52 protein-coding genes (2 of these 52 running past the window's edge) are annotated in these 57,671 nt (G+C 60.0%); 45 read left to right on the forward strand and 7 right to left on the reverse strand.

Annotated features, from left to right (window positions below; translation table 11 throughout):
• Positions 1–999, reverse strand: partial view of a putative Ig domain-containing protein gene (locus IB254_RS03205; protein WP_192416374.1) — the beginning only. 4,617 nt of this gene lie to the left of the window's left edge; the window shows 999 of its 5,616 coding nt (coding positions 1–999); it begins with the start codon at positions 997–999; the stop codon falls past the left edge of the window.
• Positions 1,000–1,418: 419 nt separating this feature from the next.
• Between IB254_RS03205 and IB254_RS03210 the strand changes: the two genes are divergently transcribed.
• Complete coding sequence (locus IB254_RS03210) at positions 1,419–2,036, forward strand: dTMP kinase (protein ID WP_192416375.1); 618 nt, start codon at positions 1,419–1,421, stop codon at positions 2,034–2,036.
• A gap of 141 nt (positions 2,037–2,177) precedes the next feature.
• Here IB254_RS03210 and IB254_RS03215 read toward each other — a convergent pair whose 3' ends face one another.
• Both IB254_RS03215 and IB254_RS03220 read right to left on the reverse strand, forming a co-directional pair.
• Positions 2,178–2,678, reverse strand: coding sequence for a cupin domain-containing protein (locus IB254_RS03215; RefSeq protein WP_192416376.1), 501 nt, complete (start codon positions 2,676–2,678; stop codon positions 2,178–2,180).
• Positions 2,679–2,746: 68 nt separating this feature from the next.
• On the reverse strand, positions 2,747–3,253 hold the full coding sequence (locus IB254_RS03220; protein WP_192416377.1) for a transporter suffix domain-containing protein: 507 nt from the start codon (positions 3,251–3,253) through the stop codon (positions 2,747–2,749).
• Positions 3,254–3,357: 104 nt separating this feature from the next.
• On the opposite strand from IB254_RS03220, the gene IB254_RS03225 reads away from it, so the two are divergent.
• The 3 genes from IB254_RS03225 to IB254_RS03235 are packed head-to-tail and all read left to right on the forward strand — an operon-like array spanning position 3,358 to position 7,026.
• Positions 3,358–4,875: an efflux transporter outer membrane subunit gene (locus tag IB254_RS03225; RefSeq protein ID WP_192416378.1), complete on the forward strand. Its 1,518-nt coding sequence runs from the start codon at positions 3,358–3,360 to the stop codon at positions 4,873–4,875.
• Positions 4,872–6,011 carry an HlyD family secretion protein gene (locus IB254_RS03230; RefSeq protein WP_192227202.1) on the forward strand — a complete coding sequence of 380 codons (1,140 nt, stop codon included), beginning with the start codon at positions 4,872–4,874 and terminating at the stop codon, positions 6,009–6,011. The genes IB254_RS03225 and IB254_RS03230 overlap by 4 nt, the downstream gene beginning before the upstream one ends.
• Positions 6,001–7,026, forward strand: coding sequence for a DUF2955 domain-containing protein (locus tag IB254_RS03235; protein ID WP_192416379.1), 1,026 nt, complete (start codon positions 6,001–6,003; stop codon positions 7,024–7,026). The genes IB254_RS03230 and IB254_RS03235 overlap by 11 nt, the downstream gene beginning before the upstream one ends.
• On the opposite strand, the gene IB254_RS03240 is transcribed toward IB254_RS03235, so the two are convergent.
• Positions 7,011–7,463, reverse strand: a complete 453-nt coding sequence (locus IB254_RS03240; protein ID WP_008026410.1) for a YMGG-like glycine zipper-containing protein — start codon at positions 7,461–7,463, stop codon at positions 7,011–7,013. The two genes, IB254_RS03235 and IB254_RS03240, sit on opposite strands and share 16 nt — an antisense overlap.
• Before the next feature lie 275 nt (positions 7,464–7,738).
• Here IB254_RS03240 and IB254_RS03245 point away from each other — a divergent pair, with 275 nt between their 5' ends.
• From IB254_RS03245 to IB254_RS03270, 6 genes are all read left to right on the forward strand, one after another.
• Positions 7,739–8,515, forward strand: coding sequence for an ABC transporter substrate-binding protein (locus IB254_RS03245; RefSeq protein WP_008026411.1), 777 nt, complete (start codon positions 7,739–7,741; stop codon positions 8,513–8,515).
• Between the two features lie 92 nt (positions 8,516–8,607).
• The gene (locus IB254_RS03250; RefSeq protein ID WP_192416380.1) at positions 8,608–9,297 is read left to right on the forward strand and encodes an ABC transporter permease; all 690 of its coding nucleotides are present in this window, start codon (positions 8,608–8,610) and stop codon (positions 9,295–9,297) included.
• Positions 9,298–9,310: 13 nt separating this feature from the next.
• Positions 9,311–10,009 carry an ABC transporter permease gene (locus IB254_RS03255; RefSeq protein WP_008026413.1) on the forward strand — a complete coding sequence of 233 codons (699 nt, stop codon included), beginning with the start codon at positions 9,311–9,313 and terminating at the stop codon, positions 10,007–10,009.
• 9 nt (positions 10,010–10,018) lie between these two features.
• Positions 10,019–11,131, forward strand: coding sequence for a succinylglutamate desuccinylase/aspartoacylase family protein (locus tag IB254_RS03260; RefSeq protein ID WP_192416381.1), 1,113 nt, complete (start codon positions 10,019–10,021; stop codon positions 11,129–11,131).
• 18 nt (positions 11,132–11,149) lie between these two features.
• Positions 11,150–11,914 carry an ABC transporter ATP-binding protein gene (locus IB254_RS03265; protein WP_192416382.1) on the forward strand — a complete coding sequence of 255 codons (765 nt, stop codon included), beginning with the start codon at positions 11,150–11,152 and terminating at the stop codon, positions 11,912–11,914.
• A 120-nt stretch (positions 11,915–12,034) separates the two neighbouring features.
• Positions 12,035–12,955: a MurR/RpiR family transcriptional regulator gene (locus IB254_RS03270; RefSeq protein WP_192416383.1), complete on the forward strand. Its 921-nt coding sequence runs from the start codon at positions 12,035–12,037 to the stop codon at positions 12,953–12,955.
• Positions 12,956–12,967: 12 nt separating this feature from the next.
• Here IB254_RS03270 and IB254_RS03275 read toward each other — a convergent pair whose 3' ends face one another.
• Positions 12,968–13,888 carry a helix-turn-helix domain-containing protein gene (locus tag IB254_RS03275; RefSeq protein WP_192416384.1) on the reverse strand — a complete coding sequence of 307 codons (921 nt, stop codon included), beginning with the start codon at positions 13,886–13,888 and terminating at the stop codon, positions 12,968–12,970.
• Between the two features lie 161 nt (positions 13,889–14,049).
• Between IB254_RS03275 and IB254_RS03280 the strand changes: the two genes are divergently transcribed.
• The 17 genes from IB254_RS03280 (at position 14,050) to IB254_RS03360 (ending at position 34,559) form a co-directional block, all read left to right on the forward strand.
• Positions 14,050–15,408 (forward strand): glutamine synthetase family protein, encoded by a 1,359-nt coding sequence (locus tag IB254_RS03280; protein ID WP_192416385.1) that lies wholly within the window; start codon positions 14,050–14,052, stop codon positions 15,406–15,408.
• Between the two features lie 172 nt (positions 15,409–15,580).
• On the forward strand, positions 15,581–16,669 hold the full coding sequence (locus IB254_RS03285; protein WP_192416386.1) for a polyamine ABC transporter substrate-binding protein: 1,089 nt from the start codon (positions 15,581–15,583) through the stop codon (positions 16,667–16,669).
• On the forward strand, positions 16,666–17,967 hold the full coding sequence (locus tag IB254_RS03290; protein ID WP_192416387.1) for an NAD(P)/FAD-dependent oxidoreductase: 1,302 nt from the start codon (positions 16,666–16,668) through the stop codon (positions 17,965–17,967). The genes IB254_RS03285 and IB254_RS03290 overlap by 4 nt, the downstream gene beginning before the upstream one ends.
• A gap of 773 nt (positions 17,968–18,740) precedes the next feature.
• Entirely contained in the window at positions 18,741–19,337 is a 597-nt protein-coding gene (locus tag IB254_RS03295; protein ID WP_192416388.1) for a paraquat-inducible protein A, read from the forward strand.
• Positions 19,334–19,984 (forward strand): paraquat-inducible protein A, encoded by a 651-nt coding sequence (locus tag IB254_RS03300; protein ID WP_008038428.1) that lies wholly within the window; start codon positions 19,334–19,336, stop codon positions 19,982–19,984. Before IB254_RS03295 ends, IB254_RS03300 begins: the two co-directional genes overlap by 4 nt.
• Positions 19,965–21,620, forward strand: a complete 1,656-nt coding sequence (locus IB254_RS03305; protein WP_192416389.1) for an intermembrane transport protein PqiB — start codon at positions 19,965–19,967, stop codon at positions 21,618–21,620. Before IB254_RS03300 ends, IB254_RS03305 begins: the two co-directional genes overlap by 20 nt.
• Before the next feature lie 17 nt (positions 21,621–21,637).
• Positions 21,638–22,198: a membrane integrity-associated transporter subunit PqiC gene (locus IB254_RS03310; protein WP_192416390.1), complete on the forward strand. Its 561-nt coding sequence runs from the start codon at positions 21,638–21,640 to the stop codon at positions 22,196–22,198.
• A 79-nt stretch (positions 22,199–22,277) separates the two neighbouring features.
• Positions 22,278–23,522, forward strand: a complete 1,245-nt coding sequence (locus tag IB254_RS03315) for an MFS transporter (RefSeq protein ID WP_192416391.1) — start codon at positions 22,278–22,280, stop codon at positions 23,520–23,522.
• Positions 23,523–23,599: 77 nt separating this feature from the next.
• The gene (locus IB254_RS03320; RefSeq protein WP_192416392.1) at positions 23,600–24,115 is read left to right on the forward strand and encodes a sigma-70 family RNA polymerase sigma factor; all 516 of its coding nucleotides are present in this window, start codon (positions 23,600–23,602) and stop codon (positions 24,113–24,115) included.
• A complete protein-coding gene (locus IB254_RS03325; protein WP_192416393.1) occupies positions 24,116–25,093 on the forward strand; it encodes a FecR domain-containing protein in 978 nt (325 codons plus the stop codon).
• Positions 25,094–25,195: 102 nt separating this feature from the next.
• On the forward strand, positions 25,196–27,625 hold the full coding sequence (locus tag IB254_RS03330; RefSeq protein ID WP_192416394.1) for a TonB-dependent receptor: 2,430 nt from the start codon (positions 25,196–25,198) through the stop codon (positions 27,623–27,625).
• Between the two features lie 65 nt (positions 27,626–27,690).
• Complete coding sequence (locus IB254_RS03335) at positions 27,691–28,878, forward strand: ABC transporter substrate-binding protein (protein WP_192416395.1); 1,188 nt, start codon at positions 27,691–27,693, stop codon at positions 28,876–28,878.
• Positions 28,875–29,936 carry a FecCD family ABC transporter permease gene (locus tag IB254_RS03340; protein WP_192416396.1) on the forward strand — a complete coding sequence of 354 codons (1,062 nt, stop codon included), beginning with the start codon at positions 28,875–28,877 and terminating at the stop codon, positions 29,934–29,936. The genes IB254_RS03335 and IB254_RS03340 overlap by 4 nt, the downstream gene beginning before the upstream one ends.
• Positions 29,930–30,685 (forward strand): ABC transporter ATP-binding protein, encoded by a 756-nt coding sequence (locus IB254_RS03345; RefSeq protein ID WP_008038420.1) that lies wholly within the window; start codon positions 29,930–29,932, stop codon positions 30,683–30,685. Before IB254_RS03340 ends, IB254_RS03345 begins: the two co-directional genes overlap by 7 nt.
• Positions 30,686–30,876: 191 nt before the next feature.
• The gene (locus tag IB254_RS03350; RefSeq protein WP_008026448.1) at positions 30,877–31,890 is read left to right on the forward strand and encodes an iron ABC transporter substrate-binding protein; all 1,014 of its coding nucleotides are present in this window, start codon (positions 30,877–30,879) and stop codon (positions 31,888–31,890) included.
• A 3-nt stretch (positions 31,891–31,893) separates the two neighbouring features.
• Positions 31,894–33,492 carry an ABC transporter permease gene (locus tag IB254_RS03355; RefSeq protein WP_192416618.1) on the forward strand — a complete coding sequence of 533 codons (1,599 nt, stop codon included), beginning with the start codon at positions 31,894–31,896 and terminating at the stop codon, positions 33,490–33,492.
• Positions 33,489–34,559: an ABC transporter ATP-binding protein gene (locus IB254_RS03360; RefSeq protein ID WP_192416397.1), complete on the forward strand. Its 1,071-nt coding sequence runs from the start codon at positions 33,489–33,491 to the stop codon at positions 34,557–34,559. Before IB254_RS03355 ends, IB254_RS03360 begins: the two co-directional genes overlap by 4 nt.
• Here IB254_RS03360 and xerC read toward each other — a convergent pair.
• Positions 34,556–35,446 carry a tyrosine recombinase XerC gene (gene xerC / locus IB254_RS03365; RefSeq protein WP_192416398.1) on the reverse strand — a complete coding sequence of 297 codons (891 nt, stop codon included), beginning with the start codon at positions 35,444–35,446 and terminating at the stop codon, positions 34,556–34,558. The genes IB254_RS03360 and xerC overlap by 4 nt on opposite strands.
• Before the next feature lie 433 nt (positions 35,447–35,879).
• Between xerC and arnB the strand changes: the two genes are divergently transcribed.
• The 13 genes from arnB (at position 35,880) to IB254_RS03430 (ending at position 51,751) form a co-directional block, all read left to right on the forward strand.
• A complete protein-coding gene (gene arnB / locus IB254_RS03370; protein ID WP_192416399.1) occupies positions 35,880–37,028 on the forward strand; it encodes a UDP-4-amino-4-deoxy-L-arabinose aminotransferase in 1,149 nt (382 codons plus the stop codon).
• Entirely contained in the window at positions 37,025–38,044 is a 1,020-nt protein-coding gene (arnC, locus tag IB254_RS03375; protein WP_192416400.1) for an undecaprenyl-phosphate 4-deoxy-4-formamido-L-arabinose transferase, read from the forward strand. The genes arnB and arnC overlap by 4 nt, the downstream gene beginning before the upstream one ends.
• A complete protein-coding gene (gene arnA, locus IB254_RS03380; RefSeq protein ID WP_192416401.1) occupies positions 38,041–40,032 on the forward strand; it encodes a bifunctional UDP-4-amino-4-deoxy-L-arabinose formyltransferase/UDP-glucuronic acid oxidase ArnA in 1,992 nt (663 codons plus the stop codon). Before arnC ends, arnA begins: the two co-directional genes overlap by 4 nt.
• Positions 40,032–40,916 carry a 4-deoxy-4-formamido-L-arabinose-phosphoundecaprenol deformylase gene (gene arnD / locus IB254_RS03385; RefSeq protein WP_192416402.1) on the forward strand — a complete coding sequence of 295 codons (885 nt, stop codon included), beginning with the start codon at positions 40,032–40,034 and terminating at the stop codon, positions 40,914–40,916. The genes arnA and arnD overlap by 1 nt, the downstream gene beginning before the upstream one ends.
• Positions 40,913–42,562 carry a lipid IV(A) 4-amino-4-deoxy-L-arabinosyltransferase gene (gene arnT / locus IB254_RS03390; protein ID WP_192416403.1) on the forward strand — a complete coding sequence of 550 codons (1,650 nt, stop codon included), beginning with the start codon at positions 40,913–40,915 and terminating at the stop codon, positions 42,560–42,562. Before arnD ends, arnT begins: the two co-directional genes overlap by 4 nt.
• A complete protein-coding gene (gene arnE / locus IB254_RS03395) occupies positions 42,559–42,903 on the forward strand; it encodes a 4-amino-4-deoxy-L-arabinose-phosphoundecaprenol flippase subunit ArnE (RefSeq protein WP_008026468.1) in 345 nt (114 codons plus the stop codon). The genes arnT and arnE overlap by 4 nt, the downstream gene beginning before the upstream one ends.
• On the forward strand, positions 42,900–43,301 hold the full coding sequence (arnF, locus tag IB254_RS03400) for a 4-amino-4-deoxy-L-arabinose-phosphoundecaprenol flippase subunit ArnF (RefSeq protein ID WP_192416404.1): 402 nt from the start codon (positions 42,900–42,902) through the stop codon (positions 43,299–43,301). Before arnE ends, arnF begins: the two co-directional genes overlap by 4 nt.
• On the forward strand, positions 43,298–44,677 hold the full coding sequence (locus IB254_RS03405) for a UDP-glucose dehydrogenase family protein (RefSeq protein ID WP_192416405.1): 1,380 nt from the start codon (positions 43,298–43,300) through the stop codon (positions 44,675–44,677). Before arnF ends, IB254_RS03405 begins: the two co-directional genes overlap by 4 nt.
• Positions 44,678–45,017: 340 nt before the next feature.
• Positions 45,018–48,650 carry a toxin VasX gene (locus tag IB254_RS03410; protein WP_192416406.1) on the forward strand — a complete coding sequence of 1,211 codons (3,633 nt, stop codon included), beginning with the start codon at positions 45,018–45,020 and terminating at the stop codon, positions 48,648–48,650.
• The gene (locus tag IB254_RS03415) at positions 48,634–49,764 is read left to right on the forward strand and encodes a hypothetical protein (protein WP_225602234.1); all 1,131 of its coding nucleotides are present in this window, start codon (positions 48,634–48,636) and stop codon (positions 49,762–49,764) included. Before IB254_RS03410 ends, IB254_RS03415 begins: the two co-directional genes overlap by 17 nt.
• A complete protein-coding gene (locus IB254_RS03420; RefSeq protein ID WP_192416407.1) occupies positions 49,761–49,937 on the forward strand; it encodes a hypothetical protein in 177 nt (58 codons plus the stop codon). Before IB254_RS03415 ends, IB254_RS03420 begins: the two co-directional genes overlap by 4 nt.
• The gene (locus tag IB254_RS03425; RefSeq protein ID WP_225602235.1) at positions 49,921–51,051 is read left to right on the forward strand and encodes a hypothetical protein; all 1,131 of its coding nucleotides are present in this window, start codon (positions 49,921–49,923) and stop codon (positions 51,049–51,051) included. Before IB254_RS03420 ends, IB254_RS03425 begins: the two co-directional genes overlap by 17 nt.
• 97 nt (positions 51,052–51,148) lie before the next feature.
• On the forward strand, positions 51,149–51,751 hold the full coding sequence (locus IB254_RS03430; protein WP_192416408.1) for a GNAT family N-acetyltransferase: 603 nt from the start codon (positions 51,149–51,151) through the stop codon (positions 51,749–51,751).
• Here the strand turns inward: IB254_RS03430 and IB254_RS03435 are convergent.
• Positions 51,654–52,625 (reverse strand): LysR family transcriptional regulator, encoded by a 972-nt coding sequence (locus IB254_RS03435; protein WP_192416409.1) that lies wholly within the window; start codon positions 52,623–52,625, stop codon positions 51,654–51,656. The genes IB254_RS03430 and IB254_RS03435 overlap by 98 nt on opposite strands.
• Positions 52,626–52,921: 296 nt before the next feature.
• Here IB254_RS03435 and argH point away from each other — a divergent pair, with 296 nt between their 5' ends.
• From argH to IB254_RS03460, 5 genes are all read left to right on the forward strand, one after another.
• Positions 52,922–54,349, forward strand: coding sequence for an argininosuccinate lyase (gene argH / locus IB254_RS03440; RefSeq protein ID WP_192416410.1), 1,428 nt, complete (start codon positions 52,922–52,924; stop codon positions 54,347–54,349).
• A gap of 150 nt (positions 54,350–54,499) precedes the next feature.
• Positions 54,500–55,378, forward strand: a complete 879-nt coding sequence (locus IB254_RS03445) for an amino acid ABC transporter permease (protein WP_008026479.1) — start codon at positions 54,500–54,502, stop codon at positions 55,376–55,378.
• Between the two features lie 10 nt (positions 55,379–55,388).
• Positions 55,389–56,153 carry an amino acid ABC transporter ATP-binding protein gene (locus IB254_RS03450; RefSeq protein WP_008026481.1) on the forward strand — a complete coding sequence of 255 codons (765 nt, stop codon included), beginning with the start codon at positions 55,389–55,391 and terminating at the stop codon, positions 56,151–56,153.
• Between the two features lie 38 nt (positions 56,154–56,191).
• Positions 56,192–57,016: an ABC transporter substrate-binding protein gene (locus IB254_RS03455; protein ID WP_008026483.1), complete on the forward strand. Its 825-nt coding sequence runs from the start codon at positions 56,192–56,194 to the stop codon at positions 57,014–57,016.
• Positions 57,017–57,156: 140 nt separating this feature from the next.
• On the forward strand, positions 57,157–57,671 hold the 5' portion of the coding sequence (locus IB254_RS03460) for a polysaccharide deacetylase family protein (protein ID WP_192416411.1). 328 nt of this gene lie beyond the right edge of the window; the window shows 515 of its 843 coding nt (coding positions 1–515); its start codon is at positions 57,157–57,159; its stop codon lies off the right edge, out of view.

Consider the following 57,671-nt stretch of genomic DNA (forward strand, 5'->3'; position numbering starts at 1 on the left):
GCTGCCGCTGATGATGTTGCCCTGGATTGTGTTGTCGCTGCCGTTGAAGTACTTGCCGGACACGCCCAGCGTGTCGTCGTAGGACTGGATGATGATTTCCGGTACGGGGGCGCCCAGAGAGTTGTTGTTGAGTGTGTTGTCGATGATCTCGACATGGTTACTGCCGTAGATGCGGATCCCGGCGCTGGCGTTGTCGTGAATATCGACACCACTGACGGTTACATCGCTGGACAGCTTGACCAGCACGCCTTCAGCGCCGTTGCCGTACACCTCGCCACCGGTGATGGTGATGTTGCTGGGGGAGGGGATGTCCTCGCTGCCGCGCTGCACCACGATGCCACTGCCGCCATTGTTGTAGGCAACGTTGTTGCTGAGGGTGAAGTCGTGGGTGCTGGTAACGACGTTAAAACCGTGGCGGTCATTGTCGTAGGCGACGTTGTTTTCGAAGGTGCTGTCGCTGAGAAAGTCCGCAACGAAGCCGTCCAGGCCATTGCCGTGGGACACACTGTTCTTGATGACCATGTTGACGGTCTGCTCGTGGGGGTCGAAACCGTACCCGGAGCAATCCTTGATCTCGACGCTGTCGAGGGTGACGTTGGAGTCGTAACCTTCCTGACCGGGAATGTAGCCATTGAACCAGCCGTCGATCTTGCCGGTGGTGTTGTCGCGGTTACCGTCGATAGTGAGGTTGCTGACGCCAAAGTCATGGGTTTCTTCGCCATAGGCCGAGCGGATGACCCCCGTGATTTTGGTGTCGGAGCCGTCAGCCACCTTAACGGTCGTATCGCCCATGCCGTCGCCGTACAGATAGACGTTGCTCTTGAGCATCAGGCAGCCGTCGGAGGGTTCCTCACCTCCCGAAACAATATATGTCCCGGTCGGCATATACACCTGCCCACCGCCTGCAGCCGCCGCCGCATCAATCGCACTTTGTATCGCTACCGTGTCGTCTGTGATGCCATCTCCTTTGGCGCCATAATTTTGCACATTGAAAATCATTAGCTTATCTCCGTATCGGGTAAGAACCTCGCTAGACGCCAATATTCCATCGACGACCACCGTGTTAGGACCCAGCGGAGTGCAAAAGTTGTGACCGCATATCGGGAGAGTGTCAAAAATCAGGTTTTACTGATCTACGGTTGTGAAGTGTTTCAAAAAAGTAACGCTTTGTTGACGCTTGCGCAGATTGCGAGCATCGATGGGAATTCCTCATCAGCTATCCGGTTTAAATTATGGGAATGACCGATGTTCATAAGCGGCTGGCCCCCTGGATTCTGAGACCCGTTAGCCGGAAACCGGGTTAAAGTGTTCATCAATCTCTGTTCATAAGAACCCTCCACTCGATTTGCGTAGTCGCGCCAAGCGGTTCCAGCGAACGAACCGGGCCAAAAAACCGTATATCAATCGTTATGTGAAGAATGAATCGTTCGCTATTTGTTTCTCTAGATGGGCCCAAGGGAACCGGCAAAACCACACTGTTGGAGGCCGTTACGAAAGTTCTGAGGGCAGACAACAAGAAGGTGATCCGACTTTGCGAGAAAAAAAGCGATCCCTTTAGGGGGGAAACAATGGCCCTCGTTAACAAGCTCGCCAGAAATCCCACCCGGGATTTGGAGTTGGTGGTTTGTGAGCGCTTTGCTGATAGCCGTAACTGGATTTCCCGGCACGTGCTGACTAAACAGCCACCAGGCAGCATCATCTTGATCGATCGCTGGTATCCGTCTGAAGCCGCGTTTCGCCGGACAGTCCCGTTCGCAGAGATTCTACAGTTGAACATTGATCGAAACGTGCGAGTGCCAGACCTGCATGTCGGAGTTGTCACCGCGCCTGAAATTTCATGGGCGAGAGCAGCGGCACGACAGCGTGGGCTGAGCAGTACTGTGATCCATAAGCTGGAAGAACATGTCGCTTGTACCAAATCGTTCGAGCGAGCAATTGCAGATCACGGCTGGGTTTTATGCCGTAACGAAGGAACGATCGAAGACGCAACGATGCAGGTAGTTTCTGAGATCTATAGAGTCCTTCGATGCCCGTAGGCGAAGTTCGCTGAGAGGCCCTTGGAAGAAGTTCCACCCAGACACATCATTTAACATAATATACATTACACGCAACAATGTGTTTCGAGATCAGCCCGGTTGTTGCACGCAGATTTTGAAGCACTGATTCCCCCTCAATCCTCAATCTCTCGTCAGTTGCTCAATCAACCCTCCATGCTCTGGAAATTCCTCACTGAGCTTTTTCCTGTCGCCCATTTCCATGTCCGCAAAATGAAACTCTGGTGTTACGGCTTCACTGATCAAACCGAATCCCGACGATCCCTTCATCAACCGCGAAGCTTTCCAGATGCCGCCTGGTACATGCAGCTGCAAACATTCTCCGGCCAAAACGTCGCTGCCCATCACGACAGTTTTTAATGTGCCGTCCGGGAAAATCAGGCTGTACTCAATGGCGTCGCCCAGGTGGTAGTAATGCATGATGTCGGATCGGTTCAGGTGAAACTGGCCGACGGGCGAATCTGTGGTCAACAGGTAATAGATGGAGCTCATCGTGTAACGTGGACCACCAATCGTCTCGACCAAAGGCTGTTGATCAGCCTGATAAGTTCTTCGGTAGTAACCACCCTCGACATGCGGTTCAAGGTTAAGTGCTGTCACGAGTGCTTCACTGTTTAGCTGCAATGGCTGCTCCGAATGCCGTGATGGCAAATAGCTATACTAAATAGCCCTTTAGTTAAGTTAATAAATAATCACACTGCAGTGGTGTTCACCACTCGCGCGGTTCGAATGAACAATGCGCGCACTTTTTCCCAGAAGTTTCCCCCCAGTACAAAAAAGCTGCCGATCAACATCAAGTCGCCCAACGCCTGGAGCTGCCAGATGTTTGGCCTGAGTCCAGGCCAGATACTGTCGACATAGGGTTCCAGAAATGCCGAAATCAGCGGCAGACAAAACATCACGACACCGATCCAATGACGCCATGGCCCAACTTCGGTGTCTGTTGCTGGTGCCAGTTTAGACACGTAGCCAAATACAGTGCTTTTAAGCTGCTGAAACCCCGCCTTGCCCATGACAGCAATGACGATAATCAACAGCACTTTGTTACTGATAAACAGGACGCCGGTCAGCGCGGCGATCTTGGAACCCGGCATGTCGGTTGCCGCCATGATCGGCACCAACAGCCAGGAGCCGAGCATCAGACAAATGATCGCGATGCCCAGTTTGAATCGCCATCCAGCGGTATGGGGTGCATTCATGGCTGTCGTACCTGTTAAAAGGGTCAGATGTTTGGACAGCTTAGCAGTCAGTTGATCATTTGGACGTCTATGCTCCTGTGAACTTCCTTGGCTGGAAAACATGCATGCATCTGACGCGATCGGGCCAACTGTTGCTGCTGGGTGTGCTCGGCTTGAGTGGCTGCGTACGTCTGGGGCCGGATTTTCAGTCGCCGAAGCCCGCGTGGATCGAGCACTGGAGCTCCCCTGCCCTTGAACAATCCAGTCAACGCAGCCTGAGCCCGGATTTGCGTCAGTGGTGGCAAGTCTTCGGCGATCCCGTCCTCGATCGTCTGATTGCCGAAGCTGATACGAACAATTCGGATCTGAAAATCGCCGGTCTGCGGGTCATGGAAGCTCGTGCGCAACTGGGGATTGCCCAGAGCGGACGCTATCCGCAACTGCAGCAAGCCAGCGCCGACAGTCTGTACTTCAACCGCCGACAATCCGGCGGGAACAATCCTCAGGACAGTCATTTCTGGCAGCACAGTGCCGGGTTCGACATTGGCTGGGAGCTGGACTTCTGGGGGCGTTTCAGCCGAGCGATCGAGTCGGCCGATGCCAGTTACTTCGCCGCCCATGCCAACTATGAAGACGTACTCGTGCTGCTGCGCGCGCAGCTGGCGGATACGTACTTCTTGTTGCGCACAACCGAGGCACGCTTGCGGGTTGCAAGGGAAAACGCCAAACAGCAAAAGCGTAACTTCGAGATCACCGAAAAGCTGTTCAACAGCGGCCAACAAGCCGAACTCGACTTGCAGCAAGCCAGGACACAATACCTGGGCACCCTGAGCACCATCCCCAGCTTCGAGGATCAGTTGCTGCGCACACGCAATGCGTTGGCGGTGTTGATTGGCCAGCCGCCCGGTGCGCTACCGCAACTCATCGACAATGAAGGACTGATCCCGCTGGTCGACCGCGCCGTGCTGCAGGACGTCCCGGCCAATTTGCTGCTGCGACGCCCCGATGTGCGCGCCGCTGAACTGAATGTCGCGGCCCAGTCGGCCTTGATCGGTGTGGCCGAAAGCGATTTCTACCCGTCGCTGACCTTATTGGGCAGCATCGTCTGGTCGGCCGACACGCTCAATGGCACCTCGAGAAGTCTGGACCTGATCGGTGGCCCCAGCCTGCGCTGGAACCTGTTCGACCATGGCCAGATCAGCAACAACGTGCGCGTGCAGGATGCGCGGTTGCAGCAGTTGATCGAGGCTTACCGCGACAAGGTTCGCCAAGCGGCTCGCGAGGCAGATGACGCCGCCAATGGGCTGATCAAATCCCTGGAGCGCGAAAGCATCCTGCGTGAGGCTGAAGTCGCCGCCAAACGTTCGTTGGTGCTGGCGAGCGCCCAGTATCGCGAAGGCTATTCCGACTTTCAGCGGGTGCTGGACGCGCAACGCGCATTGCTGGAGCAACAGGACAATTACCTGGTCAGCCGCAGCAATGCCGTGAGCAATGTGATCGCGCTGTATAAGGCGCTGGGCGGCGGTTGGTACAGCGCCCAGCCGATCGTTGATCCGGCCACCCGCCAGGACATGAAAAAACGCACGGACTGGGGCGATTTACTGGATGAGCCCGCAGCCGCCAAAAAAGGTAACGGACCATGAGTGATGCCGCGCAACCCTCCCCTGAGGCGCCCTCCTCCAAGGCGCCGGAACCGCCTGCCGACCCGGCGAAAAAAGGGCTCAAGTGGGTGCTGCTATTGATCCTCCTGAGCCTGGCCTGGTATCTGTTGGCCGACCGATACACGCCTTATACGCAACAGGCTCGGGTCGGTGCCTTTGTCATTCCGGTGGCCGCGGAAGTGGCCGGTCGGGTCATTCGCGTCAACGTGCGCAACAATCAGGACGTGAAGGCGGGAGACGTGCTGTTCGAGGTTGATCCTCAGCCTTATCAGATTGCCGTCGACCGTGCGCGCGCAGACCTTGAGTCGACACGTCGCCAGATTGGCGCCAGTACCGCCGGCATTGCCTCGGCCCAGGCCAATTTGCGCGCCGCGCAAGCCAACGAACTCAAGGCTCGCCAGGACAATCAGCGCCTTGAAGGTTTGTACCGCGATGACCCCGGGACCATTTCCGTGCGCCTGCTCGAAGTGTCGCGGGCCAACCGCGAACAAGCGGTCAGCCAGGTCGCCGCTGCGCGTGCCGAAGTCCAGCGCGCGCGTGAGCAAGAAGGTGGCAGTGAGGAAGAGAACGCCTTGCTGCGCAGCGCCGCCACCGCGTTGTCGAAAGCCGAACTGGATCTGGCCAATACGCAGATTCGTGCGCGTTCGGCCGGTTTGATCACCGACCTGCGCACTGACGCCGGGCAGTTCGCTGCCGTTGGCACTCCGGTGATGACGCTGATCGCGATCCACGATGTCTGGATCAGCGCGGACATGACCGAAAACAACCTCGGTCGGGTCAGGGTCGATACGCCGGTGGCAATCGTTCTGGATGCGCTGCCGGGCGAGGTGTTTGACGGGCGCGTGCGCAGTGTCGGTTACGGCGTCAGTGTCGGTCAGACGCCGCCACCCGGTACGTTGCCCACTGTGCAGAACAGCCGTGACTGGCTGCGCCCGGCCCAACGTTTTCCGGTGATCATCGAGTTTTCCGAAGACTCGATGGCCAAACTGCAAGACAGTCGGGCCATTCGTACCGGCGGTCAGGCTGAAGTCATGGCGTTCCCCACCGAGGGCAATCCGTTGAATCCACTCGGCCGCTTGTTTGTGGGCCTGATGAGCTGGCTGTCGTATGCCTACTGAGCGCACGCCCCGGGAGCAACGCGCATTGCGCCTGGCCAGCGGCACCGCGATGTGCCTGGCGGCCAGTTTCGGTTTGGGATTGCCGATTCCATTCATTGCTCCGGTGCTGGCGCTGTTGCTGCTCGCCAGCGTCAATCGTCCGCTGCCGTTTAAGGCTGGACTGGCGCTCGCGCTGATCGCAATGTTGACCACCGGTGTCGGCCTGTTGCTGATTCCGATCCTGCGTTATTACCCGGTCAGCGGCGTACTGTTGATCGGCGTATGCCTGTTTCTGGTGTTTCGTTTTGGACTGCGCGGCGGCAACAATTTGATCGTCACTTTTCTGGTGATCGGCCTGACCATGATTTCCTCGGCCGGCGTTGCCGAGTTCGACCTCGCGGCGACGGTCATCGGGGCGCTGGTCAAAGGATTACTGCTGGCCGTGATGGTGGTCGGGCTGAGTCATTGGCTGTTTCCTGAACCTGCCAACGCACCGTCACCGCCAGTCGCGCCGCCGATGCCGGCCGAAGAAGTCAGTCGCGTGGCGCTGCGTGCAACCCTGATTGTGCTGCCGGCGTTTTTACTGGCATTGATCGATCCGGCAAGCTATCTGCCGATCATCCTGAAGGCGGTCGGCCTGGGTCAGCAGAGTTCCACCACAGCCCGCAACGCCGGTCGCGAACTGGTCGGTTCGACCCTGCTCGCCGGTGTGCTGGCGGTGCTGTTCTGGAGTGCACTCAGCCTGTTTGTGCACCTCTGGATGTTTTTTCTGTGGATGCTGCTGTTCGGTCTGATCATTGCGCGCAAGCTCTACGCGCTGAGCCCTACCCGCTTGAGCCCTGGGTTCTGGCTCAACAGCCTGATCACGATGATCATTCTGCTGGGCCAGTCGGTGCAGGACAGCATCGCAGGCAAGGACGTCTACACCGCGTTCGCCGTGCGCATGGGACTGTTCATTCTGGTGACGCTGTATGCCTGCCTGATGGTGTATCTGCTGGATCAGCGGCCGCCAGAACACGCTCAGGGATTGACCTGATACCCCTTACCTTGCAGGCAGCTGGTATAGGCCGTCGAGCTGGTCGAAGCGGCGGTTTTCTGCTGCGCCCGGCGCTCCTGGCGTTGACGCGAGCCACCGACCACCGCGCCTGCCGCTGCCGTCTCTTTGGCGCGATTCTGCCGATAATCCTGCTTTACATCGTCATCGACGCGGTCATAAAACTCGTCGTGCTGGCGCCCGCGAACCTGAGCTCCAGCGGCTCCTGCAGCGGCACCGACCGCCGCGCCTTTCAGGCGGCCACCGGATGTTGGCTGCGTCGATGAACTCTGACTGGCGGCCACGTTGTGGCACTCATTGATGTCCAGCTGTGTCTGTTGCGAGTTCTGCCCTTTCATCGGCACAACCGTTTCTGCCCGACTCTGAGTAGCGACAACCGACAGCGCGAGACACAGGCCAATGCAAGACAACCTGTTCATGAAAACCTCCTGGCATTTTTCTCAGCCATCAAGAGTGTAGATCACCCCCGCTCCCCCTCCTCCGACGGGTGACTGACGGCCCTCACTACACACCGGTTTCGGGTCATGCACATCGAGAATTTGTGCGTCTCGTATTGATATGTTTATTTTCATACGGTTGCAATATGAAATAAAACGTGTCAATTATAGCTGCACACATTTCAGGGACTGCGACATCGCCAGATCGGACGGCTTCTATCCGGACCACCCAAACGCCCCTTCAAGGAGTCAACAAAATGAACAAAAGAGCACTTCTAGGCGCCATGGCACTGTGCGCAACAAGCTTCCTGGCGCATGCCGACGAAGACAGCCTGCGTATCGGTATCGAAGCCGCTTACCCTCCCTTCTCCTTCAAGACACCGGAGGGCAACGTCAGCGGTTTCGACTACGACATCGGCAATGCCCTGTGCGAAGAAATGAAGATCAAATGCGAGTGGGTCATCCAGGAGTTCGACGGCATGATCCCGTCACTCAAAGTGCGCAAGATCGACGCTGTGCTGTCGTCGATGTCGATTACCGAGGACCGGATGAAGTCGGTCGACTTCAGCAAAAAGTACTACCACACGCCGGGCAAGTTCGCGATGAAGGCCGGCAACGTGATCAACGACCCGCTGATTGATCTCAAAGGCAAGAAAGTCGGCGTGCAACGCGCCTCGACTTACGACCGTTTCGCCACCGAACAACTGGCGGAACGCGGGATCGAGGTGGTGCGCTATTCCTCGCAGAATGAGGCGTTCCTCGACTTGGCGTCGGGCCGTCTGGACGCGACGCTGGCCGACATCGTCAACACCAACGAAAGCTTTATCAAAACCGCGGCGGGCAAAGATTTCGCCCTGGTGGGGCCGGACATCAACGACCCGAAATACTTCGGTCGGGGCGCCGGGATCGCGGTGCGTAAAGGTGACAGTGCCAACGTTGCCCGCCTGAGTGCCGCCATTGACGCCATCCGCGAAAATGGCAAGTACCAGCAAGTGATGAGCAAGTACTTCGCGTTCGATATCTACGGCGAATAAGCCTTCACCCGCCACTCTGGCGCCGGCCCCCGGGCAGGCGTCGCTTTGGGCTTGTTTGCGCGCCTCACCGCGCTCGCTTGAGGAACTTCATCATGCTTCACGGCTACGGATCGAGCATTCTCGATGGCGCCTGGCTGACCGTTAACCTGGCCCTGACTTCCATGGCCATGGCGATAGCATTGGGTCTGCTGGGAGCGGCCTTTCGTTTGTCGCCACTGAAATGGCTGGCGATGCTGGGCGAAAGTTATACCACCCTGATTCGGGGCATTCCCGACCTGGTGTTGATCCTGCTGATTTTCTACGGCGGCCAGGATCTGGTGAACCGCGTCGCACTTGCGCTCGGTTACACCCGCTATATCGATATCAATCCCTTTATCGCCGGTGTCTGCACCATGGGGTTCATTTTTGGTGCCTACCTGTCGGAAACCTTTCGCGGCGCCTTTATGGCGATCCCTAAAGGCCAGGCCGAGGCTGGTGCCGCTTATGGCATGAGGGGCGCGCAGGTGTTCTGGCGAATTCTGGTGCCGCAGATGATTCGTTTCGCCCTTCCCGGCTTCACCAACAACTGGCTGGTGCTGACCAAATCCACCGCGCTGATATCGGTCATCGGCTTGCAGGACATGATGTTCAAAGCCAAGAACGCTGCGGACGCCACCCACCAGCCATTTACCTTTTTTCTCGCGGTAGCGGCGCTTTATCTGATGCTGACCAGCCTGTCATTGCTGGTGCTGCGCTATCTCGAAAAACGCTACTCGGTCGGCATCAAAGCCGCCGAACTGTGATGGGGAGCAACCAATGATGCTCGACTACAACCTGATCTGGGAAAACCTGCCGCTGTATTTCAACGGCATCCTGGTGACGCTGAAAGTGCTGCTGATTTCCCTGGCCTTCGGCCTGGTCCTGGCCGTTCCGCTGGCGTTGATGCGGGTGTCTCGGTCGCCGCTGATCAACTTTCCGGCCTGGCTTTACACCTACGTGATCCGCGGCACGCCCATGCTGGTGCAGTTGTTCCTGATCTATTACGGCCTGGCGCAATTCGAGTCGGTACGCCAAAGCGCGCTCTGGCCCTACCTGTCCAGTGCCACCTTTTGCGCATGCCTGGCCTTCGCGATCAACACCAGTGCCTACAGCGCGGAGTTGCTGGCCGGCAGTTTGAAGGCCACGGCACATGGCGAGATCGAAGCGGCCAAAGCCATGGGCATGTCGCGCGTGACCTTGTACCGCCGCATTCTGCTGCCGTCGGCCTTGCGCCGGGCGCTGCCGCAGTACAGCAACGAAGTGCTGATGATGCTGCAAACCACCAGCCTGGCGTCGATCGTCACGCTGGTGGATATCACCGGGGCCGCGCGAACAGTCAGTTCGCGGTTCTACCTGCCGTTCGAGGCGTTCATCACTGCCGGCCTTATCTACCTGGCCCTGACCTTCATTCTGGTTCGTCTGTTCAAGTTGGCCGAGCGCCGCTGGCTGGCGTACCTGGCACCGCGCAAGCATTAAGGAGCTGTTATGGAGCACATTGAATACCTGTTGCCGTGGAGTGCTTCGGGCACCGAGCGGCGCCTGTCACTGTTTCGCTTTGGCAGCGGGCCGCGCAAGGCTTACATCCAGGCCTCCCTGCATGCCGACGAGTTGCCGGGGATGCGCGTGGCGGTGGAACTCAAACGTCGTCTGCGAGTGCTGGAAGAGCAAGGTCGCCTGAACGGGGTCGTCGAGTTGGTGCCGATGTCCAATCCCATCGGCATCGCCCAGATGTTCCAGGCGACCCATCAAGGTCGCTTCGAGTTCTCCAGCGGCAAGAATTTCAATCGTGATTTCCCGGAGTTGACTGAAGCCGTGGCCGCATTGGTGAAAGGCCAACTGGGCGCCGACGCCGACGTCAACACCGCGCTGATCCGTCGCGCCATGGCCGATGTCCTCGCCGACATACCACCAGCCACTTCGGAACTCGATGGCCTGCGTCGCCTGCTGTTGCGGCATGCGTGTGATGCCGACGTGGTGCTGGACCTGCACTGCGACTTCGAATCAATCATGCTGCTTTATGCCATGCCGCAACACTGGCCACGCTTGCGCTCATTGGCCGCGCGCCTGGGCGCCGGTGCCGCCCTGCTGGCCGAAGATGCTGGCGGCAGCGCCTTCGATGAAGCCTGTGCGATCCCTTGGTTACGCCTGGCCGAGCTGTTTCCCGAAGCGGCTATCCCGATGGCGTGCGTGGCCACGACCATCGAATTGCGTGGCATGGCCGACACCGAGCGCGAGCAATGTGTCGACAGCGCCGAGGCCATTCTTGGCTATCTCGCCGAACAAGGGCTGATCAGCGGTGACTGGCCCCAAGCCCCGATATCCGCTTGTGAAGCAACGCCATTCGCCGGGACGCAATACGCCTACGCGCCGCACCCTGGTGTGGTGAGTTTCCTGCAACCGCTGGGCGCCCGGGTCAAGGTTGGCGACCCACTGTTTGAAGTGCTTGATCCGCTGAACGATCGCCACAGCATCGTGCGCGCCAGCACCGACGGCATCCTTTATGCCCGCGAACGTCTGCGTTTTGCCCAACCCGGTTTGTGGCTGGCCAAAGTCGCCGGCACCCGCCTGATTCGCCAGGGCCGCTTACTCAGCGACTGATCCCAGAGAGTTGAAACCATGTACAAACTTGAAATCCAGAACCTGCACAAAAGCTACGGCACTCACGAAGTGCTCAAGGGCGTATCCCTGGAAGCGAAAGCGGGCGACGTCATCAGCATCATCGGTTCCAGCGGCTCAGGCAAAAGCACCTTCCTGCGCTGCATCAACCTGCTGGAACAGCCGAACGCGGGCAATATCGTGCTCAATGGCGAGCAGCTCAAACTGGTGAACAACAAACTCGGTGGCCTGAAGGCTGCCGAACCCCGGCAGTTGCAGCGCATGCGTTCGCGACTGTCGATGGTGTTTCAGCACTTCAATCTCTGGTCGCACATGAGTGCCCTTGAAAACGTCATGGAAGCCCCGGTGCATGTGCAGGGAATGGGCAAGAAAGAAGCGCGGGAAAAGGCCGAGCATTACTTGAACAAAGTCGGCGTGGCGCACCGCATGAACGCGTGGCCGGCGCATATGTCGGGTGGCGAGCAGCAGCGCGTGGCGATCGCACGTGCGTTGGCCATGGAACCGGAAGTGATGCTGTTTGATGAACCGACGTCGGCACTCGACCCCGAGCTGGTCGGCGAAGTGCTGAAGGTCATGCAGGACCTCGCTCAGGAAGGACGCACCATGGTGGTGGTGACCCACGAAATGGGTTTTGCCCGGGAAGTCTCCAATCAACTGGTGTTCCTGCATAAGGGCTTGGTCGAGGAGCGCGGTGATCCGCGTGAGGTGCTGGTAAAACCACAGTCCGAACGGCTGCAGCAGTTTTTGGCCGGCAGCTTGAAGTAATCCGCGCGTTTGCGTCACCGACCCTCGCCCTTGTGCTGCACGTCGAGGGTCGGCTTCGGATACACTCGCGCCAACCTCATGCCAGGCCTTCTCTAATTCTCAGGAAATGTTGAGCCGGATATGCCGACCCCATCGAAAGACACCACGGTCTATGCCGCGCCGGTCATGCGCAAACTGGCGGAAACCGTTTCCGAATTGCCGCCGTCACTGCGCAAGGTGGCCGACTTCATTCTGCGCCACCCGCTGAAGGCGGCGACGCTGACCATTGAAGAGATGGCTCACGTCACGTCCACCTCACCCGCAGCGGTAAACCGCCTGGCCAAAGCCCTGAACCTCGGCGGCTACACCGGCATGAAGGCCGAGCTGGTGGCGACGTTGCAGCAAATGGTCTCGCCCGTCGACAAGCTGCGCAACGAACTGGCGCATCGCCCCGACGGCGCGTTTGGGCTGCAGGAACAAATCCAGAGCGCCACCAGTAACCTGGCGACGGCGGCGAACAACAACCATGAAGACACGTTTGAAGCGTTCGTCACCAGCCTGATCAACGCACGCAAAATCTACATTCTGGGGTTTGGCAACAGCGTCTACTTTGCCGGCCTCGCCGCCTCGACGCTGATGCCGTTCTGTGCGGACGCCACCGCTATCAGCATGGAGGGTGGTAACGAAAACGCCGCTTACCGTCTGGCCGCGATTACCGACCAGGACGTCCTGCTGGCGATTGCCCTGCCGCGTTACTCGCTCGACACCCTGCAACTCGCCCGTTTCGCCCATGAACGCGGGGCCAAGGTGCTGGCAATCACCGATTCGCCTGCATCGCCGCTGACCAGCGTTGCCGATCACGTTCTGTTCGCCCCGGCTGATCACCCGGTCATGACCAGTTCCAACATCGCCGTACTTGCCTTGATCGAAGGGTTGGTCGCTGGGGTGATGGCGCGCAACAAGGAAGCCGTCAAACTGGCGACCGAGTTGACCGAAAGCGTCATGGCTTACCTGCACATCCCCGGCAGCACCAAATCGCCCAAAGCAACCAAGCCACGCTGAGCAGTGTTCGGCTCAGCGGCTTGATGCCCGGCCGGTTTTACGCGCGAGGGTCTGACTGGGAAGCTCTTTGAACAACGCTCGGTAGCTGCTGGAAAACCGCCCCAAATGCCAGAACGACCACTGCATCGCCACTTCGGCCACGGTGGTTTCCAAGGGCGAGCGATTCAGCAGTTCGCGGTGGGCGCTGTTGAGTCGGCGCAGACGCAGCCAATGGGTCGGCGTCATGCCGGTGTACGCCTTGAACGCGTGCTGCAACTGACGCAATGACACCCCGGCAACCCGGGAAAGCTCCAGCAGGTTCAGGGTTTCTTCCGGGGAATCGGCCGCCCATTCACCAATGCGCTTCATCACCGCCCGCTCATCAGCGCGGCGCTGCAAACCGCCGCGATCCAGGCAAACCGAGGCGTTGTCGAGGATGTACAGACAGTCTTCCAGCAACTGCTGGGTCAAGGCCTCTTTGCTCGGCGGATCGAGGGTTTGCGCCAACCGGGTCAAAGTCCCGCTCAGCCAGCGACTGAACAGCGCGTTCTGCCCCGAATTCAGCGGCGCCATGAACAGCCCTTCGAGCCTGGCGACATTCAGACCGTGACGCTGAACGAACTCCGGCCCGAACACCACGGCGATTTCCTGGTAGTTCTCCGGCGTGATCCAGATGTTGCGGCTTTCTTCATTCAGCACGTACAGCGCGTTGTCACTGCGATCGAAACAGAACGCCAGTGCACCCTCGGGTGCGCTGAAATTCTGCTCGACCCGGGTGTTCATGTGTTCTTCGTAAATCTCTACGCCCTGCAGGTCGAGGTAACGCACCCGCCCGGCGAAATGCCCCGGCGACATCTGCTGGTAATGCTGGACCCAACCGGGTGTGGCGCGGATTTGCTCGGCGACATCGGCGGTATCGAACGCTTGGACCTGTAATGGATTGCACGCTGTCATGGGTGACCTTACGCACTCGTTTGGTGCGTTTTGGTGCTGCTGAAAGTGGATAGATGGAACGTCAAGGCTCGCCCAAGATAGTCGTCAACGCGTCCCAGGGGAAGTGTGTGGCGGATGAAACCACCCTCCCCGGCGTTAATAAAACCAATAACGAGGTCTTTATGAATGTCCCTTTCGATCAGCTGCTCACGTGGCTGAAAGATCACAAGATTACCGAAGTCGAGTGTGTCGTCAGCGACCTGACCGGCATTGCACGCGGCAAAATTGCGCCCACCAACAAGTTCCTGCATGAGCGAGGCATGCGCCTGCCGGAAAGTGTGCTGTTGCAAACGGTAACCGGGGACTTTGTCGACGACGACATTTACTACGACCTGCTCGACCCGGCCGACATCGACATGGTGTGCAAGCCGGTTTCCGATGCGGTGTACGTGATCCCGTGGGCAATCGAGCCCACCGCAATCGTGATCCACGACACCTTCGACAAGTTCGGCAACCCGATCGAACTGTCGCCGCGCAACGTGCTGAAGAAAGTCTTGCAGTTGTACACCGACAAAGGCTGGAAGCCGATTGTCGCGCCGGAAATGGAGTTTTACCTGACCCAGCGCTGCGAAGACCCGGACTTGCCGCTCAAGGCGCCGATGGGCCGTTCGGGCCGTGCGGAAAGTGGGCGTCAGTCGTTTTCCATCGACGCCGCCAACGAATTCGACCCGCTGTTTGAAGACGTCTACGACTGGTGCGAATTACAGGGCCTGGACCTCGACACGCTGATCCACGAAGACGGCCCGGCGCAGATGGAAATCAACTTCCGTCATGGCGACGCGCTGGACCTGGCCGACCAGATCACCGTGTTCAAACGCACCATGCGCGAGGCAGCGCTCAAGCACAATGTTGCGGCGACGTTCATGGCCAAGCCGATTGGCGACGAGCCGGGCAGCGCCATGCACATTCACCAGAGCGTGGTGGACATCGCCACCGGCCAGCCGATCTTCGCCAATGCCGACGGGCAGATGAGCGAGCTGTTCCGGCATTACATCGGCGGCCTGCAGAAATACATCCCCAAAGTGCTGCCGATGTTTGCGCCCAACGTGAACTCGTTCCGCCGTTTCCTTCCGGACACCTCGGCACCGGTAAACGTCGAATGGGGCGAAGAAAACCGCACCGTGGGCCTGCGTGTGCCGACCTCCAGCCCTGAGGCGATGCGCGTGGAAAACCGCTTGCCCGGCGCCGATGCCAACCCGTATCTGGCCATCGCCGCCAGCCTGCTGTGCGGTTACCTCGGCATGGTCGAGCGCATCGATCCGAGCGCTGCGGTACAGGGCCGGGCCTACGAACGACGCAACCTGCGCCTGCCAATCACCATCGAAGACGCGCTGACGCAGATGGAAGAATGCGAAACCATCGAGCGTTATCTGGGCAGCAAGTTTGTCCGCGGTTATGTCGCGGTCAAGCGAGCGGAACACGAGAACTTCAAGCGCGTGATCAGCTCCTGGGAGCGGGAGTTTTTGCTTCTTAGTGTCTGAAAACCACACGTCATATGAGATCACGTTTCCTTTGTAGGAGCCGGCTTGCTGGCGATGGCGGTGTATCAATCAACATTGATGGCGCCTGACACACCGCCATCGCCAGCAAGCCGGCTCCTACAGAGGGACAGTAAAACTCAGGAAGAATCCAACAACTCCAAGAGGTGTCGATATGCGTCTATTGAAATCCGTGGTCCCGGTCGCGCTGGCCCTGCTGTTCAGCGCTATTGCCCAGGCTCAACCACAGGTCAGCGTCTACAACTGGACCGATTACATCGGCGAAACCACCCTCGCCGACTTCCAGGCTACATCCGGAATCAAGGTGATCTACGACGTTTTCGACTCCAACGAAACCCTGGAGGGCAAACTGCTCGCCGGTCGTACCGGGTATGACGTGGTGGTGCCGTCCAACCACTTCCTCGCGCGCCAAGTGAAGGCCGGCGCGTTCCTCAAGCTGGATCGCGCACAGCTGCCGAACTTCAAGAACCTTGACCCGAAACTGCTGGCGCTGCTTGAGAAAAACGATCCGGGTAACGAGCACTCGGTGCCTTACCTGTGGGGCACCAATGGTATCGGCTACAACGTCGACAAGATCAAGCAAGTGCTGGGCATCGATCACATCGACTCCTGGGCCGTGCTGTTCGAACCGGAAAATATCAAGAAGCTCAGCCAGTGCGGCGTGTCGATGATGGACTCGGCGGATGAAGTCTTCCCCGCGATCCTCAACTACATGGGCATGGACCCGCGCAGCGAAAATCCCGAGGACTACAAGAAGGCCGAAGCCAAGCTGCTGAGCATCCGGCCTTACATCACCTACTTCCACTCATCCAAGTACGTGTCGGACCTGGCCAACGGCGACATCTGCGTGGCGTTCGGTTATTCCGGCGACGTGTTCCAGGCCGCCAACCGCGCCAAGGAAGCCAAGAACGGCGTGAACATCGCCTACGCGATTCCGAAGGAAGGCAGCAACCTGTGGTTCGATTTGCTGGCGATTCCTGCCGACGCCAGCAACACGAAAGAGGCGCACGCCTTCATCAACTACCTGCTCGACCCACAAGTGATCGCCAAGGTCAGCGCCTCGGTCGGTTACGCCAACCCCAACCCGGCCGCCAAACAATTCATGGACCCTGAGTTGGTGAACAATCCCGAGGTTTATCCGCCTCAGGAAGTGCTCGACAAACTCTACATCTCGACCACCCCGCCCCAGGCGATCATGCGGCTGATGACCCGTTCCTGGAGCAAAGTGAAGTCCAACAAATGAATCAGTACAACCACGAACATGCGCGTTCCTATTACGCGGCATCGGCCCATACGCTGACGCCCTTCCCTGCGCTGGAAGAGGACCTTGTCGCCGATGTCTGCGTGGTCGGCGGCGGGTTTACCGGGGTCAACACGGCCATCGAACTGGCTCAGCGCGGGCTCTCGGTGATTTTGCTGGAAGCCCGGCGGATCGGCTGGGGCGCCAGCGGGCGCAACGGTGGCCAGTTGATCCGCGGCATTGGCCATGACGTCAGTGGTTTCGCCCGGCACGTCGGTGTAGAAGGAGTGCGTTACCTGGAGCGCGCGGGGACCGAATCGGTGGAACTGGTGGGTAAGCGCATCCTCGAGCACGGCATCGATTGCGACCTGCGCTGGGGGTTTTGCGAACTGGCCAATACCAAGGCACAGTTCGCGGCGTTCAAGGCCGAGCAGGAAGGCCTTTTCGAATCGGGTTACGCCCATGAAACGCGCTTGGTCGGGCCGGAGCAGATCCGTGAACACGTGGTGAACTCAGGCGTGTATGCCGGTGGCCTGGTGGACATGGGGTCGGGGCACTTGCACCCGCTTAATCTGGTGCTCGGTGAGGCGCGACTGGCGCGATCGCTTGGGGTGCAGATCTTCGAACAGAGCCCGGTGCTGGAGTTGATTCATGGCAATAGCGTGCAGGTGCGTTGTACCGGTGGCACGGTGCGCGCCGGCAGTTTGGTGCTGGCGTGTAACGCGCACCTGGACGAACTCGAACCGAAGCTCAGCGGCAAGGTGCTTCCGGCGGGCAGCTACATCATCGCCACCGAGCCATTGGCGCCTGACGTCGCAACGCAGTTGATCCCGCGGAACCTGGCGCTGTGCGACCAGAAAGTCGGCCTGGATTACTACCGGCTCTCGGCGGACCGGCGTTTGCTGTTCGGCGGTGCCTGCCATTATTCCGGGCGTGATCCGGCAGACATCGCCGCCTACATGCGCCCGCAAATGCTCAAGGTGTTCCCGCAACTGGCCGATGTGCGCATTGATTATCAATGGGGCGGCAAGATTGGTATCACCGCCAATCGCTTCCCGCAGGTCGGGCGCTTGAGCCAGCATCCGAACGTGTTCTACGCACAGGGTTATTCCGGTCACGGCCTGAACGTGACCCACTGGTGCGCCAAACTGCTGGGCGAAGTGATTCATGCCGGGCACAGCCAAGGCTTCGACGTATTCAGCGCCGTGCCCCACATGACCTTCCCCGGCGGCCCGAAGCTGCGATCACCGCTGCTGGCCCTCGGCATGTTCTGGTATCGCCTGCGCGAAATCCTTGGCTAAATTGCTGGCGATGGCGCCCCCAACATCACCGCAAGCCTCAAGGCCCGATCGCCAGCAAGCCGGCTCCTACAATGGCCGTGCGCAGCCGATCCACCGGGTAAACACAAACCCCTGTAGGAGCTGGCTTGCTGGCGATGGCGCCCTCAACATAACCGCAAGTCTCAGGCCGCCATCGCCGGCAAGCCGGCTCCTACAATGGCCGTGCGCAGCCGATCCACCGGGTAAACACAAACCCCTGTAGGAGCTGGCTTGCTGGCGATGGCGCCCTCAACATCACCGCAAATCTCAGGCCCAATCGCCGGCAAGCCGGCTCCTACAATGGCCGTGCGCAGCCGATCCACCGGGTGAACACAAACCCCTGTAGGAGCCGGCTTGCTGGCGATGGCGCCCTCAAGATCAGCGCAAGTCTCAAGGCCGCCATCGCCGGCAAGCCGGCTCCTACAATGGCCGTGCGCAGCCGATCCACCGGGTAAACACAAACCCCTGTAGGAGCTGGCTTGCTGGCGATGGCACCCTCAACATCACCGCAAATCTCAGGCCCAATCGCCGGCAAGCCGGCTCCTACAATTGCCGTGCGCAGCCGATCCACCGGGTGAACACAAACCCCCTGTAGGAGCCGGCTTGCTGGCGATGGCGGCCGAAAGATCAGTGCAGGACTCAAGGCCCGATCGCCGGCAAGTGGCTCTTAGTCCGCCTTTTAATTTGCTCAATCGCAAGGCACTTCTATATTGAGGAGGTGCTCTGACTTTCCTGCCTCCTGGCGAGTGCGGCCTATGGCTACGACTGACCAACTGATCATCTGCGAGCACTGCGACTGCGTGTATCAAAAAGTCACGCTCGCCAAACATCAGAAAACCCTCTGTACGCGCTGCGGCGGCGTGCTTCAGCGCTATAACGGCCTGACGGTGGAGCAGCGGCTGGCGCTGACCGTCACCGCGCTGATGCTGTGGATGTTCGCCAATTTCTACCCGGTCATGAGCATCAGCCTGCAAGGCCTGAAAAACAGCGCGACGCTGTGGGATTCGGTGCAGGCCCTGAGTCTGGGCCCGATTACCTTCATCGCGATGGTGGCGGCCATCTCCATGATCATCGCGCCGATTTTCCAGTTGCTGCTGCTGATCTGGGTCCTGAGTTTTGCCCTCGCCTCCCGTCGTTCGCCGGGTTTCAAATTCTGTATGCGCTGGCTGGAAACCCTGCGGCCCTGGAGCATGCTGGAAGTCTGCCTGCTGGGGGCGATGGTCGCGGTGATCAAGCTTGCCGGGTTGCTCGACGTCCTGCCCGGCATCGGCCTGTTCGCCCTGGCCATCCTCAGCCTGATGATGATCCGCATCGCCGGGCGCGATGTCCGTGAACTGTGGGATGTCTTATGACCACGCCACCAGTCGCCAGCGAACTCAACCTGTGTCTCTGCCACAGCTGCGGCCTGGCCTGTGACATGACCGGCGACCCCCACGAATGCGAACGCTGCGGAGCGCCGCTGCATCGGCGCAAAACCAACGCCCTGACCCGAACCTGGGCCTACTTGATCACATCGTTGGTGTTTTACATCCCGGCCAATGTGTTACCGGTGATGAACACCAAAATGGTCGGCAGCGGCGCGGACAGCACAATCATGGGCGGTGTGCTGGATTTCTGGCAGCACGGCGCCTGGGACATCGCCCTGATCATTTTCATTGCCAGCATCGCGGTGCCGGGCATCAAGTTCGTCGCCCTGTCGTTATTGCTGGTGACCGTTCAGCGCGACAGTGATTGGGCGCGCAAGGAGCGCTCAAAAATGTACCGTTTCGTCGAGCTCATCGGTTATTGGTCGATGCTTGACGTGATCGTGGTCGCCCTGGTGGCTTCGTTGGTGAAGTTCCAGGCGCTGGCCGATATCGAACCGCGCGCGGGCATTCTGTTTTTTGGTCTGGTGGTGGTGTTCACCATGCTGTCGGCGATGAGTTTCGACCCACGTCTGATCTGGGATCAGCAACATTCCGAAAACGAGGAGGTCATGGATGAAGTCTCAAGCCGCTGACGGGCCGCAAGCTCCCGGGCAGGCCCCCATCAAGACCCGCCGCTACAGCGTTTCATTGGTGTGGATCGTGCCGATTGTCGCGGTGCTGGTGGGTATTTCGCTGGTGGTGCACAGCATTTTGCAGGAAGGACCGACCATCACCGTCACGTTCAAGACCGGTAGCGGCCTGACCGCCAACAAAACCGAAGTCAAATACCGCAACGTGGTGATCGGGCATGTCTCCGACGTGGAACTGAGCGGCGACCAGAAAAGCGTCAACGCCACCATCAAACTGTCCAAGCAGGCGGAAAGTTTCACCCGCGAAGATTCGCAATTCTGGGTGGTACGACCCCGCATCGGTGCTGGCGGTGTGTCGGGCATCGATACACTGCTGTCCGGGGACTACATAGGCGCCGACATCGGCCAGGCCAATGCCCGGTCGAAGAATTTCACCGGACTGGAAAATCCGCCCCCCATTACCTACGGCGAACCCGGAAAGCGCTTTACGCTGCACACCCAGGACCTGGGCTCGCTCGACATTGGTTCCCCCGTCTACTACCGCAAAATTCCGGTCGGCCAAGTGGTCGCCTATGCCTTGGATGCCGACGGCAAAGGGGTGAACCTCGAAGTCTTCATCCATTCGCCCAACGATGCCTTCGTCACCGATAACACCCGGTTCTGGAATGCCAGCGGCATTGATGTCAACGTCGGCGCCAACGGTTTTTCGGTGAAGACCGAGTCGCTCTCGTCCATTTTGGTGGGCGGCATCGCGTTCAGGGCTCCGGAATACAGCCCCAACGATAAACCGGCGCTAGAGGACAAAGGCTTCGAGCTGTTCGAAGACCAGCAAACCGCCCTCGCCCCGCCCAGCGGCAAGGCGCAGTTCCTGAGTTTGCGTTTCGACCAGGCATTGCGCGGGCTGAAGGTCGGTGCGCCGGTGGAATTCCTCGGCATCGAGTTCGGCAGGGTCGTGTCAGTCAATCTGGATTTCGACCCGAAAAAACGCAGCTTTCCGGTCAACGTCGGCATCGTGATCTACCCACAACGGCTCGGCCAGGCCCACGCCAGAATGCTTGAAGCGTTGAAGCATGACCCCAATGACGAAGCCGCCGGCGTACGGTTGATGGGCAGCTTCATCGAAAACGGTCTGCGGGCCCAGGCCCGCAGCGGCAACCTGTTGACCGGCCAGTTGTACATCGCACTCGATTTCTATCCCAAAGCGGAGAAAGTCGTGTTCGACCCGACCGCCCGCCCTGTCAGCATTCCCACCATTCCTGGCAGCCTCGAACAGTTGCAGGAAAAACTCGAAGGCATGGTCAACAAGATCAACCAACTGCCCATCGAGCGCATCGCCGGCAACCTCGACAGCAACCTCGTAGAGCTGCGCAAGGGCCTCGCGCAATTCAACGCCAAGACCCTGCCTGGCGTGCAAACCACCCTGGCAGACGTCAGCAAAACCCTGCAATCGGCCAGCTCGACCCTTGCCGAAGACTCGCCGCAACGCGAGCAATTGACCCAGACCCTGGAAGAACTCGGGCGCATGTCGCGCTCCCTGCGTGAGCTCTCGGATTACCTGGGCCGGCATCCAGAGTCGCTGATTCGCGGTCGTCCCAATAACGCAGCACCGACGGACCTACAGGGCCCACCGCGCAACTGACCACAGGAGCAACACCCATGGCTTTTCCGCTGAAGATTACCTTGGTCACTGCGTGTCTACTGCTCGCCGCCTGCCGCAGTGACCCGATTCAGTTCCACACCCTGACCCCGGCACAATTGAGCGGCACCGCACGAGGCAACGGCGGGGAAATCCAGATCGAAAGCCTCAGCGTACCGCCCCAGGTCGATCGCCCGCAGATCGTCATTCGTCAGGGCAATAGCGGCCTGGCAATTCTCGAAACCCAATGGTGGGCCGCGAGTCTGGTGGACGAGTTGCGCAGTGCTCTGGTGGATCAACTGGCCAACAGCAGTCCGCAACGAAGAGTGTCAGTACGTCTGGATGTGCAACGCTTTGACTCGATTCCCGGGCAGTACGGTTTGATCGACGTCAAATGGCGCCTGCGCAATCCCGGCGAAGGCGATAGCACGCTGATTACGTGCCGCAGCACCTTGCAGACGCCTTCAGGCCCCTCCATTGATGACTTGGTGGTGGCCCAGCAAAACAACGTCAAACGCCTGGCCGCGTTGATCAGCCAGGCAGCAACCACTGCGAAGCGAGGCTGTCCGTCTGCCAACTGACACCGATACAGAACGCCCGATATGGTTTTCCCTCGATGGCAAAGCACGTAGGATGCCGGCCAACCACCGAGGCTGACCGATGTTCCATTCAGGCACTTTTCAGGGTTCCAGCGTCAGAATCCTGATTTATCTTCTGTTCACGATCCAGCTCATCTCCATGGGGGCGATGGAAATGAGCGGCCCGTTCTGGCCGGTCTACCTGCGCGGGCTGACCTCGTCGGAATCGCTGTTCAGTTTCGCCAGCATCGCCGTGTACGTCGGCCCGATGCTGGGCATCATGCTGACCAGTGCCTTCTGGGGCCGGATCGGCGACCGTTATGGCCACAAGTTGATGATGATTCGTGCCTTGGCCGGTTTGTCGTTGACTCAGTTGGGGTTGGCACTGTGCAGCGATATCTGGGTGATTCTGCTGCTGCGCTTCCTGCAAGGCGCTTTTGCCGGGTATATCGCGCCAGCCCAGGCTTACGGGGTCAGTATCGAGGCGCCTTCACGGCGGGCCCGTCTGTTTGCGATCCTGCAAATCTCCACCAACGTCGGCTCGTTGCTCGGCGCAGTGGTCGGCGGTCTGATTCTCGATTACGCGACTTTTTTCTGGATCAATCTCATCGCTTCGGCGCTCTGCGCGGTGTGCACCGTGGTGGCGGCCGTGACGTTGCCGGATGTGCCGCCCGTGAAAAAAACGCCGGTGGTGGATGCTGCGCCGCAGCCGGGTCGGGCACGCGGCGTGTGGCAGGGCTCGCCCCTGATGTCGCTGCTGGGCGTAATGGGCATTCTGCTGTTGGCGCGGATGCTGCCGCAGACATCGTTTTCGTTGTACGTCAGCTCGGTGTTTGAAGTCGGCAATTCGGTCACGGGCCTGTGTTACGGTTTGCTGGCACTGGGCTTCATCCTTTCGGCGACCCGCTGGGCACGCTACTTCGAACACCGGACCCAACAGCAAACCCTGCAGCGAATGTCCTGGGTTGTCATTGGCTGCATCGGCCTGACCGGCGTCGCCGGCCTTACCCGAAACCCGGCCGTGTTTGTCATGGCCTACTTCCTGTGGGGCGTGCTGCTGGGCGCCACGACGCCGGTGCTGATGGCGCTGATTTCCAAAACGGTCGACAGTTCGCAACAGGGCTACGTACTGGGAGTGGCTCAAAGCACCGCGCAACTGGCCTCCATCGCAGGTATTTCCCTGGGCGGTTTGCTCAGTCAGGTCTACGGCCTGCAATACACCTATCTGACCGTTTGCCTGGCCTACGCAATGGCCTTGGTGCTCATTGTCGCCTTGCGTTATCGATCAGTACTGTTGCAACCGGACGAAGCGCCACGCTGCGACTGATCAGCCTCCCCCTTGCGCCGCAGGGGTGCAGTCACTTAGGATTGGGAATACTTCTCAATCGCTAAAAATTATCATCCATGAGCGATACCCTGCCCGCGACTCATCACAATCACCTGCGCGCGATCGAGGCTCTCTATACCGGCCATCACGGCTGGTTGTACGCCACGCTGCGCAAAAAACTGGGCAACGCCATGGATGCGGCGGACCTGGCGCAAGACACCTTCACACGCATACTGGCCTCCAGGGTCGCGGTCATTGAACAACCCCGCGCCTACCTGAGCTGTGTGGCCAAGGGCATTCTGGTCAATTGGTATCAGCGCAAGGCGCTTGAACGCGCCTATCTGGATGCCCTCGCGCTGTTGCCTGCTCCTGAAGCACCCTCGCCCGAATTGCGTTTCCTCGTGCTGGAAACCCTGCATGAAATCGACGCGATGCTCGACGCCCTGCCGCCGCTGGTCAAACGCGCGTTCCTGCTGTCGCAGATCAGCGGGCTGAAATACGACGACATCGCCACGCAACTGGACGTGTCGCTGATCACCGTGAAGCGCTACATGAAACAGGCCTTCGTTCAATGCCTGATGCTGGTGGAATGAATGTCGACCTACGCCACGCCTACTCAGATTGATCCACAAGTACTCGACGAAGCGGCCGAGTGGCTGATGCGCATCAGCGAAGGCGACCTTGACGATACCGAGCGCGCCGAGTGGGAATGCTGGCGCGTCAGCAGCCCTGAACGCAGCCGCGCCTGGGGCCGGGCCCAACTGCTGCAAAGCAAGCTGGGCGGCCTGCCCCCGTCATTGGCGATGTCGGCGCTGGATCGTCCGAGCAATCCCGAGCGCCGCGTGGCCCTCGGCAAACTGGCGATGATACTGGCCGTGTTGCCCGCCGGTTGGGGCAGTTGGAAGCTGGTTGAAACCCAGCAATGGTCGGCCGACTACCGGACCTCCGTGGGCCAGCAACGCGAGTTGACGCTGGCCGATGGCTCGCGCATTACACTCAACACCGATTCGGCGATCGATGTGCTGTTCGACGCCCGTCAACGGCTGATCAATTTGCGTGAAGGTGAAATCCTGGTGCAGACCGCGCCGGATGCAGCCCCCCAGTCCCGACCGTTTCTGGTGACCACCCGTCAAGGGCGAATGCAGGCATTAGGCACACGGTTTACGGTGCGCGAACTGCAAGCCCGCACTCAACTCGCGGTGCTGGACGGCGCTGTCAGGGTGGAACTGCCCGGTGGCAACGGCGTAACACCCTTGATCGTCAATGCAGGGCAACGCACCGATTTTTCATCGCAGGCTTTCGGCCTGCTGAACCCGGTGGACCGTTCCGTCAGCGCCTGGACCCAAGGCATGCTGATGGCCGACAACATGCGTCTGGCCGACTTCGTCGCGGAACTGGCGCGTTATCGCAAAGGCTTCGTGCGTTGTGATCCGGCGATTGCCGATCTGCGCATTTCTGGCGCGTTTCCCATCAGCGATACCCAACGCACCTTGAACATGCTGGTGCAAACCTACCCGGTGCTCGCAACCGGCCACTTGAGCGGTTATTGGGTGACGCTCTCCCCCGCCTGAACCTCGCGCAAAAAAAAATGGCTGAGCAGGTGATACTTTTTTTGATCTCGACTGGCAAGGAAAGGAAGAACTTCTCAACCTCGTCGAAAGGGTCATCACTCCATGTTCGTTGCACGCCCTCTGCGTTCGGATCGCTCACTCAAGCTGGCTATCCGCAGCGCGCTGCTAAGCCTTGCCCTGACCGGCGTCGCCTGCCCCGTTGCCCTTGCCGCGCCAGCGTCACTGGATGCCACTGCGACCCGCGCCTACAGCATTGCCCCCGGCCCGCTGGGGGCAACCTTGTCGAAGTTCGCGGTGGACGCCGGCATTGCGCTGTCATTCCAGCCATCGATGACCGAGGGCCTGATGAGTCCGGGGCTTTCCGGCACGTACTCGACCCAGGAAGCGATCACCCGACTGTTGTCCGGCAGCGGTCTGCAAATAGTGCCGCGCACTGATGACAGCTACACCCTGGCGCCGATCCCGGCCAACAGCGAGGGTGACCTGACCCTTGCCGAAACCACGATCAACGGCACCGACGGTCGCAAGGGCAGCTTGCCGCCAGCCTACCCGGGCGGTCAGGTCGCCCGTGGCGGGCGTCTCGGCATGCTGGGCAACAAGGACGTGATGGACGCGCCGTTCAGCGTCAGCAACTACACCTCGACGTTGATGAAAGATCAGCAGGCCGTGACAGTGGCCGATGTGCTGGAGCGCGACTCCTCGGTACGCTCCACTGGCCAGACCGGCGGCATTGTCGATTCCTTCTTCATTCGCGGCTTCCCGGTGGGCGAAGGCAACCTCGGCGAACTGGCGTTCGACGGTGTATACGGCGTTGCACCCAACTACCGGGTCTTCACCGAATACGCCGAGCGCATCGAAGTGATCAAGGGCCCCGGCGCCCTGCTGTACGGCATGTCGCCCAACAGCGGTGTCGGTGGCGTGATCAACGTAGTCCCCAAGCGTTCTCTCGATGAGGACCTGACCCGTTTCACCGCCAGCTACGCCATGGATTCGCAGATCGGCGGGCACGTCGATGTCAGCCGCCGCTTCGGCGAAGAACGCCGCTTCGGTGTGCGCGTCAACGGCAGCACCCAGCAAGGTGACACGGCCATCGACGATCAATCCCGGGACGTCGACATCGGCGCCATCTCGCTGGACTATCAGGGTGATCGCCTGCGAACCACCCTGGACCTGATCAGCCAGAAAGAACAATTCGACGCCGCGTCCCGTCCGTTTCTCATTGCCTCGGGCGTGGAGATTCCCTCCGCCGCCAACGGCCGCACCAACGTGAGCCAGGACTGGGGATGGGCCGAAACCCGCGATAAATCGGCCCTGCTCGGTGCCGAGTACGACCTCAACGACGCCTTGACCGTGTTCGCCCACGCCGGTGGCGGCCGGTCGGACGTGAAGCGGATGTCTGATCAGACCCCGACCATTCTCAACAACGCGGGTGACACCTCTTCAATCCCGGGCTACTACAAATTCGAAGTCGAGCGCTACACCGTCGACGCCGGTGCCCGCCTGCGCTTCGACACCGGTCCGATCAGCCACAGCACCACGTTGCAGGTCACCCGTTACCGCGACGAGCTGAAACGCGGCATCATTTCCGGCCCGGCCGTGCTGTCGAATATGTACCACCCGATCGACCGTCCGAAACCGTCCATTGCCGAACCGGATGCCCTTAAAGTTTCCGAGACAGAACTGTCGGGCGTGGCGTTGGCCGACACCCTTTCGGTACTGGATGAGCGCTTGCAGGTCACTGTCGGCCTGCGCAAGCAGAACATCGAATCCGATAACTTCAACGCGGCCGGCGCCGTCACCACGTCTTATGACGAAAGCGAGACCACGCCGCTGTTCGGGGTGGTGGTCAAGCCCTGGGACCACGTGTCGTTCTACTACAACTACATCGAAGGCTTGAGCAAGGGCGACATCGCGCCGGCCACCGCGTCGAACTCCGGCGAGATCTTCGCGCCGTACATTTCCCGCCAGCAGGAAGTCGGGGTCAAGGTCGACTACGGCACCTTCACCTCCACGCTCAGCCTGTTCCAGATCAAGAAACCCGCCGGCGAGCTGGCCTCCGGTGTGTTCTCGGTACAAGGTGAACAGCGCAACCGGGGCGTGGAGTTGAACGTGTTTGGCGAGATCGCCCAAGGCACTCGCCTGCTCGGTGGCGTCACCGTCCTCGACGCCGAACTGACCAAGACCGGAACCGTTGCCAATCGCGGCAACAAACCGGTGGGCGTGCCCGAGGTCCAGGCCAACTTATGGGCCGAGTGGGATACGCCGTGGATCGAAGGTTTGACGCTGACCAGCGGCGCGATCTACACCGGCAGCCAATACGTTAACCAGGCCAACACCCAGGAACTCGACCCCTGGACCCGGTTCGATGTAGGCGCACGTTACGCCACGCGCATCGCGGATCGTCCGACCACGTTCCGGGCCACGGTGCAGAACGTTTTCGACCGTGAGTACTGGTCCGGAGTCGCGTCCTATGGCGCCTTCTCACAAGGTTCGCCGCGCACCCTGCAACTGTCGGCGACCGTCGACTTCTGAAACGTTCAGCCCCGGGCAACGGCCTGAGCCGTTGCCCGGTCTGGCTACCTGCAAAGGTTTCAACCATGGCAACTGTTCATCCACGCCGCCACGCCTTCGCGGCCCTGCTATTGGCGGGACTGCTGGGCGTGGTGTGGTTTTCTCTGGCGCCGCGCACCGCGCTCGCGGCGAGTCCGGATCCCGCCGCCGTCACGATCACTGACCTGCTGGGCCGCAAGGTCAAGGTTCACCTCCCGGTCAGGCGGGTGATTCTCGGCGAGGGGCGCCAGTTGTACCTGGTCGCCGCGCTGGATACGCAAAACCCCATCGAGCGCATCGTCGGTTGGCGCAAGGACTTGATTCAGTCCGACCCTGACACTTACGGCGCCTATCTGCGCAAGTTCCCCGACATCGCCAGGATTCCCACGTTCGGCGGCTTCGAGGACGGCACCTTCGACATCGAGCAAGCGATCTCGCAACAACCGGACGTCATCGTCCTGAACATCGAAGCGCAGCACGCCACCGAAGATGCGCGCTACATCGAGAAGCTCGACGCGCTGGGGATCCCGGTGGTCTACGTCGATTTTCGCAACAACCCGATGCAAAACACCGAGCCGACCATGCGCCTGTTCGGCCAGTTGTTTGGCAAGGAGGCGCGCGCCGAGGCGTTTATCGACTTTCGCAATCAACAGATCCGTCGTGTCACCGACGTCATCGAGGCCAAACACCCTGCGCGGCCCAATGTATTCATCGAGCGAATCGGTGGGTACACCGACGATTGTTGCCTGAGTTTCGGCAACGAAAATTTTGGCCTGTTTGTCGACATGGCCGGTGGCAACAACATCGCCAAAAGTATCATTGTGAACACCTTTGGCCAGTTGAACCCCGAACAGGTGATCGTCGCCAACCCGGATCAAGTGGTCGTCACCAGCGCCAACTGGCAAGCCTTTGCGCCCGGCGGTCGCTGGGTGGGCGTCGGACCGGGCGCGGATCTGGCACAAGCGCGGCACAAACTGGCCTGGTACACCCAACGTCCGGCCTACGCGGGTATCAAGGCGCAGAACGATCAAGCGTTTCATGCCATCTGGCACCAGTTCTACAACAGCCCTTATCAATTTGTGGCCATCCAGCAATTGGCCAAGTGGTTTCATCCGGCGCTGTTTGCCGATCTGGATCCCGACGCCGCGTTTCGCGAACTCCACGAACGCTTCCTGCCCGTGCCCTACCAGCCGGGCTACTTCGTCAGCCTTGAGAAAACCGGGGGCAAGCCATGAGTTCGTTAGGCGAACTGCCTATTGCGCAGAGCGTGACGTACCGTCAACGGGTCCTGCGAAAACGGCTGATCCTGGCTGCGCTGGCGGTGTTGCTGGTGTTCAGCGTGCTGCTCGATCTGGCACTGGGGCCGGCCAGTTACAGCCTGAGTGAAGTGCTCGGCGCCCTGTTTTCACCGGACACGGCATCGGCGCAAGTGCGGGTGGTGATGTGGGACATCCGCTTGCCGGTCGCGCTGATGGCAGTTGCGGTCGGCGCGGCGCTGTCGCTGGCCGGTGCGCAGATGCAGACGATCCTCAACAACCCGCTGGCCAGTCCGTTCACCCTGGGCCTTTCTGCTGCCGCCAGTTTTGGTGCGGCAATGGGGCTGGCTTTCGGGGTGGCGCTGTTTCCGCTGGCGGCGCAGTACATGGTGCCGCTGAACGCGTTCATCATGGCCATGCTTTGCGCGCTGCTGATTCACTTTCTGAGCATGCGTCGCGGCGTAACCGCCGAAACCATCGTGTTGCTCGGCATTGCCCTGGTATTTACGTTTAACGCGTTGTTGGCACTGGTGCAGTTTTTTGCCACCGAGCAAGCGGTGGCGGCCGTAGTGTTCTGGACCATGGGCAGCCTGACCAAAGCCACCTGGCCAAAACTCGGGGTGATTTGCGCGGTGATCCTCATCACCCTGCCGATCTTCGCCAAACGGGCCTGGGCCCTGACGGCCCTGCGTCTGGGCGATGACAAAGCCGCGAGCTTCGGGATCAACGTGCGCAGCTTGCGCTTCCAGACGCTGATCATGGTCAGCCTGCTCGCCTCGTTTCCGGTGGCCTTCGTCGGCACCATCGGTTTTATCGGGCTGGTCGGTCCGCACATCGCCCGGATGCTGATTGGTGAAGATCAACGGTTCTTTTTGCCGGCGTCATTGCTGACCGGTGCGCTGATTCTGTCCGCCAGTTCGGTGGTCAGCAAAACCCTGATCCCTGGCGCGATTTTCCCCATTGGCGTGGTCACTTCGCTGATCGGCGTGCCGTTCTTCATCTCTTTGATCCTTGGCGGGAAGAAAAACACATGGTGAAGCTCCAGCTTGAAAACCTTGGTGCCCGCTATGGCCAGCGCGAGATCATTAGCGGCGTGACCACGGCAACGTTTATCGGTGGCCAAGTGGTCGCAGTGGTCGGGCCCAATGCAGCGGGTAAATCCACCCTGTTCAAACGCATGGCCGGGCTGATTGACGGCCCGGGACAGGTCAACTTGCAGGGCTCGAAAAAGGGGCCGCAGGGCATCAGCTATATGCCTCAGGGCTTGAATGCCAGTGCCCGACTGACCGTCTATGAGTCCGTGCTGCTGGCCCGCAAACAACTGACGCCGGGGTGGGTCGTTCACGACGACGAGCTGAAACTCGTGGACCAGATTCTCGACGCGCTCGGCATCACCGAACTATCCTTTCGCAACCTCGGTGAACTCAGTGGCGGGCAGCAGCAATTGGTATCGATCGCACAAACGCTGGTGCGCGAACCGGAAATCCTGCTGATGGACGAACCGACCAGCGCGCTGGACATGCATCGGCAAGTACAAGTGCTGAACTTCATGCGCGCACTGGCACGTAAACGCGAAGTCATTGTATTTATTGCCATCCATGACCTGAATCAAGCGCTACGTTTTGCCGATCAGGTATTGGTGATTGCCAATGGAACGTCCCGGGGAAGCGGCCCCAGCGCTGAAGTAATCACCGAACAGATGCTGCGCGAGGTCTACGAGGTCGAAGCCAGAATCGAGATTTGCAGCCGTGGCCAGCGCCATATCCTGATCGACGACATCGTTTGAATCAGATCGACCGGGCAAGGGGCTGAGTCACTGCTAATCTGAATGAAAATGACATGTATTAACGGTTTATTTAACGTTTTTTTCTCATTGTACCCACTACATTCCAGCGATCCGAAACATGCAAATGATTCGCATTGGTTGAACCGCGAATTCCTGCGCATGACGCCCAAAAAACAGGAGCTGCCCGAAGCATGAATCGCCATATCCCCTCTTTCCTGAAAAAAGCCCTGCTGGCCACTGCCCTGCTGAGCGCCGGCCACGTTTACGCCGCCGATGCAGACGGTATCGTGGTCTACAACGCCCAGCACGAAAGCCTGACCAAAGCCTGGGTCGAAGGTTTTACCAAGGAAACCGGGATCAAGGTCACGATACGCAATGGCGACGACACTGAAATGGGCAATCAGATCGTGCAGGAAGGCGCGGCCTCCCCGGCTGACGTGTTCCTGACCGAAAACTCCCCGGCCATGGTGCTGGTGGACAACGCCGGGCTGTTTGCGCCAGTGGCGCCGACCACCCTGGAACAGGTCGATGCAGCCTACCGTCCGGCCCATGGCAAATGGGTCGGGATCGCGGCGCGCTCCACGGTGTTTGTCTACAACCCGGGCAAACTACCCGAAGCCGAATTGCCGAAGTCGCTGATGGACCTCGCCGACGCCAAGTGGAAAGGCCGTTGGGCAGCCTCGCCGGCCGGTGCCGACTTCCAGGCGATTGTCGCCGCCGTGCTGGAGCTCAAGGGCGAAGCCGCCACGCTTGAGTGGCTGAAGGGAATGAAAAACAACTTTACCGCGTACCGAGGCAACAGCTCGGTGCTCAAAGCGGTCAACGCCGGGCAAATTGACAGCGGCGTGATTTATCACTATTACCGCTTCGGTGATCAGGCCAAGACCGGCGAGAACAGCAAGAACACCGCCCTGCACTACTTCAAGCACAAAGACCCGGGCGCGTTTGTGAGTATTTCCGGTGGCGGTGTCCTGGCGTCCAGCCAACACAAGGATCAAGCCCAGGCGTTCCTGAAATGGGTCACCGGCAAAGACGGCCAGGCGATCCTCAAGACCGGCAACTCCTATGAATACGCTGTAGGCAAGAACGCTGAATCCAACCCCAAACTGGTGCCGCTGCAGCAGCTCGACGCGCCGAAAGTCGACGCCTCGAAACTCGACAGTAAAAAAGCCGTGGAGCTGATGACTCAGGCCGGACTGCTCTAATTGATACCTGAAACATTACCGGCGGGCGTCGCTGAGGCGATTCCCGCACCTTTACGCCACCGCTCCCGCGGATTGTTCGTGGGTCGCGGCGGTGCGTGGGTGATCGGTTTGTCGGTGCTGGTTTCTCTGCTCGCGCTGCTGCCCATCGCCTTTGTCATCGGCGTGTCCGTACAAACTGGCTGGTCGACCTTGCTGGCACTGGTGTTCCGGCCACGGGTTGGCGAGCTGTTGATCAATACGGTGTTGCTGGTGTTGATCACGATCCCCTTGTGCATCGCGCTGGGCGTGACACTGGCCTGGCTGACCGAGCGCAGCGATCTGCCGGGGCGACGCTGGTGGTCGTTACTGGCGACCGCGCCGCTGGCGGTTCCGGCATTCGTCCACAGCTATGCCTGGGTCAGCCTGGTGCCGCCGATTCACGGGCTGTTTGCCGGGGTTCTGGTGTCGGTCATCGCCTACTTCCCCTTCCTCTACTTGCCGATTGCGGCGACCTTGCGTCGGCTCGATCCGGCCATTGAAGATGTCGCGCAATCGATGGGGCTCAAGCCCTGGGCCGTATTTTTTCGCGTCGTGCTGCCGCAGTTGCGCCTGGCCATTTGCGGCGGCGCCTTGCTGGTCGGGCTGCACCTGCTGGCCGAATATGGCCTGTACGCGATGATCCGCTTCGACACCTTCACCACGGCGATCTTCGATCAGTTCAAATCCACCTTCAACGGACCTGCCGCGAACATGCTGGCCAGTGTTCTCGCGCTGTGCTGCCTGGCGATGCTCACCGTCGAGTCGACGGCGCGTGGCAATGCGCGTTATGCCCGCGTCGGTTCCGGAAGCGCCCGGGAGCAGCAGCTCGTGCGCCTGAAAAAGGTGCCCACCGTGCTCGCACTGACCTTGCAAATCGTGACCTGCGCCCTCGCGCTCGGGGTGCCGTTGATCACCTTGGGCAAGTGGCTGATCGCCGGTGGTGTGCACGTCTGGCAGATGGCCGACTTGATGCCGGCACTGCAACAGACGCTGCTGCTGGGGATTGCGGGTGCTGCCCTCACCACCTGCGCTGCGATCCCGATTGCCTGGCTGTCGATCCGCTCGCCGGGGCGACTGCAACGGGTCCTCGAAAGCTGCAACTACATCACCAGCTCATTGCCGGGCATTGTGGTCGCCCTGGCCTTGGTGACCGTCACGGTACATTTCGCCCGGCCGATTTATCAGACTACGATCACCGTACTGCTGGCGTATCTGCTGATGTTTTTACCCCGTGCGCTGGTCAGCTTGCGGGCGGGTATCGCCCAGGCGCCGGTGGAGCTGGAGAACATCGCGCGCAGTCTCGGTCGCTCGCCCGGCCGCGCACTGTGGCTGATTACCCTGCGCCTCGCCGCGCCCGGTGCAGCCGCCGGCGCCGCGCTGGTGTTTCTGGCGATCACCAATGAATTGACCGCCACCTTGCTGCTCGCGCCGAACGGCACGCGCACGCTGGCGACCGGGTTCTGGGCGTTGACCAGCGAGATCGATTACGCCGCTGCCGCGCCTTATGCCTTGCTGATGATCCTGCTGTCACTTCCGTTGACCGGGCTCCTCTATCACCAATCCAAAAAAACGGCTGGCCGATGAACGCTCTTGAACTGCATTCGATCTGCAAATCCTATGGCTCGCAACGCGCCCTGGAAAACATCAGCCTGTCGGTGCCGACGGGCAGCCGCACGGTGATCGTCGGGCCTTCCGGTTCGGGCAAAACCACCTTGTTGCGCATGATCGCCGGTTTCGAGTTTCCGGACGTGGGTCGCCTGACACTCAACGGCCAGACGTTGGTGGACGACACCCACGAAGTCCCGGCGCACCAACGCCAGATAGGTTATGTCCCGCAGGACGGCGCCCTGTTCCCGCACATGACCGTGGCTGCCAATATCGGTTTCGGCCTGTCGACCAAGGGTGCGCAAAAACAGGAGCGTATTGCTGAACTGATGGACAGCGTGGCACTGGATTCCAGCATGGCCAATCGTTGGCCCCACGAGCTTTCCGGCGGCCAGCAACAACGTGTGGCTCTGGCGCGGGCATTGGCGCAACAGCCGCGCCTGATGTTGCTCGATGAGCCGTTTTCCGCGCTCGACACCGGCTTGCGCGCGGCCATGCGCAAACTGGTCGCGCGGTTGCTGGCAGACGCCGGGGTCACCACCATCCTGGTGACCCATGACCAAAGCGAGGCGCTGTCGTTTGCCGATCAACTGGCGGTCATGCGCGATGGCCAACTGGTGCAGTCAGGTCATCCACTGGACCTCTACCGCTACCCCGGTGACGAACAAACCGCGCTGTTTCTCGGCGATGCGGTGGTCATGCCCGCCAGGATCGAGGCTGGCTGGGCGCATTGTGATCTGGGGCGGATCCCGGTCAACAACCATCGCAACAACCGTTGCGCGCAGATCATGCTGCGGCCCGAGCAGTTGCAAGTGGTCGGCATCGTGCCGAGCGCGGTGGAGGCCACCGGGTGTCGCGCGGTGGTGACCGAGCGGGATTTCAGCGGCAATACCTGCACCTTGACCGTGGAACTGGAGTCGTTGCCATCCGCCGAGCAGCCCGGTCGCACACTCATGGTTCGCAGTTCGGGCCTGTACGCACCACCCACCGGCAGTGCGGTGCACGTCTCCACCATCGGTCACGCCCACGTGTTGAGCGAAGCTTAAAGGTCGAAACGATCCACGGCCCGTCGCCGCTCGTTGTCATCCCGCACGTCGTAGTTGGCGGTTGTCTGGATATTGCTGTGATGGGCGAGTTTCTGCGCGATTGACAAGTCATGTTCCTCGATCGCCCGGGTAATGAACGAGCGGCGAAAATCATGGGGCATGATCTTCACCCCAACCTGCGCACCGCGCTGGCGGGCGATGTAATAGATCGCGTGCTTGGTGATGCGCTCACGGGTGATGTGGCTGCCACGGCGAATGCGATTGAACAGGAACGGATCGTCCACTTCGCCGTCCTTGAGTTGCGAGCGGCGCAGCTCCAGCCAGGCATCCAGCTTGGCGAATGCCCAGGCCGGTGCGTATTTGATCAGTTGCTTGTTGCCTTTGGCGGTCACCCGCAGGCTGCGCTCGGTGAAGTCAACCTGATCGAGGTCCAGGTTCACCGATTCCGACTTGCGCATGCCTGAACCATACAGAATCCCGATGATCGCCGCGTCTCGCAGGCCTTGTGGCCGAGGGTCCGCGGCACAGACCGCCATCATTTCCTGGATCAGCGAGCGCCGCAGGTTGCGCCCCTGAGACAGGCGCGTACCGGCAATCCCCTTGACCGAACGCATTTTCAGCAAGTGTTCCTGGCTGATCAGGCTCATGCGCCACGCTTCGTTCATCACCCCGCGCACAGCGTTGACGTACAGCGACGACGTATTCGGCGCGTAGCCATCCTCACGCAGTGCCGCGACCAGCGCGATCACATCCTCGGGCTGAAGCTCGTGCCAGGGAATTTCCTCGACGTTCATGTCTTCGAAGCCCAGACGATCGGCGGCATCCTGCAACACATAACGCATGGTCAGTTGGCTGGACGGCGCCAGTCGCGCCAGATACACGGTCATCGGGCTCTTTGCAGCAGTTGAATCAGCAACAGGTAAGTCAATCAAAACAAAACGGCCTTGAGTGGAAACAGATCATTAAAACAACTAAGGATTGAAACATCCTTCATATAAAGCGGAACACTTCTGTAGGACCTTTCTACTAAAAACGCGATGAACGGCAGTAGTCTGAACACAGGCTTAATAGCTGTCAGAAAAACAATTCGCCGACCGGTTTTTCATGTTCCTTTCACAAAAACGCGCCTAACCTCTCATGAATACGGTGAGCCGCAAGGGGCTCCCAACCTGCCGGTCCAGGCAGGAAAAGTCAATGAAAGCGGATTGTCAGCATGATGAGTCAACTCATTGATGCCGTTTTCAATTGTTCGGCTACGCTTCTATTGGATCCAATATTTATTTAGAGCCATACCACTAAGCCAACAGCCTTGAGGTGCCCATGAGTCAGGCTTTTCTCCCCTTCTCCCGCCCCAGTATCGGCGATGAAGAACTGGCTGCCGTAGAGCAAGTACTACGCTCCGGCTGGATTACTACCGGACCGAAAAACCAGCAACTGGAAGAACACTTCGCCAACTACGTGGGTTGCCGTCATGCCGTGGCACTTTCTTCGGCGACCGGCGCCATGCACGTCACATTACTGGCCTTGGGTATTGGTCCCGGCGATGAAGTGATCACGCCGTCCCAGACTTGGGTCTCCACCGCCAACATGATCTGCCTGCTGGGCGCGACACCGGTGTTCGTCGACGTTGACCGCGACACGCTGATGAGCAATGTGGAGCACATTGAAGCGGCCATCACCCCGCGCACCCGGGCAATCATTCCGGTGCATTATGCCGGCGCCGCGTTCGATCTCGATCCACTCTATGCGTTGGCCGACAAACACGGCATCCCCGTTATTGAAGACGCCGCCCACGCCGCCGGAACCCTCTACAAAAATCGTCACGTCGGCGCGAAAGGCACGGCGATCTTCTCGTTTCACGCGATCAAGAACATGACCTGCGCCGAGGGCGCGATGTTCGTCACGGATGATGAAGCGCTGGCCAGTCGAGTGCGGATGCTCAAGTTTCATGGCCTCGGCGTCGATGCCTACGACCGCCTGACCCACGGGCGCAAACCCCAGGCCCAGGTGATCGAGCCGGGGTTCAAATACAACCTGGCCGACATCAATGCGGCCATCGCCCTGGTGCAACTGCAACGTCTGGATGAGATCAACACCAAGCGCACCGCGTTGGCCAGATCGTATCTGCAACGGTTGGAAGGCTCATCGGTGCAACCGCTGGCGATTCCGACCTACCCGCAGCAGCACGCCTGGCACCTGTTCATCCTGCGCATCGACACCGAGCGTTGCGGGCTGGACCGTGAGGCGTTCATGAAGGCCCTACAGGAACAAAACATCGGCACCGGCATTCACTTCATCGCCACTCACCTGCACACCTACTACCGCCAGCGATTCCCCAACATCTACCTGCCCAACACCGAATGGAACTCGGCGCGCCTGTGTTCGATCCCGTTGTTCCCCGACATGCCCCCCGACGACGTCGACCGAGTGGTCAGCGCAATCGAAAACACTGTGGACAGACGCCTGTGAAACCTTATCCGATCCGTTGTGTGTCAATTGTCATCCCGGTCTACAACGAACAGGACAGCCTGCCCGAACTGCTCAGGCGCACCGAAGCGGCGTGCCAGCAATTGCACCATGACTATGAAATCGTATTGGTCGACGACGGCAGCCGCGACCACTCGGCACAGATACTTGAAGAAGCCGCCAGTCGCGAGTGCAGCCCGGTGGTGGCGGTCATTCTCAACCGCAACTACGGCCAGCACGCGGCAATCATGGCCGGTTTCGAGCAGTGCAAGGGGGATGTCGTCATCACCCTCGATGCCGATCTGCAAAACCCGCCCGAAGAAATTCCACGGTTGGTGGCTCAGGCCGAACTCGGCTATGACGTGGTCGCCACGGTGCGCAACAACCGCCAGGACTCGGCCCTGCGCCGTTGGCCGTCGAAACTGATCAACCTCGCCGTGCAGCGTTCCACCGGCGTCGCCATGAGCGACTACGGCTGCATGCTCCGGGCTTACCGCCGGACCATTGTCGACGCCATGCTCGCCTGCCGTGAACGCAGCACGTTCATCCCGATCCTGGCCAACAGCTTCGCCCGGCACACCACGGAAATCCTGGTGACCCACGCCGAGCGCGAACACGGCGAATCGAAGTACAGCCCCATGCGCCTGGTCAATCTGATGTTCGACCTGATCACGTGCATGACCACCACGCCGCTGCGGTTGCTGAGCATTGTCGGCTTCGCCATGGCCGGACTGGGCGTGGCATTCGCCATGGCGCTGATCGTCCTGCGGCTGGTGTTCGGCGCCAGTTGGGCCGGTGACGGTACGTTCGTGCTGTTCGCCGTGCTGTTCGTGTTCACCGGCGGTCAGTTCATCGGCATGGGGCTTTTGGGTGAATACCTCGGGCGCATGTACAGCGACGTTCGCGCCCGTCCGCGGTTCTTCATCGAAAAAGTCCTGCGCAGCCAGCCGGCTACTCCGGCGCCTGTGGTCACCGTCGACGGCCTCACTTCCACCTCTTCAGATCAGGTTCTCTCATGAGCGCAAAAGCTGTTGTCTTCGCCTATCACGATATTGGCTGTGCCGGCATCGAAACCCTGCTCGCCAGCGGTTACGAGATTGCCGCCGTGTTCACCCATGCCGATGATCCGCAGGAAAACGCCTTCTACGGCTCGGTTGCGCAACTGTGCGCCCGTAAGGGAATTGCGGTGCACGCACCGGAAGACGTCAATCATCCGCTGTGGATCGAACGCATCGCCAAGCTCAACCCCGATTACCTGTTCTCGTTTTACTACCGCCACCTGCTCAGCGAACCGTTGCTGGCCACGGCCGCTAACGGCGCGTTCAACCTGCACGGTTCGTTACTGCCGCGCTATCGCGGTCGTGCGCCGGCCAACTGGGTGCTGGTCAATGGCGAAAACGAAACCGGCGTGACCCTGCACCGCATGGTCAAACGTGCCGATGCCGGCGCGATCCTCGCCCAGAAAAAAGTCGCGATAGAGCGAAGCGACACCGCGCTGAGCCTGCACGGCAAGTTGCGCGTGGCCGCTACCGACCTGCTGCGCGACACGCTGCCGGCGTTGCTCGCCGGAAAAGTCAGTGAAACCGCGCAGGACGAATCCCAAGCCACAGTGTTCGGTCGTCGCACCCCGGCGGACGGAAAACTGGACTGGAAGCGCCCGGCCGAACACTTGTTCAATCTGGTACGCGCCGTGACCCAGCCTTATCCCGGCGCGTTCTGCGCGGTGGGTGAGCACAAACTGATAGTGTGGAGCGCCGAAGTCGCCCAGGGCAACGAAGGTCAGGCACCGGGCCGGGTCATCAGCGTCGATCCGCTGCGCATTGCCTGCGGCGAAGACTCGCTGGTGATCACTGCCGGTCAACGCAACGACAACGGTTTGTACCTGAGCGGCCCGCAACTGGCCAACGAACTGGGGCTGGTCGACGGTTCCGTCCTGCGCGGTGCCGAATCAGGGCGCGCGCCACGTCGCACCCGCGTGCTGATCCTCGGCGTCAACGGCTTCATCGGCAATCACTTGTCCGAACGTTTGCTGCGTGACGACCGCTACGAGGTCTACGGCCTGGATATTGGCTCGGACGCCATCGAACGCCTGCGCAGCCATCCGCATTTCCACTTCGTCGAAGGCGACATCAGCATCCACTCCGAGTGGATCGAGTACCACATCAAGAAGTGCGACGTGGTCCTGCCGCTGGTGGCGATCGCCACGCCGATCGAGTACACCCGCAATCCGCTGCGCGTGTTCGAACTGGACTTTGAAGAAAACCTGAAACTGGTGCGCTACTGCGTCAAATACAACAAGCGCGTGATCTTCCCCTCGACCTCGGAAGTCTACGGCATGTGCCAGGACGCCAAATTCGACGAAGACACCTCCAACCTCGTGGTCGGGCCGATCAACAAGCAGCGCTGGATCTACTCGACCTCCAAGCAATTGCTCGACCGCGTGATCTGGGCGTACGGCCAGAAAGGCCTGAACTTCACCCTGTTCCGCCCCTTCAACTGGATGGGCCCGCGCCTCGACCGACTGGACTCGGCGCGCATCGGCAGCTCCCGGGCGATCACGCAACTGATCCTCAACCTGGTGGAAGGCACGCCGATTCGCCTGTTCGATGGCGGTGAGCAAAAACGCTGCTTCACCGACATCGCCGACGGCGTCGAAGCGTTGGCGCGGATCATCGATAACGACAACGATGCCTGCAACGGCCAGATCATCAACATCGGCAACCCCGACAACGAAGCCAGCATCCGTCAGTTGGGCGAAGAGCTGCTGCGCCAGTTCGAAGCGCACCCGCTGCGCGGCAACTTCCCGCCGTTTGCCGGGTTCCGCGACGTCGAAAGCAAGGCGTTCTACGGCACCGGTTACCAGGACGTGTCCCACCGCAAACCGAGCATCGACAACGCCAAGCGTCTTTTGGACTGGGCGCCGACCGTGCAGATGAGCGAAACCATCGGCAACACCCTGGATTTCTTCTTGCGTGAAGCGATGCTCGAAATCGCGGACAAGCACTGATGCAGGCAGGCCTTCGGATTGATGTCGACACCTACCGGGGCACTCGGGAAGGAGTGCCCCGGCTGCTGGAGATGCTCGATGAAGCGCAGGTCAAAGCGACGTTTTTCTTCAGCGTCGGGCCGGACAACATGGGGCGCCACTTGTGGCGCCTGATCCGTCCGCAGTTCCTGTGGAAGATGCTGCGGTCCAACGCCGCCGGGCTTTACGGCTGGGACATCCTGCTGGCCGGCACCGCGTGGCCGGGCAAACCCATTGGCCGCGACCTTGGGCACTTGATGCGCCAGGCCCGGGATGCAGATCATGAAGTCGGCCTGCATGCCTGGGATCACCACGGCTGGCAGGCCAATGCCGGGCGCTGGAGCGACGCACAGTTGATCGAGCAGATTCGCCAGGGCGTGGACACGCTCGGCGACATCCTCGGGCAAAAAATCGAGTGTTCGGCAGCCGCCGGTTGGCGCGCGGACGAGCGCGTGATCGAGGCCAAGCAGGCTTTCGGCTTTCGCTACAACAGCGATTGCCGTGGCCACAGCCTGTTCCGCCCGATATTGGCCGAGGGTGACTTGGGCGCGCCGCAGATTCCGGTCGACCTGCCGACCTTCGATGAAGTGGTTGGCCCAACGCTCGCGTCCAAGGACTTCAACGGATTCATTCTCGATCGATTCTCCCCGGAAAAACTCAACGTCTATACGGTGCACGCCGAAGTAGAAGGGATTCTGATGGCCAACGATTTTCGTCAACTGCTGGCCGCTGCGCGCCAGCGAGGTATCCGTTTTCAACCCTTGGGCGAATTGCTGCCCAAGGCACCAGGCACCTTGCCGACCGGTCGCGTACTGCGCGGCACGCTCGACGGTCGTGAAGGCTGGCTGGGAGTGCAAGGTGCATGAGTAAACGCTGGGTACTTCCGCTGCTGCTGGGACTTTTCCTGCTGGGCTACCTGCTGCCAATGGGCACCCACGGTCTGTGGATTCCCGATGAAACCCGTTACGCGCAGATCAGCCAGGACATGCTCTTGAGCGGCAATTGGATCTCGCCGCATTTCATGAGCCTGCGCTATTTCGAAAAACCGGTGGCCGGGTACTGGATGATCGCCCTTGGCCAGGCACTGTTTGGCGACAATCTGTTCGGGGTGCGGATTGCTTCGGCCATCAGTACCGGGCTCAGTGTGATGCTGTGTTACTTGATCGCCCGCCGGCTGTGGAACGAGCCACGCAAAAGCTTTGCCTGCGCGTTGCTGTACATGAGTTTCACCGTGGTCGCCGGGCAAGCGGGCTACGCCAATCTCGATCCGCAGTTCACTTTCTGGGTCAACCTGAGCCTGGTCGCCTTGTGGTTTGCGTTGGACAGCGCCACCCGCGCCCGACGCCTGATTGCCTGGGCAACACTGGGCCTGGCCTGTGGCATGGGCTTCTTGACCAAGGGCTTTCTGGCCTGGCTGCTGCCGGTGCTGATAGCCCTGCCCTGGATGCTCTGGCAAAAACGCTGGCGCGAATTGTTGATCTACGGCCCGCTGGCAATTGCCGTGGCCATCGCCGTGAGCCTGCCTTGGGCCTTGGCGGTGCACGCGCAGGAACCCGATTACTGGCGGTTTTTCTTCTGGCACGAACACATCCGTCGGTTCGCCAGTGAGGACGCGCAGCATGACGCGCCGTGGTGGTTTTATCTGCCGTTGCTGGTGGCGTTCAGTCTGCCGTGGGTGGTGCTGCTGCCGTCTGCACTTCGTCAGGCATGGCAAACCCGCAGGCAGGCAAACATCGCTTTCCTGCTGTTGTGGTTGCTGATGCCGCTGCTGTTTTTCAGCCTGAGCAACGGCAAGTTGCCCACCTACATCATGCCGTGCCTGTTGCCACTGGCCTTGCTGCTGGGGCATGCGCTGGCGGATCGCTTGCGGCTGGAGCAAGGCCGGGTACTGGGCCTCAATGGTTTGCTCAATCTCATGCTGGGCCTGACCACCCTCTTCACGCTGGTGTACCTGCAACTGAAAAAACCGCTGTACGACCACGAGTTGCACAACCTGGTGCTGGTGTTCATCGGCCTGATCGGCTGGATCATGGCCAACCTTCTGCAAGCGTTCCGGCCCTTGCAATGCTGGGCAGCGCCGGCCTTCGGCAGCCTGCTGCTGGTCGGGGTCTTGCCGGCGGCCATACCCGAATCGGTGGTGGCGAACAAAATGCCCGACCAGTTTGTCCTTGAGCATGCCCGGGAACTCGGCGAGACCGCCAGTTTGTTGAGCAACGATCTGGGCGCCGCTTCGGCCCTGGCCTGGCGCCTGAAACGCCCGGACGTGGCGTTGTACAACACGATAGGCGAACTGAAATATGGCCTCGCTTATCCTGACGGCGTGTCGCAACGCGTCGACCCTGATCGCGTGCAACAGTGGATGCACGATGCCCGTCAGCGTGGCTCGGTAGGCGTGCTGATGCGGGTCAAGGGTGAAGACGAGCTGCATGAAATCGACCGCTTGCCCAAGGATGGCAAACGCTATGAACAAGGCAACCTTGTGATTTTGATATTCCCTCAGGGTGCGTCATGAGCCTGTTGCTGGTATTGGCGGCCTGCCTGCTGACCTGCCTGGGCCAGATCGCCCAGAAATACGCCGTGGAGAACTGGCGCGGCAAGACGTCGGGCTGGGGCGAAAAACTGCGCTCGCCATGGCTGTGGCTGGCCCTCGCCGCGCTGGGCGCGGGTTTGCTGGTATGGCTGCTGGTGTTGCAGCGACTTGAAGTCGGCGTCGCCTATCCGATGTTGAGCCTCAATTTTGTGCTGATCACCCTGATCGCTCGCTTTGTCTTCCACGAAACCATCGACCGCCGCCACGGGTTGGGCGTGGCGCTGGTGATCGGCGGCGTGATTTTGCTGGGGTTGAACGCATGAGCCTGCGTCGGGGCATCGCCTTCGCCCTGGGCAGCGTGCTGCTCGGCAGTGCCGCGCAGTTGGGCATGCGCTGGAGCATGACGCGCCTGCCGTCACCGGAGCACTTGCTGACCGCCAGCCTCGACCCGAGCGCCGTCGCCGTGGTGCTGGCCGCCATCCTCGCTTACGCCCTGTCGATGCTCAGCTGGCTCCTGGCCCTGCGCGATGTGCCGCTGGGCCGGGCTTACTCGCTGCTGAGCATCAGCTACGCGCTGGTGTACCTGCTGGCCGCCGTCCTGCCGGGGTTCAACGAAGACTTCAGCCTTTCCAAAAGCCTCGGGGTGGCCCTGGTCATTCTGGGCGTCATCACCATCAACGCTCGACCTGCTCACGCGTCCACACTCAGGAGTGACCTATGAAAATCAGTGTATTTGGTAGCGGTTACGTCGGCCTGGTGCAGGCCGCTGTCCTGGCTGAAGTCGGCCACGATGTGGTTTGCATGGACATCGACGAGAAAAAAGTCGAGTTGCTGCAACAAGGCCACGTGAGCATTTTCGAGCCGGGGCTGGCCAGCCTGGTGCGCGAAAGCCTGGAGGCCAAGCGGTTGCAGTTCACCACCGATGAAAAATTCGCGGTGCAACACGGCCAGGTGTTGTTCATCGCGGTGGGCACGCCGTCCCGGGACGATGGTTCAGCGGATTTACGCTACGTGCTGTCGGTGGGTGAAGCGGTGGCCCGCCACCGCGAGCAGCCGGTGATTCTGGTGGAGAAATCCACCGTTCCCGTGGGCACCGGCGATACCTTGCGCACGCACATCGACAAGTGCCTGATCAAAATCGGTCGGTTGCTGCAGTTCGATATCGTCTCCAATCCGGAGTTCTTGAAAGAAGGTTCGGCTGTCGCCGATTGTCGGCGCCCGGACCGTATCATCATCGGTTGCGAAAACGATGACGTGCGCGATGTCATGCGCGACCTCTACGCACCGTTCAACCGCAACCATGACCGGATCATGTTCATGGACCTGCGCAGCGCCGAGCTGACCAAGTACGCCGCCAACTGCATGCTGGCGACCAAGATCAGCTTCATCAACCAGATCGCCGAACTGGCCGAACACCTCGGCGCCGACATCGAATCGGTACGCCTGGGCATCGGCGCCGATTCGCGCATCGGCTACCACTTCATCTACCCCGGCTGCGGTTATGGCGGCTCGTGTTTCCCCAAGGACATGCGCGCCCTGATCCACAGCGCCGAGGAAGCGCATTGCTCCAGCGACCTGCTGCAAGCGGTGGAAGCCATCAACCAGCGGCAGAAACACAAGCTGTTCGAGCGCATCAACGCATTCTACAAAGGCGATTTGCGCGGCAAGACGTTTGCTGTGTGGGGCCTGGCGTTCAAGCCCAACACCGACGACATGCGCGACGCGCCGAGTCGGGTACTCCTGGAATCGCTGTGGGCCGCCGGTGCCAGCGTGCGGGCGTTCGACCCGGAGGCAATGCAGGAAACCCAGCATTTATATCCCGATGAAGCGAAGCTGATGCTCATGGGTACTCCGGAATCTGTGCTGGCCGGCGCTGATGCGTTGATCATCTGCACCGAATGGCAACAGTTCAAGGCGCCGGATTTCAATCTGATCCAGCAACGATTGAAAGCGCCGGTGATATTCGATGGGCGCAATCTGTATGACGCAGACCGGTTGGCGCGCAGCGGGTTTATGTACTTTCCGATGGGGCGCGGTGACTCGCGCAAGTTACCGATTCCGCATCAACAATGGCCAGTGGCTTCAGTTGTTGCTTGATCGTCAAGTCACCGAGTATGCGCCAGCAGTCCCTGACGTTCGGGCTGCTGGCATTGATGCTGTTCAGTGTTGGGGTTTGTCCCTTCCTACGCTTTGCGCCCGCGATACAGCGCCCCCCAGGCCCCATCCCTACAGACCGCTCTTACAACCATGCGTCTTGTGACGAAGGCAGTCGGCACCTGACCGCAGATTACGACTTCACGGAGCCGTCCTACGCCAATTATCGAATCGCCTGACATCAACCAATCGGTTGATCCACGCAAAGTCCCGTGTCTTGAAATAGACACAAGGACCTGTGGATGTTCTGCACTTTCACGCCAGTGGCTTCGGCGGGTCGTCCATGACCCACCCTGCCAACCTCGCGGCGGCGGCCGCCTCGAAAACCGCTATTGGTTCCCCCGGTGCCTGCCCTCTGCGCAAAACCCATGTGCAGTTGCTGCCCCTGCGCTATGGCCTGGTGGAAAAGCCCCTCGATCCCGGCTCTGAACTGAAATTACCCTACGCCCTGACGGCCCGTCCGTTGGGTATTCGTATGCTGCGCGATGGCTGGTTGTATGTGATCGACAGCGTGACCGGTGAACTCCACGAATATCAGGTGCACAACGGTTTGATCAGCGCCCTGCTGCACAAGGGCAAAAAGGTCGACAGCGATCAGCGCACGCCCATTGAGGAACGTCCGGCGCTGATCTTTTCAAGGCGTAGCACGCTGTACGTGACCTTCGCTGAAGTGCAGTGGACAGCGGCGAAATGCGCCCAGGTCCTCGACAGTCGTGAGGAACGCGAACACTTCATGCAGGTCATCGATCTCGGCCCGGTGGATTGCGAAACCGGTGGCACGCACTTGCTCACGGTCGAGCAAGGCAAACAGTGGCTGGCGGAGATTGCGACTGCCCCGGCCCGGCAGGCGCAAGCCGCACAAGACCGCGCTGAACAGGCAGCCGAGTCGCCGCCGGACGCTGTTTTATTGCCGACAGTACAGGTCAGCGACGCCCCCGAGCACGAACGTGAACCCTATCTGTGGGAGCAACCGCGGCGCTTTCGCGAGGCGCACATCGGCGAGTTTCTGGGCCAGGTGCGCGGACCTTATCAGGACGACACGCTGTTCCTGGTGGTGAATGACGACCTCGGTGTGCTGCGCGATCTGGCCGAGTATCAAGACACTGTCGTCGGTTGGGTCGACGACTGGAGCAATGCCGACGCCAACGAACGCGATTACTTGCTGGCCTTTTACATCGAATCCCTGAGCCGGCTAAGTGCCAGGGATATCGGCGGGCTGGCCAAGGCTGACGGCAACCCGAGCGTGCAGGCCTTGTTCGCCGATCTGGAGCAGTTGCCGGAACCGGATCAGGAACACACCCGCCAAGCCTTGCTGGATTATTTGAACAAGGGTGGCAAGGTCGAGCCTGCAGGCGTAGCAACGCCCCCGGAACTGGAGCAATTGCGCAAAGACGCCCATGCCGAGGCGTTTAAATTCGCCAGATACCAGGGCGCCACACCCGACTTCACCGCCCACGGCCGCGCCAGTGACGAGGCGGATCGCCGTTACTACACGCGCCAGCATTTCGAGGTGGCCCCCAAGGATTTCGTCGAGCGTCACCTCGATACCCTGATCAAACTCGGCCATGAGCAAGACAAACGCATAACGGACGTGCTCGAAGGTTCCAGTTTCAGTGGCAAACGCGGGGTCAACGATTTGATCGACCGCCCGGCCATGGACGTGGCGCTGTCTCAGCATCGCGACGACATCAGCCGCTGGAACCGGATGCTCGATCGCATCACCGCCGACCGCACGATGCTGGTGGGTGCCGGTCGCTTCCACCGTTCGGCCTGGTACTACGACGCGCAGGATCAACAGCAACTGCATCAGGCTTTCACCGCCGAATACGCCTGCCTCAAAGACATCTGCCGCAGCGAACACGCCAGCGACATCCTGCTCGGTTATCTGGAGGAACACCCGGAGCTGACACGGCCACTGTTCTACACCTTGCCCCTGCGCCTGCAACCGGAAAAGGCCGCGCAATACACGACGTTGTTCAATGCCGGCATGGGTGTGTTCAACAACTTGCCGCACTGGTTGGCCGAGTTGAACAAGATCGAACAGCTGGGTTTGCCGGCGCTCGACGACCTGCCCGACCCCACCCGCGCGGTCGCCGATGCCGCCCAGCACAGCCTCAGCCCCGCACTGAACCTGGGCTTGAACCGCGTGCTGGAAGGCTTCGACCTGACGGGCGAGAAAATCCCCGACCTCGACGAACTGTTCCGGAAACTGCCCAAGGCCTTGTCGGGACGCATCCTCGACGCCGCAAAAACCACCGGCGTGACCTTCACCGTCGCCAGCCCGGCGGAACACGCGGTGCTGCAAACCACCCTCAAGGAACTGCTGAAGGAGCGCGACTACCTGAAAACCCTGACCCGCGAACGAAACCAGCTCACCCACAACAAAAACCGCCAGGGCCACAAAACGCCGCGGGCGGTGGAGTTGCAGAGCGAGATCGTGCGGGTGCGCGGGCAGTTGACCCAGCTCGAAGGGCGATTGGCCGGGGCGCTGAGCCCGATTGCGGAACTGCCGGATCAGTCGGTGCGGCTGTACGGCGCGACGCAGGCCCGGGCGGGTGTGACGGCGGTGTTTCCGCCGGCGCAGCAGCTGGAGGTGCGGAGTTTGCTGAAGGACATCCGGATTGGGGTGAGCTCGGTGCCGAATGGGCAGTTGATTCGGAGCGAGGGGATGGGGTTGTTGGTGTTTTTGGTGCAGGGGGTGAATTTGGTTTCGGTTTATAGAGAGATGATGAGTCAGACCAAAAACCCCAAGAAACGGGACGAATTCTTTGGAGCTTTGACTGCTACGGGAGCGGCGGGATTTACGGCCGCGCAAAGTCTGGCGGATACCGCTCTGAAGGCGCGTAGCGCTGAGCTCGTGGCCGGGCTTCAACATCATGCGTTGCAGAATGTGCAGGTGTCGATGGGGAAGATGCATGTGGGGCTGGGGTTCTTTACTTACCTTTTTGGTTTTGCCTCTTCAGCCATCAGCCTCCATTCCCAACGACAGAAATGGCAGCAGGCGACACGGACCGGAGATCGCGCCGAACAGATTGGCGCAGCACTTGCCACTTTGGGCGCAGGTGGCATGACGGCTGCTAACGCCTACGGCTTGGGCCAAACCTTGCACGCGGGTTATACCGTCGCGATAGCTGGAAACTCCGCAGCTAGAAAAGCCGCCTGGGCCGCAGCGGGAACAAGACTATCTACCGTGTTCTTCCGCTTTAATCTGGCCGGTGCTCTGTTCACTGTTCTGGAGTTTGGGGGCACCTGGCTTTTCAACCGCTTCAACCTCAGCGCCCACGATAAATGGTTGAAAACCACACCCTGGAGCCTGGATGCCGATCATCGCGGTAACCACACACTGGATGAATATCGGCGCTATCTGGACTACCTGATCAACGCGCCGTATGCGCAACTGGGGCCGAACGAATATGACTCGTGGCTGAAAAACCTGCTGTTGAAAGCCAAACCCAGCGACATTCATCTGGTCCTGCCGAGGTTCAATCTCAGCGACTTCCAACCGCCTCTCAGCGGCAAACCGATTCATCGTCTGGGGATCGGAGCCCGCCGTCTTTCTGTACCTCTCCACAGCCGTGGTGTGCCGCAAGAACGCAAGGAAGTGATCAGCGATGAGGTAGTGGCGAGTCTGCGCCTCGTGCAAGCAGCACCGGATCGGCTGGTGCTATGCCTGCGCTACCCACTGAATCCGGACGCCGAGTTTACCCCGGCGGTTGAAACGCTGGAGCTGGCGGTCTGTATCGAAACCCTTAACGCCAAGGGGATCTGGGAGCCACGGACTCAACTCATTCGGATCAATCCTCACAGTACAGGGCGTTTCCCGGTACTGCCGCCTCAATCCGTCAGCGAATATCCACCGTTGCTGCTGGTTGAAACCCATCTGTTGGAGATGGCCGATCATGCCCACCAAGAGTGATGCCCCAATGCCTGACCCGATCCCCGCACCGTCCCGCAACGCCGGTGATGTCGAGCCGTTTCCCAGTGGCAGGATCACCTATCTCGCGCCGCTGCCCTTGCCGACAGCCATGCCACCGCATGGCCCTCACATCGGGGAACTGAATGAGGTGTACATGGATTTCGGGCTCGGATCACCTCAAGTGTTTATGTGGCAAGTAACATTAGGCGGACCATTCAGCGGCACTTTAATGCTCGCTTTTCTACCACCACTAGTTGCTGGAATCCTCGGGGTCGTTTTCGGTTACAGCCAAGTAGAAATCTGGGACTCGATACTCGGCGTCTATGATGCAAGTTATGGCTACGCGCTATTTAGTGGCTTTTGCTCCCTACTCATCGGCCTGGCCGTCTGGCGCCACAACCACAAAAAACGCCTCAGCATCATCCCCACCCGCTTCAACCGCCAACGCCGCGAAGTCTGCTTCATGCCCGAAGGCGCCACCGAACCCGTCTTCGTCCCCTGGGAATCCCTCTCTGCCTGGGTCATCGAAGCCCAAGGCGCCACCCAATACGGCATCCACCGCCAATACGGCATGGGCATCGGCTATCAGCACGGCGAGACGCTGACCAGCGTCGAATTCCCCTGCTTCGGCCTCTCCTTGGCCATCAGCCACTGGGAAGCGATCCGTGGCTACATGGAACATGAAATCCACGACCTCAAATCCATCCAGGACCTGCAAGACCTGCAAGGCCCCGACGACCCGCCCCGCGAAGGCCTGCACACCTTCCACAACGCCCGCGCACGCCTGCACCGGGAAATCCGCGACGGCCAGCGCAATTGGCTATCGGGATTTTTCTGGTACCTGTTCCACGTCATGACCTTTTGGACGATTCCCAACCACCTGGTCGAATGGGAAGTGCGCCGCCTGCAGAAAATCGGCCCGCAGGCCATGCCCGACGTAATGCGCGAATGGTCCGAGCCGCTGCCGAAAGCACAATGGGCCAAACCCAGCGAAGAACTCGTTCGGATGAGCGCCCAGGTTCGCGCCTTGCACAAACGCCAGCCACGACGACCGATTACCGAGATTTTCGCGGAAGTGCAGCGCTTGAATGCCACGGGCAAGCAGCGCGCATGAGTGTCTTTTTTAAGGTGAAACCCAAGCGTTCAAAGGCAAACAAGTTTCGTGTCCCTATTGGGTATGAGGGGCGTTTCCCGGTCCTGCCGCTGCAATCCATCAGCGAGCATCTGCCGCTGTTACTGGTTGAAACCCATTTGCTGGAGATGGCTGACCATGCCCGCCAAGAGTGATCCCCCAATGCCTAACCCGGTGCCCGCACCGTCCCGCAACGCCGGTGATGTCGAACCGTTTCCCAGCGGGAGGATCACTCATCTCGCGCCGTTGCCCTTGCCGACGGCCATGCCACCGCATGGTCCTCACATCGGGGAACTCAATGATGTGTTCATGGACTTCGGATTGGGATCACCGGAGGTTTTTTCATGGCAGGTCATATTAGGAGGACCACTTAGCGGCACTTGTATGGTTGCATTCTTATTCCCACTCATTGCCGGCTTCATGTTTTTTTTATTTGGGATGGGCTGGGACGACATCACTCACGCAATAGAAGGAGTTTTTCTGGTGTCATACGGAAATGCAGCATTTACCGGTTTTTGCTCCCTACTCATCGGCCTGGCCGTCTGGCACCACAACCACAAAAAACGCCTCAGCATCGTCCCCACCCGCTTCAACCGCCAACGCCGCGAAGTCTGCTTCATGCCCGAAGGCGCCACCGAACCCGTCTTCGTCCCCTGGGAATCCCTCTCTGCCTGGGTCATCGAAGCCCAAGGCGCCACCCAATACGGCATCCACCGCCAATACGGCATGGGCATCGGCTATCAGCACGGCGAGACCCTGACCAGCGTCGAATTCCCCTGCTTCGGCCTCTCCTTGGCCATCAGCCACTGGGAAGCGATCCGCGGCTACATGGAACATGAAATCCACGACCTCAAATCCATTCAGGACCCTCAAGATCTACAAGGCCCCGACGACCCGCCCCGCGAAGGCCTGCACACTTTCCACAACGCCCGCGTGCGCCTTCATCAACAAATCCGTGACGGCCAGCGCAACCGGCTTTCAGGTTTCTTCTGGTACCTGTACCACGTCATGACCTTGTGGACGATTCCCAACCACCTCGTAGAATGGGAAGTCCGCCGCCTGCAGAAAATCGGCCCGCAGGCCATGCCCGACGTCATGCGCCAATGGTCCGAACCGCTGCCGAAAGAGCAATGGGCGAAACCCAGCGAAGAACTCGTGCGGATGAGCGCCGAGGTTCGCACCCTGCACAAACGCCAACCGCGCCGACCGATCACCGAGATTTTTGCCGAGGTGCAGCGCTTGAATCCGACCGACAAACGTCGCTCATGAACGGTGACAACCGTGATGAGGACCATTTCCAATCGTTGCCCACCAACCCATCACCGAACGCAGCCCGAACCTTCGGCAGTTCCTACCTGTGACAGACATGACAATTACTTTACGCCGCGCCTTGATTACTGACGCCCCCGCCCTCCCCGACATCGAACGTTGCGCCGCTGAATTGTTTCGCGCCGAGCCTTCTTTGGCCTGGCTGGCCGACAGCCCTGTGCCCGATGCCGAACACCATCAATGGGCTATCCAGACGGAGCAGGTTTGGGTGGCGCAATCGGCGGAAGGTGTACTTGCAGGTTTTCTCGCTGCGCGGGAAATCGACAACCAACTGCATATTCAGGAACTGTCGGTCAGCCAGCCATTTCAGGGCCGGGGCATTGGTCGAAAGTTACTGTTAACCGCTGTTTCATACGCTCGCGGGCAAGAACTCGCCGGTCTGACTTTGACCACGTTCCGCGACTTGCCGTGGAATGAACTGTTTTATCGGCGCATGGGCTTTGCAACATTGAGCCCTGCTGAAACAGGCCCGCGTTTAACCCAGGTTTTAAACGACGAAGTCGCCCACGGTTTACCCGGCGGGCGCCGTTGTGCGATGCGATTCAGCCTTGAACCGGCACCTTCAAATCAACACCCAACGCCTGGGCAAACGCCTTCACCAACGGACTGCGCACGGTGTTGTGACGCAGGATCAGATTGAACGGCGTGCTGATGTGAATGAGGTCCGGCCGAACCGCGCGAAACTGCCCTTGGGCGACCATCGACGCGGCGTAATGCTGCGGTAGAAAACCCACGAAACGCCCGGTCTTGATCAGCAGCGCCACGGCTTCCACCTGGGTCGCCGAGGCGGAAAAACTGTCGTACCGGGCAAAATTCAGTTTGTCGCGATGGATCGCGTAGCGGTGGTTGATGCACTCGTAATCCTTGAGCACGTTGCTGCCGATTTCTGCGTCCGGCACCGAAAACAAAGGGTGGCCGATCGCGCAGTAAACCTCCGAGCGTTCTTCATACAGCGTGTAATAGTCGAACTCTTCGCGTTTCTGATAAACCGGCACGATACCGGCCACCAGGCGCCCCTCTACGACCCCTCTTTCAATTTCATCCAGTTGTGACGCCTGAAGTTGAAACCTTACTTTCGGCGACTCTTCATTTATCCGTCTAAGCGCTGCAACTAACGGCGAATTAAGATCGGAAATAGTGTTATCAATAACCCCCACGCCCAAGTCGCCAATAAGTTCGTTCTGCGCTGAACTAAGCCGGTCGCGAAAGTTGTCAACCGAGGCAAATAGATCAATCGATGCCTGATACACCAGGCGGCCTTCTTCGGTCAGATGAAAGCCCTCGCGACCTCGGGTGCACAAGCGCATGCCGATACGAATTTCAAGGTCGGAGATCTGTTTGCTGATGGCCGCCAGCCCCACATTCAGCTCGTTCTGCGCCGCACTGAAACCACCGGCTTCGACCACGGCCTTGAACACTTTGAGCAGTTTGAAATCCAGCCCGCTGAGGGCCAGTGGCGCCCGATGCGCCGTTTTTGGCGCCGGGTTTCCGGAATTGGAAAGTGGGGTTTCCATAATGCTTATTTACCTCTGGCGCGCTATTCAACAACCTGTGCCCAACAACAAAAACATAGCCGGCCAATAATAATGAACACAGAAAACCAGGCTTGGCAACCGCTAATAATCCCCGTACTTCAGTGCCAACTCACTGATTTCGAACTACTAAAAGCTGACACTTCGATCAGCTCTCGCAACGCTGCAACTGCCCTCTTGAAAACTGCTTAGGCCGAACCACGCCCGAATTATTTCCGGCGGGTCTTCCCGGCTCTGCGCATCAATTTCAGTTCGCTTTACCGACGAGGAAAACAACAATGTCTCAAACCACCGACCGTCTCTGGGGTGCCCGCTTCAAAAGCGGCCCATCCGAAGCCCTGGCGGCCCTGTCCCGTTGCCCCGAGCGCTACTTTCGCCTGACCCCGTACGACCTCGCCGGTTCCAAGGCCCATGCCCGTGAACTGCAGCGCGCCGGGCTGTTGAGCGAGCAGGAAACCCATACCATGCTGGCCGCGCTGGAAGGTATCGGCGCTGACTTTAAAGCCGGCAGCATCGCGCCAACGCTGGATGACGAAGACGTCCACACCTTCATCGAACGCCTGCTGACCGAGCGCCTCGGCCCATTGGGCGGCAAGCTGCGCGCCGGCCGTTCGCGCAACGACCAGACCGCCAACGACCTGCGTCTGTTCCTGCGGGACCACGTGCGCACCCTGGCCGTCGAAGTGCTGGCCTTGCAACAAGCGCTGGTCGACCAGGCCGAACAACACATCGAAAGCATCTGCCCCGGTTTCACTCACCTGCAACAGGCGCAACCGATTGTCTTTGCTCACCACTTGCTCGCTCACGCCCAATCGATGCTGCGTGACGTGCAACGGCTGGTGGACTGGGACATCCGCACCTCGCTGTCGCCACTCGGCGCCGCCGCCATGGCCGGTTCCGCCATCGCGCGCCTGCCGCAACAGTCGGCCAAGGAAATGGGTTACAGCGGCGTCTGCGAAAACTCCATCGACGCCGTGGCCAGCCGCGATCACGTTGCCGAGTTCCTGTTTATCGCCAGCATGCTCGGAATCAACATTTCGCGCCTGGCGGAAGAATTCTGCCTGTGGTCCTCGCGGCAATTTCGCTGGGTTGCGCTGGACGATGCCTACGCCACAGGCAGCTCGATCATGCCGCAGAAGAAAAACCCGGACATTGCCGAGCTGGCCCGGGGCAAGGCGGGTCGCCTGATCGGCAACCTCACCGGCCTGCTCTCCACCCTGAAATCCTTGCCGCTGTCGTATAACCGCGACTTGAGCGAAGACAAGAACGGCGTGCTCGACAGCGTCGACACCTTGCTGCTGGTGCTGCCCGCCATGGCCGGGATGGTCGCGACCATGAAGGTCAACGTTGAAGAGTTGCGCCGTCAGGCACCGCTCGGGTTCACCCTCGCGACCGAAGTGGCCGACTGGCTGGCAGTGCGCGGCGTGCCGTTCAAGGAAGCCCATGAAATCACCGGCGCATTGGTTCAGGCCTGTGAGAAACACGACATCGAGTTGTGGGAAGCCTCGCCGGCACTGCTGGTCGAGATCGACCCGCGCCTGACCCCGGAAGTGCGCGACAGCCTGACGCTGGAAGCCGCCATCGCCGCCCGTAGCGGTTGGGGTGGTACGGCGCCGCAGCAGGTGCGCGAGCAGATCGGCCGGTTGAAGACCGCCCTCGCCGCGCAACACGAATGGACCGAGAACTATCAGGGCTTCCGCCTCTAACAGCCGCCACGCATAACCCTGTGGGAGCTAGCCTGCTAGCGATTTGGCTCTGTCTGACAACCATTCGCTGATTGACACACCGCAATCGCTAGCAGGCTAGCTCCCACAAGGATCTGCGTTGGATTTGAAAGAACAGTTCGGAGAAACAACATGAGCCAGACTCAGGCAGAACGACTCCAGGCGGAGCGCAAACTGGCGGAAAACCAGTTCGATATCACCCAGTACGATCACGTGCCACGGCGCTATTACGGGCGGATCTTTTTCGCCACGGTCATCGTCATTGCGATCATCGGCCTGGTGCGGGCCTTCGCCGAAGGCAAGATCGAGTGGTCGTACATCGGCCAGTTCCTCACGTCCCAGGCGATCATGTGGGGCTTGCTCAATACCATCGTCATGGCCGTGTTGGCGATGGGGCTGGGCATTGTATTCGGGGTGATCACGGCGATCATGCGCATGTCGGCCAACCCGATCCTGCGCTACGTGGCGGTGACCTACACCTGGCTGTTCCGCGGTACGCCGCTGATCCTGCAACTGCTGTTGTGGTTCAACCTGGCGCTGATCTTCCCCACCATCGGCATCCCCGGCGTGTTCGAAATGGACACCGTAAGCCTGATGACGCCGTTCGTGGCCGCCCTCCTCGGCTTGAGCATCAACCAGGGCGCCTACACCGCCGAAGTGGTGCGCGCCGGTCTGCTGTCGGTGGACACCGGGCAGTACGAAGCCGCCAAGTCGATCGGCATGCCGCGCCTGCAAGCGCTGCGCCGGATCATCCTGCCGCAGGCCATGCGGATCATCATTCCACCGGTCGGCAACGAGTTTATCGGCATGGTGAAAATGACCTCGCTGGCGAGCGTCATCCAGTACTCGGAGCTGCTCTACAACGCCCAGAACATCTACTACGCCAACGCCCGGGTGATGGAGCTGCTGATCGTTGCGGGTATCTGGTACCTGGCCACGGTCACCGTGCTGTCCTTTGGTCAAAGCCGTCTGGAGCGTCGTTTCGCTCGCGGCGCCGGCAAGCGTTCTTGAGGAGTTGAACATGAGAAGCATCGTCAAGGCCGTGAGCCTGAACAAGTATTACGACCATTTCCACGCCCTCAAGGACATCAACATCGAAGTCGAGCAAGGCGAAGTGCTGTGCATCATCGGCCCGTCCGGCTCCGGCAAAAGCACCTTGCTGCGTTGCGTCAACCAGCTGGAAAAGATCGACAAGGGCGGCCTGTGGGTCGACGGCGAGCTGGTGGGTTACCGCATCGTCGGCAACAAACTGCACGAGCTCAACGAGTCGCAGATCGCCCGTCAACGCCTGGCCACCGGCATGGTGTTCCAGCGTTTCAACCTGTTTCCGCACATGACTGTGTTGCAAAACATCATCGAAGGGCCGTGCCAGGTGCTCAAGCGTTCGCCCAAGGAGGCGCACGAAGAAGCCTTGGAACTGCTCGCCCGCGTCGGCCTGGCCGACAAGCGCAACAGCTACCCGATCGAGCTTTCGGGTGGTCAGCAACAACGTGTCGCCATTGCTCGCGCATTGGCCATGCGGCCCAAGCTGATGCTGTTCGATGAACCCACTTCGGCACTCGACCCGGAACTGGTCGGTGAGGTGCTGTCGGTGATGCGCGATCTCGCGCAATCCGGCATGACCATGATCGTCGTCACCCATGAACTGGGCTTCGCTCGCGAAGTATCCAACCGCATGGTGTTCATGGACGGCGGGCAGATCGTGGAGGCAGGAAGCCCCGAAGAAATACTAATAAGTCCGCAAAACCCGCGCACCCAAAGCTTCATTTCTGCCGTTCGAACCTAAGCGCCGGCTGGCGTAACAACACACATAAGAGAACGACCATGAAGAACATCGTAATCCCAGCAGTACTCGCAGGCCTGATGGCTTCCAGCGTCAGCTTCGCTGCCGAATTGCCGGCCAGCATCAAGGAAAAAGGCGAGATCGTCGTCGCGATCATGCCGAACTACCCGCCGATGGATTTCAAGGACCCGGCCACCAATACCCTCACCGGTGTGGACGTTGATCTGGGCAACGCCCTGGCCGAACGTCTGGGCGTGAAGATCAAATGGCAGGAAACCGGCTTCGAGCAAATGATCAACGCCCTGACCACCGACCGCGTCGACATGGTGCTGTCGGGCATGACCGACACCAAAGAGCGTCAGGCCAGCGTGACCTTCGTCGACTATTTCACCAGCGGTCCACAGTTCTACACCCTGCAGAAGAACAAGGACTTCAACGAAATCACCGACCTGTGCGGCAAGAAAGTCGGCACCAGCCGCCGGACCACGTTCCCGGCGGAAATCGCTGAATACAGCAAGGCCAACTGCGAAGCCGCCGGCAAACCGGCCATCGTGGTGATCGGCACCGAAGGCTCGGCGGACGCCCGTGCGCAACTGCGTCAGAGCCGTATCGATGCCGCGATGCAAGGCAGCGAGACCTTGTCGTACCTGAAGACTCAGGAAAAGGACATGTACAAAACGGTCGGCCAGCCGATTTCCGTGCAGTTCTCCGGCATGGGCCTGAGCAACAAAAAGCCTGAGCTGAGCGAAGCGGTGAAGGTTGCTTTGCAGAGCATGATCGATGACGGCAGCTATCAGACCATCCTGAAAAAATGGGACCTGGAGCTGGGCGCAATCAAGACGGCAACCATCAACGCCGGCAAGTAATGCTTGCCCTGTAGGAGCCAGCTAGCTGGCGATAGCGGTGGATCAGTCGCTATGAATGTTGACTGACACACCGCCATCGCCGGCAAGCCGGCTCCTACAGGTTTGGTTGCGTTTCGACTATTGAGAACGGAGCACCAACGATGTCGTCCTCCCCAACCTGGCCCGACCAGCACAAGGCCTGCCTTGCCCTGGCCTTCGACCTCGACGGCCCCACCGGCGATGCGATGCTCAACGGCTCGATCTGGCACAAGCCCGAGTACTTCGGTTTTGGTGGTTACGGCCCTTATCGGGCGTTGCCACGGATTCTCGACCTGCTCGACGAATTCCGCATCCCGACCACGTTTTTCGTTCCGGCCTGGGTCGTGGAGAACTGGCCGAAACAGTGCCAGGCGATTGTCGAGCGCGGGCATGAAGTGGCGTACCACGGCTACAAACACGAATCCTTTTACGCCCTGACGCTGGACCAGCAAAAGGACGTAATGAAGAAATCCCGCGAGGTGTTCTGGAAACGCCTGAACATCCGCGCCGAAGGTTTCCGCACGCCGTCCGGCGACTGGCGCGCCGAGACCCCGGCGATGCTGGTGGAAGCCGGCGTGACCTACTCCAGCAGCATGCGCGGCGACGACCGACCGTATCTGGTGAACGTGCCGGGGTT

The organism is Pseudomonas sp. PDM03 (genome assembly GCF_014852385.1).
GTDB lineage: Bacteria > Pseudomonadota > Gammaproteobacteria > Pseudomonadales > Pseudomonadaceae > Aquipseudomonas > Aquipseudomonas migulae.

Bases quoted from the DNA above. Each gene is read 5' to 3' on its own strand.
- IB254_RS03345 (WP_008038420.1), top strand. From the start codon at position 29,930: ATGGTGAAGCTCCAGCTTGAAAACCTTGGTGCCCGCTATGGCCAGCGC.
- IB254_RS03410 (WP_192416406.1), top strand. From the start codon at position 45,018: ATGACCCACCCTGCCAACCTCGCGGCGGCGGCCGCCTCGAAAACCGCT.
- IB254_RS03250 (WP_192416380.1), top strand. From the start codon at position 8,608: ATGCTTCACGGCTACGGATCGAGCATTCTCGATGGCGCCTGGCTGACC.
- arnE (WP_008026468.1), top strand. From the start codon at position 42,559: ATGAGCCTGTTGCTGGTATTGGCGGCCTGCCTGCTGACCTGCCTGGGC.
- arnT (WP_192416403.1), top strand. From the start codon at position 40,913: ATGAGTAAACGCTGGGTACTTCCGCTGCTGCTGGGACTTTTCCTGCTG.
- IB254_RS03245 (WP_008026411.1), top strand. From the start codon at position 7,739: ATGAACAAAAGAGCACTTCTAGGCGCCATGGCACTGTGCGCAACAAGC.
- IB254_RS03285 (WP_192416386.1), top strand. From the start codon at position 15,581: ATGCGTCTATTGAAATCCGTGGTCCCGGTCGCGCTGGCCCTGCTGTTC.
- IB254_RS03330 (WP_192416394.1), top strand. From the start codon at position 25,196: ATGTTCGTTGCACGCCCTCTGCGTTCGGATCGCTCACTCAAGCTGGCT.
- IB254_RS03430 (WP_192416408.1), top strand. From the start codon at position 51,149: ATGACAATTACTTTACGCCGCGCCTTGATTACTGACGCCCCCGCCCTC.
- IB254_RS03405 (WP_192416405.1), top strand. From the start codon at position 43,298: ATGAAAATCAGTGTATTTGGTAGCGGTTACGTCGGCCTGGTGCAGGCC.
- IB254_RS03290 (WP_192416387.1), top strand. From the start codon at position 16,666: ATGAATCAGTACAACCACGAACATGCGCGTTCCTATTACGCGGCATCG.
- IB254_RS03435 (WP_192416409.1), bottom strand. From the start codon at position 52,625: ATGGAAACCCCACTTTCCAATTCCGGAAACCCGGCGCCAAAAACGGCG.
- IB254_RS03340 (WP_192416396.1), top strand. From the start codon at position 28,875: ATGAGTTCGTTAGGCGAACTGCCTATTGCGCAGAGCGTGACGTACCGT.
- IB254_RS03415 (WP_225602234.1), top strand. From the start codon at position 48,634: ATGCCCACCAAGAGTGATGCCCCAATGCCTGACCCGATCCCCGCACCG.
- IB254_RS03270 (WP_192416383.1), top strand. From the start codon at position 12,035: ATGCCGACCCCATCGAAAGACACCACGGTCTATGCCGCGCCGGTCATG.
- IB254_RS03350 (WP_008026448.1), top strand. From the start codon at position 30,877: ATGAATCGCCATATCCCCTCTTTCCTGAAAAAAGCCCTGCTGGCCACT.
- IB254_RS03320 (WP_192416392.1), top strand. From the start codon at position 23,600: ATGAGCGATACCCTGCCCGCGACTCATCACAATCACCTGCGCGCGATC.
- xerC (WP_192416398.1), bottom strand. From the start codon at position 35,446: ATGACCGTGTATCTGGCGCGACTGGCGCCGTCCAGCCAACTGACCATG.
- IB254_RS03455 (WP_008026483.1), top strand. From the start codon at position 56,192: ATGAAGAACATCGTAATCCCAGCAGTACTCGCAGGCCTGATGGCTTCC.
- IB254_RS03275 (WP_192416384.1), bottom strand. From the start codon at position 13,888: ATGACAGCGTGCAATCCATTACAGGTCCAAGCGTTCGATACCGCCGAT.
- IB254_RS03230 (WP_192227202.1), top strand. From the start codon at position 4,872: ATGAGTGATGCCGCGCAACCCTCCCCTGAGGCGCCCTCCTCCAAGGCG.
- IB254_RS03335 (WP_192416395.1), top strand. From the start codon at position 27,691: ATGGCAACTGTTCATCCACGCCGCCACGCCTTCGCGGCCCTGCTATTG.
- arnB (WP_192416399.1), top strand. From the start codon at position 35,880: ATGAGTCAGGCTTTTCTCCCCTTCTCCCGCCCCAGTATCGGCGATGAA.
- arnF (WP_192416404.1), top strand. From the start codon at position 42,900: ATGAGCCTGCGTCGGGGCATCGCCTTCGCCCTGGGCAGCGTGCTGCTC.
- IB254_RS03280 (WP_192416385.1), top strand. From the start codon at position 14,050: ATGAATGTCCCTTTCGATCAGCTGCTCACGTGGCTGAAAGATCACAAG.
- argH (WP_192416410.1), top strand. From the start codon at position 52,922: ATGTCTCAAACCACCGACCGTCTCTGGGGTGCCCGCTTCAAAAGCGGC.
- IB254_RS03300 (WP_008038428.1), top strand. From the start codon at position 19,334: ATGACCACGCCACCAGTCGCCAGCGAACTCAACCTGTGTCTCTGCCAC.
- IB254_RS03305 (WP_192416389.1), top strand. From the start codon at position 19,965: ATGAAGTCTCAAGCCGCTGACGGGCCGCAAGCTCCCGGGCAGGCCCCC.
- IB254_RS03295 (WP_192416388.1), top strand. From the start codon at position 18,741: ATGGCTACGACTGACCAACTGATCATCTGCGAGCACTGCGACTGCGTG.
- IB254_RS03220 (WP_192416377.1), bottom strand. From the start codon at position 3,253: ATGAATGCACCCCATACCGCTGGATGGCGATTCAAACTGGGCATCGCG.
- IB254_RS03315 (WP_192416391.1), top strand. From the start codon at position 22,278: ATGTTCCATTCAGGCACTTTTCAGGGTTCCAGCGTCAGAATCCTGATT.
- IB254_RS03325 (WP_192416393.1), top strand. From the start codon at position 24,116: ATGTCGACCTACGCCACGCCTACTCAGATTGATCCACAAGTACTCGAC.
- arnD (WP_192416402.1), top strand. From the start codon at position 40,032: ATGCAGGCAGGCCTTCGGATTGATGTCGACACCTACCGGGGCACTCGG.
- IB254_RS03420 (WP_192416407.1), top strand. From the start codon at position 49,761: ATGAGTGTCTTTTTTAAGGTGAAACCCAAGCGTTCAAAGGCAAACAAG.
- IB254_RS03260 (WP_192416381.1), top strand. From the start codon at position 10,019: ATGGAGCACATTGAATACCTGTTGCCGTGGAGTGCTTCGGGCACCGAG.
- IB254_RS03425 (WP_225602235.1), top strand. From the start codon at position 49,921: ATGCCCGCCAAGAGTGATCCCCCAATGCCTAACCCGGTGCCCGCACCG.
- IB254_RS03310 (WP_192416390.1), top strand. From the start codon at position 21,638: ATGGCTTTTCCGCTGAAGATTACCTTGGTCACTGCGTGTCTACTGCTC.
- IB254_RS03235 (WP_192416379.1), top strand. From the start codon at position 6,001: ATGCCTACTGAGCGCACGCCCCGGGAGCAACGCGCATTGCGCCTGGCC.
- IB254_RS03255 (WP_008026413.1), top strand. From the start codon at position 9,311: ATGATGCTCGACTACAACCTGATCTGGGAAAACCTGCCGCTGTATTTC.
- IB254_RS03360 (WP_192416397.1), top strand. From the start codon at position 33,489: ATGAACGCTCTTGAACTGCATTCGATCTGCAAATCCTATGGCTCGCAA.
- IB254_RS03210 (WP_192416375.1), top strand. From the start codon at position 1,419: ATGAATCGTTCGCTATTTGTTTCTCTAGATGGGCCCAAGGGAACCGGC.
- IB254_RS03450 (WP_008026481.1), top strand. From the start codon at position 55,389: ATGAGAAGCATCGTCAAGGCCGTGAGCCTGAACAAGTATTACGACCAT.
- IB254_RS03445 (WP_008026479.1), top strand. From the start codon at position 54,500: ATGAGCCAGACTCAGGCAGAACGACTCCAGGCGGAGCGCAAACTGGCG.
- IB254_RS03265 (WP_192416382.1), top strand. From the start codon at position 11,150: ATGTACAAACTTGAAATCCAGAACCTGCACAAAAGCTACGGCACTCAC.
- IB254_RS03225 (WP_192416378.1), top strand. From the start codon at position 3,358: ATGCATCTGACGCGATCGGGCCAACTGTTGCTGCTGGGTGTGCTCGGC.
- arnA (WP_192416401.1), top strand. From the start codon at position 38,041: ATGAGCGCAAAAGCTGTTGTCTTCGCCTATCACGATATTGGCTGTGCC.
- IB254_RS03240 (WP_008026410.1), bottom strand. From the start codon at position 7,463: ATGAACAGGTTGTCTTGCATTGGCCTGTGTCTCGCGCTGTCGGTTGTC.